The following is a 57,671-nucleotide window of genomic DNA, read 5'->3' on the forward strand; positions in this document are numbered from 1 at the left end:
AATGATGATGGTTTTATTAGAAAGAGCAAAAGGTTAACATCAAATCAAAAAATATTTATTATCTTTGATAAAATCCAAAAAAATTATGAAAAAGCTAGTATTACTTTCCGCAATGTTCGTTTCTGTACTTTCTTTTGCGCAACAAAATTCTTCTTCTAACAATGTAAAAAGAGACAGCGATAATAATCAAAGCTATTTTACCATGAATGATGCTTCGTTTAAAAACAATGAAGCAGATTTAGAAATCAGCAAATATTATTTTGACATCAGAAAATACATTAAATCAAAGAAAGCAGAACTTTCTTCAGAAGATTATCAAACGCTAATGAAGCAAAACGAAAAAGACTTTACCACCATTAACAAAGCAGTTTATGGAATGAGCGCTCGATTATTTTTAGAAAAATACGGCGAAGAATTAGAACAATACAAGAAAAAAATTTACGAACAAGTAGATTTACTTGCTAAAAAATAAAAGAAAAGCCTGCATTTTGCAGGTTTTTTTATGTTTACATTTTCACGATTCATTATCTTTGTAAGAAATCATTTTATATGTCTATCACACATTTAGAACCTCAAAATATTTGGAAAAACTTTGCGGCGCTTAATGCCGTTCCACGTCCTTCTAAAAAGGAAGAAAGAGTTATCGCTTTTATTAAAAATTTTGGCGAAAATCTTGGTTTACCCACTTCTGTAGACGAAGTTGGAAACGTCATCATCAAAAAACCAGCAACCGCAGGAATGGAAAACCGTCAAACCGTGGTTTTACAATCTCACCTGGACATGGTTTGTCAGAAAAATAATAATGTAGATTTCGATTTTGATACACAAGGAATCGAAATGTATGTAGATGGAGATTGGGTAAAAGCAAAAGGAACCACTTTAGGCGCAGACAATGGACTTGGCGTTGCTGCCATTATGAGTATTTTAGAAAGTACAGATATTGCTCATCCTGCGATTGAAGCGCTTTTTACCATAGATGAAGAAACGGGAATGACGGGTGCGCTTGGTTTAAAACCTTGTCAATTAACAGGCGAAATTTTATTAAATCTAGATACAGAAGAAGATGACGAAATAGATATAGGTTGTGCTGGTGGTATCGATGTAACTGCTTCTGCCAACTATACTCTGACTTCCACTTCATCTAATTTTGTGAAAATTGAAATCAAAGGTTTACAAGGAGGTCACTCTGGAATGGATATTCATAAAGGTTTTGGCAACTCTAACGTAATTCTGGGAAGATTACTTTATACAGGCATTTCAAACGAAATTCAATTGATTTCTATTGACGGAGGTGGATTGAGAAACGCTATTCCTAGAGAAGCTCACGCTTTGGTTGCTGTAAACAATGCTTCTGAATATGTACAAAAATTAGAAACTCTTAAATCTGATATTTTAGAAGAATTTGCTTCGGTTGAAAAAGATTTAGAAATCAATTTCGCTGCCGTTGAAAATACAGAGAACGGACTTTCTGTGGAAGACTCTAAAAAAATTATTTTAGCTTTAAAATCTTCTCACAATGGTGTTTACAGAATATCTCCAGACGTTGAAGATTTAGTAGAAGCATCTAATAATATTGCAAGAGTAGAACTGAAAAACGGTGGTTTAAAAATCTTAAACTTAACTCGTTCTTCGGTAGAATCTACCAAAATGGCTGTTGCCGAACAACTGAAATCTGTTTTTGAACTGGCAGGAATGCAAGTTGAGTTTTCGGGTTCATATCCAGGTTGGAAACCAAAACCAGGTGCAGAAATCATTAAAATTATGACAGAAATTTATGAAAAAGACTTCGGGGCAAAACCTCACGTTGTTGCTTGTCATGCTGGTTTAGAATGCGGAATTATTGGAGCGAATTATCCTAAAATGGAAATGGTAAGTTTCGGACCTACGATTAGAGGAGCGCATTCTCCAGACGAAAGAGCAAATATTCCTTCAGCACAAAAATTCTGGAAATATTTACAAGAAATCTTGAAAAATATTCCTGTGAAGAATTAGAAATAAAAAAACTCTCAATATTGAGAGTTTTTTTATTGTATAAAGTAAACTTTGATAATCTTATCATTTTTAACTTCATAAATTGCGATGGCTTCTAATTTCTGCGAACCAAAACCTGTTACTACTTCATGATCAATTATAGTATTCCCTAGAATAGTTCTGTTTTTTATTTCGCAATGTAGATTCGTGACATTTTTAAACATTTCACTATACTGTTTTCGCATCAAATCTTTACCTTTTCCTATTAATTTATCAGGAAAAGCATAAAGTTCCACATCATCGGAATACGGAGATAAAAAAGCATCTATATCTCTAGCATTATAGGCAACTAACTGCTGATTAACTAAACTTTCAGGAGTTAATTTTTCAAATTTTTGAGAAAAAGATTTTGAAAAACAACTAAAAATAATAATGAGAATAAAATACTTTTTCATAATTAAGTTCTTAAAACTCAAAGATAATTTAATTTTTGAAAACAGAAAGACGCAACTCGGTTGCGTCTTTTTGTTTTTGATGAACAAGTCATAACTTGTCTCTACTTTATTTTTTCAATTTCCTTATTCATAAGGTGCCAACTCTACTTCCAGACCTTCTAAATTTTCGGTGATGTGAATTTGACAACCTAATCTAGAATTTTCTTTTACATTGTATGCTTCAGAAAGCATTGCTTCTTCTTCATCAGATTTTTCAGGAAGCGGAGTATCACTTTTTACATAACATTGACAAGATGCGCACATTGCCATTCCTCCACAAACACCAATAGTTCCTTCTTCTGCTAATTCATAGAGTTTCACGATTTCCATCAAGTTCATCGCCATATCTGTAGGCGCTGCCACCTCATGAGTAACTCCGTTTCTATCTGTAATTTTTATGTTTACGTCTAATGCCATTAATTCAAAATTTAAAATTCAAGATTCAAGTTTTTTACTTGAATCTTTTCACTTGGCTCTTAATCTATCTTCTTTACTACTGCTTTTTCAGCTTCTTTTCTGGTTCCATCAAAACCATCTACTCCACTTACAGTGGTATATTTCAAGACATATTTTCTGCCAGGATTCATTCTATTGTAGACACTTTGACACATCAAAGTTGCTTCGTGGAAACCACATAAAATTAGTTTTAATTTTCCTGGATAAGTATTCACGTCGCCAATTGCATAAACGCCTTCAATATTGGTTTGATAATCCAAAGCGTTATTTACCACAATCGCATTTTTCTCAATTTCTAATCCCCAATTCGCAATATCACCTAATTTAGGAGTTAGTCCAAAAAGCGGAATAAAATAATCGGTTGCTAAATCGTAAACTTCACCTTCTTTATCTACGGTAATGGCTTCTATGTGACCATCACCTTTTAGACCAATTACTTCTGCTGGCGTAATTAAGTTAATTTTACCTGCATTTTTAAGTTCTTGCACCTTTTCTACAGAGTCAAGAGCACCTCTAAACTCATTTCTACGGTGAATAAGCGTAACAGATTTTGCCACATTAGACAAGAAAATACTCCAGTCTAGTGCAGAATCACCGCCACCAGCAATTACAATATTTTTATCTCTGAAATGTTCAGGATTTTTCACAAAATATTCTACTCCTTTTTCTTCGTAGTCTGCAATATTGTCAATCAAAGGTTTCCTAGGTTCGAAAGTTCCTAAACCACCAGCAATTGCCACAGCTTTTGCACGGTGAACTGTACCTTTATTGGTAATCACTTCGAACGTTCCATCTTCTAATTTATTAAGAGTAGTTGCAGTTTCTGCCAAAGTAAATCCAGGCTCAAACTGTTTAATTTGTTCCATTAAATTATCTACCAATTCCCCTGCTAACACTGATGGATAGCCAGGAATATCAAAAATTGGTTTCTTAGGATAAAGTTCTGCCAATTGCCCACCTGGTTGTGGTAATGCATCTATGATGTGACATTTAATTTTAAGTAAACCTGCCTCAAAAACAGCAAAAAGACCGGTTGGTCCGGCTCCGATAATCAATAAATCTGTATTTATCATTTATATATTTTTTATTGTAAATTTGAATTACGAATAAAAACTTTTCATTTTTTGCAAATATAGCAAATTTTGTGGTTTGGCCTATGTAACTTTTATGACATTTGTCAATACTGATTATGCGTAAAATTGCCGCTTTAAAATTTTGGCAAAGAATTTGCGAAGGAATAAATATTTAAAAATCGATCATGAAAAAAATATCCAATTTTATATTTTTATTAATTTCAATCACTGTTTTTTCACAAATTGACAATATTAAAAGTGGTGAAAAACTCTCTTATAGATTACATTATGGTTTCTTAAATGCAGGAACCGCAACTCTTACCACCAACCAAATTACTTATAAAGGAAAACCACACTATAGAGTAACAGGCGTTGGGAGAAGTACTGGTGCGGTAAGAGCTTTCTTCAAAGTGGATGATGTGTATGAAAGTTACATCAATATTGCTACTGGATTGCCAAGTTATTATGTAAGAAACGTTTCGGAAGGTGGTTACAGAAGACATTACGAAACCGAATTTAACCATGACAATCAATCACTTACCCTAACCAATAAACTGGACCAAACTTCTAAAAATTTTAAAACCATGAGAGGAATTCAAGATATGCTTTCTTCTTTTTACAACCTTAGAAGCATGGACAAATCTAAATTTAAAGTTGGGAGTAATATTAAAATGAATGTTTGGATTGATGACGAATCCTATCCTTTTATGCTAAAAGTGGTGGCCGCAGAAAATAAAACGACCAAATTTGGTAATATTTCTTGTCTCAAAATAAAACCTTACGTTATGAGTGGGAGAATTTTCAAATCTCAAGAAGGTGTTACGATGTGGGTTACTAATGACGAAAACCACGTTCCCGTAGAAATTAGAGCAGAACTTTTAGTAGGCTCTCTCAAAGCAAGTTTAGACGGATATACCAACGTAAAATATCCTTTGAATTTTTCTAAATAAATTTCTTGAAATATAAAATCCGACAAAAATTGTCGGATTTTTTTTGTACTTAATGTAATAAAACTAAAAGATTAGTTGTTCTAATTGAAACAAATGAAAATTTTTTGCAACTAATTTCTTTAAATAAAAAATACATGAAAGTTCAAATCATCATCTTATTCACTTTTCTTTTTGTCGGTTTTTCCTCGGCACAAGAAGAAAAAACCGAAAACATTACCCGGAAAACCATTAACGCGGTAAGAGTAGAAAAAGCGCCAAAGATTGATGGAATTTTAGATGATGAAATTTGGAAAAACACACCTATTGCCAATGATTTTATAGAGCTAAGACCTAATAATGGCAAAGCTGAAAATCCTGATTTCAAAACAGAAGTAAAAGTCGCTTATGACGATACCGGGATTTATGTTTCTGCGATGATGTATGATAAAGAACCTTCTAAAATCGGGAAAGAACTCACCGAAAGAGACAATATAGGAAATGATGATTTCTTCGTACTTTTTATTAATGGATATAATGATAAACAGCAGAGTTTAGAGCTATTTGTAACTGCAGCAGGTGTACAAGCAGACAGTAAAATCACCAATCAAAATGGCGAAGATTTTTCATGGAACGGAATTTGGTATTCTGGCGTGAAAATTTTAGAAAACGGTTGGTCTGTAGAAATGAAAATTCCTTATTTCGAGATGAGATTTCCTAAAAGCGAAAAACAACAGTGGGGAATTAATTTTTTCAGACAAATCAATAGATTGCGAACCGCTTATACATGGAATCATGTGAATAATCAAAAAGGTAGTTTCTTATTGTATGACGGTATTCTAAACGGTGTAGAAAATATTCAAACACCTACCAGATTGTCATTCCTTCCTTATTTTTCGAGTTATGTAAATTATTATGACGGAAAAACCACTACCAACGTCAACGGTGGAATGGATGTGAAATATGGAATTAACGACGCTTTTACACTTGACACGACTTTGATTCCAGATTTTGGACAAACCAATTTTGATGCTACCGTTTTAAATTTGGGACCATTTGAACAACAGTTCAGCGAACAGCGTTCGTTTTTCAATGAAGGAACAGAGCTTTTCAACAAAGGAAATATGTTTTATTCCAGAAGAATTGGTGGTTTCCCAAGTAAGTTTCCTCAACTTGCAGCCGATGAAGAATTTGCAGAAAATCCAGAAAAAGTAAAACTTTTTAACGCTACTAAAATTTCTGGAAGAACCAAAAAAGGCTTAGGAATTGGATTTTTCAATGCCATTACCGAAAAAACGGAAGCTTCCATCAGAAATATCAACACTGGCGAAATCAGAAAAGAAGTAACAGAACCTTTGGCGAATTACAATGTCTTTGTTTTAGACCAAAGATTTCGTGAAAATTCTTCGGTTTCCCTCATCAATACAAGTGTGATGAGAAGCGGAGATTTCAGAGATGCTAATGCAACTGGGCTTTTCCTAGATTTAACCAATAAGAAAAATACATTTAATGTTTTCGGTTCTACAGAGGGAAGTTGGGTTTTCGAAAATCAAAAACAAAAATTCGGTTTCGAAGGAAATGCTGGTTTTAATCAAATTATTAAAGGTCATCAATTCGGCGCAGAAGTTTTCTTGAGAGATAAAAATTATGATATTAACGACCTTGGATTTACTGGACAGACCAATTATGTGAATTATAGCGCGAATTACAATTACCGTTATTTGCAACCAAAAGGCAATATCAATCAATTGAATTACAGTCTTAGAGTAAACAACAACAGAAGGTTAGAAACTGATTTATTTGCAGATTTCGTGATTCACCAAAATTTACAAATCACCAATAAAAAGTTTTTCAATTTCGGAGGAGGATTAATGGTAAAACCACTTGGAACCAATGACATTTACGAACCGAGAACCTTCGGAAAATATCTTTTCATTCCGGCAATGTATAATCCATGGGTTTTTGCCAATACAGATGAAAGAAAAAAATTCAAAATCGGTGGTTATGTAGAATTTTATAAATACAATGAAGACAAGAGAATTACGTATATGTCAGAAATCAATACCCGATATCGATTTAATGACCATTTCTCTATTTTCCACACTTTAAATTATGCTAATTTCAATAATGAAACTGGATTTGTAGGAAAAGACGCCACGAATATTTTCATTGGTCGAAGATTAAGAAATTCTGTAGAAAATAGTGTTTCCTCTCAATATACTTTTAATGAAAAAATGGCGATTAATCTTACTTTCCGTCATTATTTTTCAGAAGTTGCTTACAGACAATTTTACACGTTAAAAGATAATGGAGAACTCAATCCTGACACTACTTTCGCAGAAAACAAAGATGGAACCTTCAATTCATGGAATCTGGATTTACGTTACAGTTGGTGGTTTGCGCCAGGTTCTCAACTGACTTTACTGTACAGAAATCAAGCTCAAAATTTCTTAGATGTAGCGAGATTAAGCATGAGAGATAATTTTGACCGATTGTTTAATGAACCTATGATTAACAATCTTTCGCTCAGAATTACTTATTTCTTAGATTACAACAGAGCAAAAAATTGGTTCAAAAAATCTTAAAAATAAAAAAAGCGTTCAAAAAATTTTGAACGCTTTCTTTTTATCATTTCTGAAAATTTCAATAATAAATTCTAATTTATAAATGCCCGAATTGCTCTAGCATTCTCTTATCATTTTCGAAGAACATTCTGATGTCTCCCAATTGATAAAGCAACATTACGATTCTCTCAATTCCCATTCCGAATGCATAACCAGAGTATTTATCCGCATCGATATTTACATTTTTAAGAACGGCTGGATCTACCATTCCGCAACCCATAATTTCTAACCAACCGGTTCCTTTGGTAATTCTGTAATCGGTTTCAGAATTCAATCCCCAATAAACATCTACTTCTGCACTTGGCTCTGTAAAAGGGAAATAAGAAGGTCTCATTCTGATTTTTGATTTTCCGAAAAGTTCTGTTGTGAAAAACTGTAAAGTTTGTTTCAAATCTGCAAAACTCACGTTTTCATCAATATATAAACCTTCTATTTGGTGGAAAATACAGTGTGAACGAGAAGAAATAGCTTCGTTTCTGAAAACTCTTCCCGGAGAAAGAATTCTAATTGGTGGCTGATTTTCTTCCATGTGACGAATCTGCACCGAAGAAGTATGCGTTCTTAATAAAACATCTGGATTTTGCTCAATGAAGAATGTATCTTGCATATCTCTTGCAGGATGATATTCTGGTAAATTAAGCGCAGTAAAATTGTGCCAATCATCTTCTATTTCTGGTCCATCAGAAACTGCAAAACCAATAGATTTAAAAATCTCAATAATTCTGCCTTTCACTAAATTAATAGGATGACGAGAACCTAATTCCAACGGAAAAGCAGGTTTCGTAAGGTCTTCTTTTTCTAAAATAAATTGGCTAGAAGTAGCTTCTTTCAGTTCTTCTAACTTAGTATTCACGGCTTGCTTGAGTGTATTGATTTTTTGACCAAATTCTTTTTTCTGTTCATTCGGAACTTCTTTAAATTTTTCGAAAAAATCATTTAAAATTCCTTTTTTCCCATTGAATTTGATACGAAATTGTTCAATTTCGTCTTTGTTAGTAGAAGTAAAACCTTGCACTTCTTTCAATAACTCATCTATCTTATCTAACATTGGTTTGCTTTATAGAATTGCAAAAATACGGATTTTAATTTTTAACCACAAAAACCAGCACAGAATAATCCAGAACTTAAGTCATAAAAAAAGAACTCACAAAACTGAGAGTTCCTATTTTTTTCACTTGGTTATTTTTACTTGGCTCTTGAAAATTACTTGCTTTCTAAAGCTTTTACCAAAATCTGAAGATTAATTTCTTTGTTCAGCAAACCATTTTCTAGAGGAAGCTCAAATTTCAACCCGAAATCTTCTCTGTTAATATCTGTTGGTTCACTTGCAATGCTTACATTTCCGTCTGCTACCGTTACATTTGCTTTAAACTGAACTGGTTTTGTAATGCCTTTAATCGTAAGATTTCCTTCTAAAAGCGTGTTGTAATCTCCAGCTGTATTTTCAGTTACTTTGGTAATTTCATAAGAAGCGGTAGGAAATTTTTCTACCTCGAAGAAATCTCCACTTTTCAGATGACCTTCCAATTTGGCTTTCATTTCTTGGTCATCTTTTAAATCTATATTTTCTAGTGTGGTAATATCTGCCACGAATTTCCCTGATTGCAGTTTACCATCTTTTACGGTAACATCTCCACTTTCAAATTTTATCTCTCCAAAATGTGTGGTTTGATCCGACTTTAGCACTTTATAACCTTTCCACTCTATTCTACTGTTCATGGTGTCTACTTTGTAGAGCACACCATCAGTTTCGGTTAAAACTTCATTGGCTTCGTTGGTTACAGGTTTATCTTTACCACAAGAAATCACTAAAAAAGAGAGTGCTAAAATCCCCAAAACTCTATATAAATTCTTTTTCATTTTTAACTGTTTTTTATCATTTTACTTCTGCTAAAGTAAGAAATTTCTCTTCAAATTTTCAAAAATTCTTTTATTATGCTTATTTTTGTATATGCTTTTGAATGTTAGAAACTTATATTTCAGTTACAAACCCGGAACTTTACTTTTCAGAAATATCAATCTTTCTGTAGAAAAAGGTAAAATTATTGCTTTGGCTGGCGAATCTGGCTGTGGAAAATCTACTCTTCTTAATATTATTTACGGTTTGTTTGATTGGCAAAGCGGCGAAATTTATTTGGAAGACGAAAGACTTTTCGGACCGAAAGGAAACATTGTCCCAGGAGAACTCGGCATGAAGTTGGTTTCTCAAAATTATGATTTAATGCCTTATCTTACTGTGGCCGAAAACATAGGGAAATTTATTTCTAACACCAATCTTTCAGAGAAAAAGCAAAAAATTCAGGAGCTTTTACAAGTAGTTGGACTAGAAGATTACGCTCATGTTTTGCCAAAAAATTTAAGTGGTGGTCAGCAACAGCGAGTTGCGATTGCGAGAGCGCTTTCTGTAATGCCAAAACTGCTTTTATTAGACGAACCTTTCAGTAATTTGGATTATTCCAGAAAAATGGAATTGAGAGAACGTTTGTTTAACTATGCTAAAGAACATGAACTTTCTGTGATGATTTCTACTCACGAAATTCAAGAAATTCTTCCTTGGACAGACCAAATTATTGTGCTACAAGAAGGAAGATTGATTCAAAATGACAACGCTGAAGAAACTTTCAGAAATCCTTATAATTCTTATGTAGCAAAACTTCTAGGCGAAGTAAACACCATTTCCGAAGAAGAAAAATCTATACTCAACGTTTCTAAAAATTATTTCTTCCCGCATCAAGTAAAACTCACCGAAAATGGTTTAGATGCTCAAATTGTAGAAAGCAGATTTGCGGGAAACCATTATTGGAACAAGATTTTAGTTCATAATATTCCGCTTGTTATGTATTCAGAAAACAAATTGGAGGGAAATGTGAAAATTAAAATCAATATTTAGAAAATTCAGCTATTCACAATCATTTCAAAATTTTAGAACTTCATTAATCAGCAAGTTCACAAAATTTTTTTACCCATTTGTAGAAAATTTATTAATTTTGTCTTCCCTGAAAAACGTAAGGAAATTTTTGGTTAATTCTCTTTCTGCCTTGATGGACTGAAATTAGATTCGTTTCGTGCGAACAATCAAAGTCTTAGAAAAGAACCCTGCCAAATCTTTCCTTTTTTTTATGCATAAAAAACGCAAAGATTAAATCCTTGCGTTTCATTTTTTAAAATTTATTGCAGTAATGAAAATCTCTGATTTTCATCTTCGCTTTTTAAAATATTAAGCTTTCTTCACGAATTCAGACTTTAATGCCATTGCTCCGAAACCATCTATTTTACAATCGATATTGTGGTCAGAACCTGGTCTTAATCTAATGTTTTTCACCTTAGTTCCTGCTTTTACAGGTTTTGGTGCTCCTTTTACTGGTAAATCTTTAATGACTACCACAGAATCACCATTTTGCAATTCATTTCCGTTGCTATCGAAAATTTTATCTTCTGCACCTACTTCTGCAGGATCAAACTCATGGAAACATTGGCTGCAAACCAAAAGATTGTCTTGTTCGTAGGTAAATTCGCTGCCACATTTTGGGCAAGGCATTAATTCACTCATTTTTTAATTTTTTGCAAAGATACTTTAAAATCTGTAACCTAAAGAAATCCCTGCTCTTAAACCAGCCCAAGGTCCGTCTACTTTTAGATTAGCACCATTTGCATTTACAGTAGCTTTGTATTTTACCACTGGAATATCTAAGTTGTCTAATTCATCTTGAACTTGCTGTTGCTCAACTGAAGTTAATGGTCTATCTGTAATACCATCTAAATTTCCGGTTGATGTTCCATAATGAGCACCTAAAAACCATGCATCTAAAACGAAATTATCTTTTTTGCCTAAAAACCATTGCGCACCGATTAATAAACCTGCACTGTGAGCTGTAGAATTTCCTTTGAAAGTAACGTCTACGTTATCATACACTACTCCATTGGTTTCCATATCGATGGTTTCTGTAAAATTTGAAACTTTGAAGGTAGAATATCTATAATAAGGAGCTAAATAAAAACCATGACCATAACCTTTTTTTCCTAAATAAAATCTGGTTTCTAAAGTAGCATTGCTTCCACCGAGTTCTACTTCTTCTAAATTCACCTCACTATCATTGGGTAAAAGTGAAGAAAATGGCAATTTACCTTCTGGTATCATTCCATAACTTACAGAAAGTGAAAATGTTTTGGTAAAAACTCTTTCATAATTCAATTGAAAATTCTTAAAAGCAAAAGCAGTAACATTGGTTTTGATAATGTTCCTTCTTTGCGTGTCATTTTCCTGAGCATTCATAATTAAACTCAGTAAAAATAATGTTCCTAATAGTAGTTTTTTCATTTATTTTGATTTTCGGCAAATATAATTTTTTAAACATAACAAAAACACTCTTTTATTGATTTTTTTCTTCTATATTACTATTTATTAACATAAAAAAAACATTTTTTAAAGCCTAGAATGAAAAATCAGAAACCAATCAATGCTAAAAGTAAAAAATATCCAAAATTGAAATCATCAAATAATTCCGTATTTTTGCAAAAATTTTAGGTTTAAAATCTAAAATTCATAATTTAATATTCGTATGCAACTTATTCACAGAAATCTACTCATCGGTATTCACGATGCACTACAAGAAACTTTTTTCGAAAAAAATAAATACGCAGATAAAGTTATAGAAAGACTTTTGAAAGCTCATAAAAAATGGGGAAGCGATGACAGAAAAGTAGTTTCTGAAATTTTCTACAACATTATCCGTTGGAAAAAACGCCTAGAATATTACATTGGAGAAGGCGCAAAACCTAATAACATTTATAGACTTATTCTAGCCTATTTGCTTTGGAGCGAAACAGAATATAAAAAATTCGAAGAGTTTCAAGGAATAAAAGTTGCGGATATTCTTACCAAATTGAAGAAAGGAACCGTTCCTACTAAAGCTTTTGAACATTCTATCCCAGATTGGTTGGTAGAAACTTTAGAAAAAGAACTTGGTGAAAACTGGGAAAAAGAAATGATTGCGCTCAATGAACAAGCGCCAACTATTTTGCGTGCCAATTCTTTGAAAACCTCAACAAAACACTTAATCGAAGAACTAAAACACGAAAATGTAGAAAGTTTTCAAGTTCCGGGCTTCGAAAATGCAGTACAGTTGGAAGAAAAGAAAAATGTGTTCTTAACTTCGGCTTTTAAAGATGGTCTTTTTGAAGTACAAGATGCTGGTTCGCAAAAAATTGGAGAATTTCTAGACGTAAAACCCGGAATGCGTGTAGTAGATGCTTGTGCTGGAGCTGGCGGAAAAACGCTTCACCTTGCTGCTTTAATGGAAAACAAAGGGCAAATTATTGCTATGGATATTCACGGTTGGAAATTAGCCGAACTGAAACGTAGAGCAAAAAGAGCGGGAGCTCACAATATAGAAACCAGAGAAATTACAGATAATAAAGTCATCAAAAGATTACACGAAAAGGCAGACAGACTTTTGATAGACGCGCCATGTTCTGGTTTAGGCGTTTTAAAAAGAAACCCAGATTCTAAATGGAAAATTGACCAAGATTTCATCGATAGAATTAGAAAAGAGCAAGAAACCATTCTTCAAGATTATTCTAAAATCATTAAAAAAGGTGGAAAAATGGTTTACGCCACTTGTTCTATCTTGCCAAGTGAAAACAATGAACAGGTTCAAAACTTCTTGAAAAATAATTCTGATTTTAAATTGGTGAAAGAAGAAAAAGTAATGCCAAGTAAAGGTTTTGACGGATTTTATATGGCGCTGATTGAAAGAGTTTAAAACTTGAAAAACATATAATAAAAAGCCATTTCAACTATTTGAAATGGCTTTTCGTTTATGAAAGATTAGAATTAATTCTTAATAAACTTAGAATTTACAATTCCTTTTTCAGTGTACAATTTTATAAAATAAGTTCCTTTTGATAAAGCATTGACATTAATTTTTTTATCAATTACAGTCATCTCTAAAAGTAATTTTCCTGTAAAATCATAAATTTCTGCTTTCGAAATTTTTTCTTGAGATTGAATACTTAGAACTTCTGAAGTTGGATTAGGATACAATGTTATGACAAAAGTTTTAGACTCTTGAGTTCCCAAAGTTCCAGTCTGCGTAACAATAATTGTACTTGATGAAACGCCAGAATCACCAGCTACCAAAACATTCGCTGTTCTGCTTAAACCTGTGTTATTGGCTTCTGCTGTCATGGTGATTTTAGAATCTCCTGTTCCGTTGATTAATGTTGAAGAATTTGTTCTTTGACTTAACTTTTGAAAGCCTAAATTGAGCCATGATTGATCACTCTCTACCGTCCAATTTACATTATTAATCAAGTCAAAAGAGAATTTATTATCATTATTGGGATTATTAGATATTGACAAATTAGACAATGACAAATAGTTCTTCTGAGGTGATAAATATTTAGAATCTAAATTACCAAAAGTGGCGATGTAAAGTTTATTTGGAGCGCTATTTGTAAGAGGATAATCTTGAAAATAATTTTGCACTGTAAAACTGGAGCAGTTTATTTTATCATTTCCTATAACATCAATAACCGAATTATAACCTTGATTAATTCCTAAATCTGCAGAATTAAAATAAATTACATTACCATTATTATCAAATTTCGATAAGACTTTATTTCCTTTGGCTGAATCAAATTGGTATTCATTATTATTAAAGAAAATTTTATCCTTAAAATTAAAGTAGCCATAAATATTTCCTAATTCATCTAAATCAATATTTGTGTATGTTGTATTTAATGCAGTTGGATCTTCAATATATTTTTGCCATTTTATATTTCCACTAATATCAATTTTAGCAATTAATCCAGCATAGATAGAATTGGAATAGTATTTCACTAAACTTGTTCCATCCAGACCAAGAAAATTATTATTTTTATCTGCCCAAAAGTTTCCTGAAACAATAATATCTGTCCCATCAAAAATGGCATCATTTATCCAACTATAAGAAAATAGACTATTTGTAGGATGAAAATTTTTACCCCAAATAACATTTCCATTTGTGTCGAACTTCAGCATTAAATTATCCATTTGATTTGTGTTAGTAGGAATTATTACTCCATCAAAATTATAATCAGTTCCTAAATTATTAATCGGTTCCGTAAAAACATATAAATTATTTTGAGAATCAAATACAGGAATAAATTGATAGGCACCAATATTATTATAAGATTTGGTATAAATGATATTTCCAGTTAAGCTATTTAATTTTACAATGTAAATACTCCCAAGAGATATGTCATCAATTGAAGAACCATTTAAGCCCAAAATATACACATCACCATTTCTATCAGTTATAACACTTGCTCCTTGACTTCCCACAATTTCCTTATGCCAAATCAATTTTCCATTTTTATCAATTTTTAATAAAATTTTCAAATTAGATAAACCACCTTGAAAATTAAATACTTTTCCAGAGGAATCTGTAAAGTTTGAGGTTAGTTGTTTTGTATCACAAAATATTAAGAAATTATCATCTTTATCAACACACGCAAAATCTTGAGAAATATTTAGCCTAGTAAAATTAGAATCATTTCTATCTCCATCAAATTTAGCAATCCACTTTGGGATTCCATCTTCCCCTAATCTTGTTATAATTCTACTATAATCAACCCCAGTATAATTAATATTATAATAACTAGAACTACCATCAGCTACAAAAGAAAAAAAAGTTTCATTCTTTAAAGAATTCAAATGTTTTATGAAAGTCTGATTGTAAAAACCTTGCGATTGAGTTGGTTGAAACAACCTAGTATTAAGAGGTGCATTGATTTGCGAAAAACAAAAATTAGAAATTAAAATAAATAGAATAAATAAATTTGAGAAAACGTTCAAAAGATAATAGTTTTTTTTCATGGATTATTTTTTTCAAAGATAAAATAAAAACTTATTTTTCTAAATTTATATACAATGATTTTTCTCCAACTTAAAAAAATTCGCATCCTTGTTTCAAAACAAGCGTTTAAATTAAAATATTTCTAAAATAAAATTAATTAGTTAAAATTATTAATCAATTTTAATATTTTATTTTTATTTATAAACTTTAAATCTATTTTTGCATACGAAATGTAAACATTTAATCAACTTTTAAAATATTTATATAAGATATGTGCGGAATTGTATGCTTGTTTGATGCGAAACAAAAAACAGACGCTCTGCGTCCTCAGATATTAGAAATGTCTAAAAAAATTAGACACCGCGGTCCAGATTGGAGCGGAATTTTCCAATCAGAAAAAACTGTTTTTTCTCACGAAAGATTAGCAATTGTAGACCCAACTTCGGGGAAACAACCTTTATTTACCAAAGACGGGAAAGTAGTTCTTGCTGTGAATGGCGAAATCTACAACCATCAAGAACTCAGAAAAGAATTCCCTGATTATGAATTCCTTACTCAGTCTGATTGTGAAGTTATATTGGCACTTTATAGAAAATACGGCAAAGATTTCATCGAAAAACTCAACGGTATTTTTGCATTTTCGCTTTATGATATCGAAAACGATATTTATTTAATTGCAAGAGATCACATGGGAATTTGTCCGCTTTATCAAGGTTGGGACAAACACGGAAACTATTATGTAGCTTCTGAACTGAAAGCTTTAGAAGGCATTTGTAATAAAATTGAAACTTTTTTACCAGGGCATTTTGTTTACAGCAAAGACGGACAAGAACTTCAACAGTGGTACAAAAGAGATTGGGAAGATTTTGAAAATGTAAAAGACAAAGAAACCAGCATTGCGGCCATTAGAAAAGGCTTAGAAGATGCGGTACACAGACAAATGATGAGTGACGTTCCTTATGGAGTTTTACTTTCTGGCGGACTTGATTCTTCTATTATTTCGGCAATTGCTGCAAAATATGCAAAAAAACGCATCGAAAGTGGAGACGAACAAGAAGCTTGGTATCCTAGATTACACAGTTTTGCGGTTGGTCTAGAAGGTTCGCCAGATTTATTAGCGGCTCAGAAAGCAGCAGAACACATCGGTTCTGTACACCACGAAATTCACTTTACCGTTCAAGAAGGTTTAGATGCGGTACGTGATGTTATTTATCACCTCGAAACGTATGATGTAACTACAGTTCGTGCTTCTACACCAATGTATTTAATGGCGAGAGTGATTAAATCTATGGGAATTAAAATGGTACTTTCTGGTGAAGGAAGCGATGAACTTTTTGGCGGATATTTATATTTCCACAAAGCTCCAAACGCTAAAGAATTCCATGATGAAACGGTAAGAAAATTAGGAAAATTACACTTATATGATTGTTTGAGAGCCAACAAAGCATTAATGAGTTGGGGAATTGAAGGAAGAGTTCCTTTCTTGGACAAAGAATTTATGGATATTGCCATGACCGTAAATCCTGCAGATAAAATGGTTACTGCTCACGAACCCAAAATTGAAAAATGGTTATTGAGAAAAGCTTTTGAAGATTTGTTACCAGAATCAATTGCTTGGAGACAAAAAGAACAGTTTTCTGACGGAGTTGGTTATAGCTGGATTGACTCTTTAAAGGAAGTTGCCGAAAAAGTAGTGACTGATGAAATGATGGCAAATGCAAAATTCCGTTTTCCTCAAAACACCCCACAAAATAAAGAAGAATACAGATACAGAACGATTTTTGAAGAGCATTTCCCAAGTGAAACCGCTGCTTTAACTGTTCCATCTGTACCATCGGTAGCTTGTTCTACGCCAATTGCACTGGAATGGGACGAAGCTTTCAAAAAAATGAATGATCCGAGCGGAAGAGCCGTGATTTCCGTTCATGAAGATTCTTATTAGAAATTGTTATTCAAAATTTGATATGAAGAGAAGTCTGTTCTAAATTAGGGCAGGCTTTTTTGTAATTTGTAAGACTAAAAACTACAATTTGATTAAGCATTAAAAAAATCATATTTTTGCATAGAATTTGTATCAAAATAGAAATTTAAAAATTCCAAAAAAATGTCAAAAGTAAAAGTAGGCACAGTGCAAATGACCTGTGTAAAAGATAAAAACGAAAATCTGCAAAAAGCCATCGAAAAAGTAAGAGAAGCTGCTGCAAAAGGTGCTCAAATTGTTTGTTTACAAGAACTTTTCACGTCACTTTATTTTTGTGATGTAGAAGATTATGACAATTTTGATTTAGCAGAAGCCATTCCTGGACCTTCTACCAATGCTTTGAGTGAAGTTGCCAAAGAATTAGGCGTGGTAATTATTGCTTCCCTTTTCGAAAAAAGAGCGCAAGGTTTGTACCACAACACCACTGCAATTTTAGATGCAGACGGAACTTATCTTGGAAAATACAGAAAAATGCACATTCCAGATGATCCTGCTTTTTACGAAAAATTCTATTTCACGCCAGGAGATTTAGGTTATAAAGTTTTTCAAACCAAATTTGCAAAAATTGGTGTTTTAATTTGCTGGGATCAGTGGTATCCAGAAGCTTCTAGAATCACTGCATTGATGGGTGCTGATATTTTATTTTACCCTACCGCAATTGGTTGGGCAACAGACCAAGACGAAGAAACCAACCAAGACCAATACAACGCTTGGCAAACCATACAAAGAAGTCATGCTGTTGCAAATGGAGTTCCTGTAGTTTCTGTAAACCGAGTTGGCTTTGAGCAAGATGGCGCTATGAAATTCTGGGGCGGAAGTTTCGTTGCTAATGCACAAGGTAAATTATTGTATCTCGCATCTCACGACCAAGAAGAAGTGGCAGTTACTGAATTAGATTTATCTCAAACCGATTATTTCCGTAAACACTGGCCTTTCTTGAGAGACAGAAGAATAGATTCTTATCAACCTATTGTTAAAAGATTTATTGACGAAGACTAATGATTGATCTAACAAAAACCCCGAAATCACAAGGCTACGTTTTCCCAGCAGAATGGGAAGAACACGAAGCTACTTGGCTTTCTTGGCCTCACAAAGAAGAATCTTGGCCAGGTAAATTAGAAGAAATTTATCCTTATTACTGTCAATTTATCAAAATTCTTTCCGAAGACGAATTCGTGAGAATCAATGTAAAAGACGAAGAAATGAGAAAATTTGCCATGGATTGCATTATGCAAACTGGTGCAAATCTCGAAAATATAGAATTTTATTTCCACGAAACCAACGATGCATGGTGCAGAGATCACGGTCCCGCTTTTTTGATTAATAAAAATGGTGAAGAACTAGAAAAAGCAATCGTAGATTGGGGTTATAATGCTTGGGGAAATAAATATCCTCCGTTTGATTTAGATGATGTAATTCCTACAAAAATCGGAAAGGAATTTGACATTCCTGTTTTTTATCCCGGAATCGTAATGGAAGGTGGAAGCGTAGAATTTAACGGGAAAGGCACTATTTTGACTTCAAAATCTTGTCTTTTGAATAAAAATAGAAATCCTCATCTTTCAAAAGAAGAAATTGAAGAATATCTTAAAAATTATTACGGACAAGAGCAAGTTCTTTGGGTAAGTGACGGAATTATTGGTGATGACACTGATGGACATATTGATGACACCGTTCGTTTTGTGAATGAAAAAACTGTTTTAACCGTTGTAGAAGATAATCCTGAAGACGAAAACTACGAAATCTTGCAAACCAACCTCAGAGAATTGCAAGAAATGAAACTTTTAGACGGCTCTCCTTTAAATATTATTGAATTGCCAATGCCAGATCCTGTAATTTGGGAAGACCAAAGATTGCCAGCTTCTTATGCTAATTTTTACATCTCGAACAAGCACGTTATTGTGCCAACTTACAGATGTAGCAAAGACGAAATAGCTTTAGAAATTATCCAAAAATGTTTCCCAGAAAGAAAAGTGGTAGGTATAGATTCCACAGAAATTATTTGGGGATTAGGCAGTTTTCATTGTTTAAGCCAACAAGAACCATTAGTATAAACTATCAAAACCTGCAAATTTGCAGGTTTTATTTTTTGTAAATTTGATGTAATGAAACCACAGATTGAAAATATAGAAACCACCAAAAAAATTCTTCCATTAATATTAGCTACTGCTATTTTCATGCAGATGTTAGATTCTACTATTCTCAACACTTCTCTTCCTTCTATTGCAAAAGATTTGAACGAGTCACCGCTCAATATGCAAAATGCCATTATCAGTTATGTTTTGACATTAGCTTTATTTATGCCTGTTAGTGGTTTTTTGGCAGATAAATTCGGGACGAAAAAAGTATTTATTATTTCTTTAATCCTATTCAGTTTAGGTTCTCTTTTGTGTTCACTTTCCCCAAACTTAACTTTTTTGGTGATTGCGAGGGTAATACAAGGAGTTGGAGGAAGTTTAATGACACCAGTTGGTAAATTAGCACTTATCAAAACTTTTGACAAAAGTGAATTACTGAAAGCGATGAATTTTGCTATTATCCCTGCTTTAATTGGCCCAGTTCTCGGTCCATTAATTGGAGGTTATATGGTAGATTATCTTTCTTGGCATTGGATATTTTTAATAAATCTACCAATTGGAATTTTAGGAATTGTGCTGAGTGTAAGATATATGCCAAATTACTTTTCAAAAATCATAGATTTTGATTTTAAAGGTTTTCTATTTTTTGCAGCAGCGTCTTTGTTGCTTTCCATTTCTCTAGAATGGATGGGAAACGCTAAAAATATAACTCCTGTTCTATTGGTATTTTTAATGGGTTTTATTTTTATTTATCTCTATTACAGACACGCCAAAAAAGAAGAAAATCCTATTTTTCCTTTAGAATTATTCATGGTAAGAACCTTCAGAGTGGGATTTTTAGGAAATTTAGCGACGAGATTAGGCATTAGTTCTATTCCGTTATTAATTCCTTTGATGATTCAAATTGCTTACGGACAATCTGCAGTAGTTTCTGGCTGGATTGTAGCACCGATGGCGATTACAGCGATGTTTGGAAAATCTGCCGTTATTAAAATCCTGAATCGTTTTGGCTACAGAAAAACATTGATGTTCAACACTTTTCTCATAGGAACACTCATTTGTTTAATGGCAATCCCGGGAATTAACACATCTATTTATTGGTTTATACCTTTAATTTTGGTTTTAGGATTTTTTAATTCTATCCAATTTACCTCTATGAATACTATTTCCATTTCGGATTTGCGAGACAGTCACACCAGCAGTGGAAATTCTTTAATTTCTGTAAATCAACAAATTGCTATAGGATTTGGAATTGCATTTGGTTTAATCATTTTAAAACTTTTTGAAGGCGATACGCAACTTATCAAAGGAAATATTCACAATGCTTTTCGATATACTTTTTTGGTGATGGGAATTCTCACTATTTTATCAGGCTTTGTCTTTAGAAGACTCCATTTCAGAGATGGTGATAATATGAAATCTTAAAATCTTTCCCTGAAATAACTTTCTGAAAACGCTAAAAAAACTATATTTGCTCAACTTAAATTTTATAAGAATGGATTCAGCAAAGGTGTTGCTAATTTTTGTATTTGTATATTTTGTAGGACTTCTCGTAATTTCTTATTTCACCAGTAGAAATTCAGACAATCAATCTTTTTTCATTGGGAACAAAAAAAGTAAATGGTGGCTCGTTGCTTTTGGAATGATTGGCACCAGTTTAAGCGGTGTAACTTTTATTTCTGTACCGGGAACCGTAGGTAAAATGACTGCTGGTAATTATCCTTTTGGCGGATTTGAATATTACATGATGGTGATTGGCTTTTTCATCGGATATTTTATTGTTGCAGCTATTTTACTTCCTCTTTATTACAAGATGAATCTTACTTCTATCTACACCTATCTAGGAAAAAGATTTAATGTAGAAGCACATAAAATTGGTTCTTTATTTTTCATCATTTCTAGAGCTATTGGTGCCACTGCAAGATTATATTTAGTGGTTAATGTTTTGCAATTATTTTTATTAGAAAATCTTGGTGTACCTTTTTGGGTTACTGCAGCAGTAATACTTTTAATGGTACTGCTCTACACCTATGAAGGTGGTGTAAAGACCATTGTTATTACAGATACATTGCAAACTTCATTTATGATTATCAGCCTAGTTGCCTGTATTATTTATATTTTATCAAATCTTAATCTTTCTACTCCTGAAGCTTTCCAAATTTTGGCGGATAAAGACTACACCCATTTCATTAATACTGATATCAATTCTAAAACATTTTTCTTAAAAACAATTCTAGGCGGAATGTTTATTACCATTGCCATGACAGGTCTAGACCAAGAAATGATGCAAAAAAACATTTCTGTAGATAACCTTAAGAATTCTAAAAAGAACATGCTCACTTTTGCTGGAACACTGTTGCTAGTAAACTTGGCATTTTTGTTTTTAGGAGGTTTACTGTATCTTTTTGCGATGCAAAATGGCGCAGAATACTCGCAATTGGTAGATGTAGTCAATGGTAAAGAAAATATTACCAATATTTTTGGGTTTAAAGACGCTGCGGGAAATATTAACAATATTATGGGAGACGATTTATTCCCAGCACTTTCTTTGCAAGGTTATTTTCCTATGTTTATTTCTGTTATTTTCATTATCGGGCTTACTTCTGCTCTTTTCCCTTCTGCTGATGGTGCTTTAACCGCAGTTACAAGTTCTTACTGTGTAGATTTATTAAACTTAAACGAAGATACTACCAGAACAGAAAAACAAAAGAAAACATTGAGAATGAAAATTCACCTAATTTTCACTGTAGTATTCTTCCTTCTCATTATGATTTTCAAATGGATTGATGATAAATCTATTGTTTACCTCATCATGGAAGTAGCGGGTTATACTTATGGTCCACTTTTAGGATTATTTGCTTTCGGTATTTTTACGAAGCACACGATTTCTAAAAAATATGCAATTCTATCAGTAACCATATTCGCACCAATTTTCACGTATCTAATTAATTTTGTGGTAAGTAATTTCACTGACTATAAAATTGGAGTAGAATTGATTATTCTAAACGGTATCATCACCTTTTTAGGACTTTGGTTCATCAGAAAGAAATAAATTTTAAAAAATTCGGTAAATCATTGCCGAATTTTTTTATTTCAAAAAGTGAGAAATCTTTTCATTTTTAATTCTTACATGCCCCTTAAATTTAGTAAATTTGCAAAACTTATTTTATAAATCATGAGTAAATCTATTGAAGAGTTAAAAGCTCAGGCAACACAGATCAGAAGAGACATTTTAAGAATGGTTCACGCCGTAAATTCAGGACACCCAGGTGGAAGTCTTGGCTGTACAGAATATTTCACAGCACTTTATGGTAAAGTAATGAACTACAAACTCCCTTTCTCTATGGAAGGAAAAGGAGAAGATCATTTCTACCTTTCTAACGGTCACATTTCTCCCGTTTTCTATTCTACATTAGCAAGAAACGGTTTTTTCCCAATTTCTGAACTTTCTACTTTTAGAAAATTAAATTCTAGATTGCAAGGTCACCCAACTACACACGAACATTTAGAAGGCATCAGAATGAGTTCTGGTTCTCTTGGTCAAGGTTTATCTGTAGGAATAGGAGTAGCTTTAGCTAAAAAATTAGATGGAGATTCATCTTTAGTGTACACACTTCATGGAGATGGAGAATTACAAGAAGGACAAATCTGGGAAGCATTAATGTTTGCTGCTGCTAAAAAAGTAGACAACTTAATTTCTACAATAGATTATAACGGAAGACAAATCGATGGTGATACAGATGATGTATTATCTCTAGGAGATTTAAATGCTAAATTAAGAGCTTTCGGTTGGGAAGTTTTAGAAGAGAAAAACGGCAACGATTTAGAAGCGGTAATAGCAGTTTTAGAACATGCAAAATCTAAAACAGGAAACGGAAAACCAGTGGCCATCATTCTTCATACAGAAATGGGACAAGGTGTAGATTTTATGATGGGATCTCACTCTTGGCACGGAAAAGCTCCGAATGATGCTCAGTTAGAAAGTGCACTTTCTCAACTTTATGTAGAAACCGAAGCAGATTATTAATTCTTCTAAATTTAATACACATGAAATTTACATACACAGAAAAAAAAGATACAAGAAGCGGTTTTGGAGCAGGTTTAGCTGAATTAGCAGACAAAAATCCAAATGTAGTAGCACTTTGTGCAGACTTAATCGGTTCTCTAAAAATGGAGAAATTCATAGAAAAAGCTCCAGAAAGATTTGTACAAACAGGTATTGCAGAAGCAAATATGATGGGTATTGCTGCTGGTTTAGCTACTGCTGGTAAAATTCCTTTCGCAGGAACATTTGCTAACTTTGCTACTTCTAGAGTTTTAGACCAAGTTCGTCAATCTATCGCTTACTCTAATAAAAATGTGAAAATCGCTGCTTCTCATGCTGGTTTAACTTTAGGAGAAGATGGTGCAACTCACCAAGTTTTAGAAGACATCGGTCAAATGAAAATGTTACCAGGAATGGTTGTAATTAATCCTTGTGATTATAACCAAACCAAACAAGCTACTCTAGCTGCAGCAGAATATGAAGGTCCAGTTTATTTAAGATTTGGTAGACCTGTAGTTCCTGTTTTCATTCCAGAAGATATGCCTTTCGAAATTGGTAAAGGAATTTTACTTCAAGAAGGAAAAGATGTTACGATTGTAGCAACTGGACATTTAGTTTGGGAGTCTCTTCTAGCTGCTGAAGAATTAGAAAAAGAAGGAATTTCTTGTGAAGTGATTAATATTCACACCATCAAACCTTTAGACGAAGAAATCATTCTAAAATCTGTAGAAAAAACGGGTAAAATTGTTACTGCAGAAGAGCACAATTACTTAGGTGGTTTAGGTGAATCTGTAGCAGGAATGTTATCTAGAAAAAGACCAACTCCACAAGAATTTGTTGCTGTAAATGATACTTTCGGAGAAAGTGGAACTCCAGCTGAATTAATGCACAAATACGAAATAGATGCAGAAGCTGTAGTAAAAGCGGTAAAAAGAGTTTTAGCAAGATAATTTAACTTATCATACCATATAAAATAACCCTAGAAGTTTTTCTAGGGTTATTTTTTGAAAAAACAATTAAAGTGAATTTAATTTTGCAATTCTTTTTGCAACTCAATTGCTTTTGGAAACAGAATATTATTCTCTAAATGGATATGAGTATGTAAATTTTCTTCGAATTCCTGAAGCATTTTATAAGTAACCTGATGCGTGTTACAAGCATCTGAAGGTGGTGTATATTGATTTAAAAGTTGGGCTATTTTTTCGAAACGATCTCCTTCATTTTCGTGTTCGTGTTTCATCATCTCAATTGGATTTTCTACTGCGCCAAAATGTGGTTTTGGTAATTCTACTCCTCTTCTTTTTGCTTCTACCATGTTTCTAATGAATGGGAATAATACCAATTCTTCTTTTTTCATGTGAGCCCCTAAATCTTCGGCAGATTGTTTAAACAATTCGTGAACCTCTATTAACTCTGGATATCTATCGCCTTTTACTCTTCTTAATTTATCTAAAAACTGAAGCAAGTAAATGGTTTTTTCTTCTACATAACGATGATGCGTTTTCTCGATATAATCTGATAATAAATCTAAATCCCAAGCTTTAAAATCGATGTTCTGAGTTGCATTTTGCGTTACTCTTTCTAAATCTGCATAAATATCTTCTGGATTTTTCTTTTTCACTGCACAAACTTCTTCTATACTTCTATTTCCTTTGCAACAAAAATCGATTCCGTATTTTTTAAATACAGCTGCTGTTCTAAAATCTTCGGCTACAATTCCGCCTATTGTTTTGTCTTTTATTTCCATATTTTTTTCTTTTTTGACAAGACAAAAATACAAAAATATTTTAATAGGACAAATTTATCCGAATTAAATTTAAGAAATAAAAAGAGAACTATCTCTAGTTCTTTAAGAAGGCAATACCTTGTTCTGTTTTAAGCGCCATATCATAGACTGATATTTCACTGAGCGAATCTCTTAATTCTTCCCTTATTCCTTTGAATTTATCATGAAAAGGACAAGGTTTCTCAGAAGTACATTTTTCTAAACCAAATGCACATCTCGTTAAAATATCTGGACCATCTGTAGCGAGTACAATTTCTATGAGTTTAATCTTATCAATCTTGTCTAATTCTACCGAAAAACCACCTTGTTTTCCTTTATTAGACGTCAATATCCCCTTCTTAGAAAGAGGTTGTAGAATTTTTGCAACAAAAGCTTCTGGAGCATTTGTAGCTTCAGCGATTTGTTTTACATTGGTTTTTTTACCAGCAAGAGCTTCTTGTGCTATATAAATTACCGATTTTATAGCGTATTCGCAAGCTTTAGAAAACATTTTTAATCATTTTAATCATCATTACGACATCAAAGTTAAGCAATTTATTCGGATTTTTTTATCTTATTTGAAAAAATTCCATTTTGGAATGATTGCTAATAAACCTAATGCCACATAAGAAAACAGCGTAAACAAATCTGAATATAGCATGGTAGAAAGATAAAACTCATGCAAGTAAAAATGAAACAGAATTGCTACTGGAAATAAGATTACTCCTATTTTTCTATAAAAATAAATGCCCACAATTGATAAAAGTCCGATAATATCTATTGTGAAAATCAAATAAAAGTACCAAACTGGAATATTAATGTCTGTTTTCTGAGAATACTCGGTAAGATCTACTCCTATTCCTAAAAAAGATAATGCTACCATAAAGAAAATGGCAACATAAAAAAAAGTGGTTTTTTGAGGATTTTTGTCAAAATAATTGTCTTCCATTCTTAATAAATTTATAAAAAAAGCCTTTGAAAATTCAAAAGCTTTATACTTTGCGAAAATAATAAATTATTAAACAGAAATAGCATTAATTAATCTATTTTTATCACTTAGAAACTCTTCCATAGAAATCATAGATTCAGTTCTCATAACATCTTGAATGTCATCTATTTGATAAATGATTCTTTTAGCGTCTTCAGTATTTTTAGCTCTTACCTTGCAGAAGATGTTATACTTACCAGAAATTACGCTTGCTTCTACCACATTTGGAATAGACGCTAATTCTTTAAGAACTTCTTGAGTTCTGTTAGATTTGGTTAATAAAATTCCAATGAATGCAGTAAAATGATAATCTAATTTACCATAATCTATATTTAAAGAAGAACCTAGGATAATTCCTGCATCTTCCATTTTCTTTACTCTTACGTGAATAGTACCTGCAGACACATCCATCTGTTTAGCGATTTCAGTGAAAGGCATTCTTGTATTTTCTACTAAAAAATCTAAGATTTTTTTGTCTATTTCATCTAATTGATAATTCATACCAGTATTTTTAGATTATTAAATTTATAAAAATTGCTATCTTTTTTTGCAAATTTATGAAATTTAATTGAAATGATAAAATATTATTTTGACAAAAAAACATTGATTTTTATCAGAAAATTTCTAAAAATCTCTTACTTAGCAGAATCAATTTTAATGGTTTCGGGTTTATTTTTATTAGAATTCTTTAAGGAATCTTTCACTTTATTTTTCTTTTTGAAAAGATTATTAAAGCTTTTACTATACACTACACCGGCTCCATAAGTTTGGTTGGCTGTAGAATTTAGCGTAGTTCCTAAACCTAAGTTAGAAGGCTTAGAATAAGCTCTAAGGATTAACGAACCATCATTTTTCTTAGACACATCATATTCTATAATTCCTTCTCCAGAAAGATAATTTCCGTAGGTATTTTCAGTTTTCGCAACAGGAATTCCAAAACCAGTTTTCAAGGTTACTCTTGGCGAAAGAATAAAATTTCCGCCAATATTGGCTCTATCTGCTGTATTAGAAGCTTGGTCTCCTTTGATGTAATTCAAGTCAATTTGGAATTGCTCACTAATCGTATTGATTACGTTGCCCAATTGTTTTAAAACCAAATTATAACCCAGATCAGAACCTACATTCCCAATATTGATATTTCCAAATCCACCTGTATTAGAAGTATTGAAATTATTAAGAAGCAATACAGAACCAAATTGCAACGTTTTTTCGTCGTTATTGCTCATTCTTACCGTCAAAGCTTCTTTTACTTGTGAAGAAACATCTGGAGCTTGAACATCAAACTCAATTTTAGGATTTCTAAGATTTTGGGTAATTTTCGTTTGAAGCATTACATTAATCGGCGGCAAATTACCTACGCCTAAATATTCTGTAGCATTAGAAACTGTTCTGTAATAATTTGCAGTGATATTCAATGCTGGATTAAATGGATCTCCATCCCAAGAAATGCTGCTAAATCTATCAATTTGGAAAGTTTTTTCTAGAATTGCTTTAGAAATATACGTTCCGTTTTCCACAGAATATGTTCCATCAAGAGAAATTCTTCCGTTAGGTTTCATGACAAATTTTAATTTATCTGAATCTCCTCTTACCACAATATCTCCGATATCATCTCCCACCAAAACACTTACGGTAGAACCTTTGTCAACACTCAAAAGAAGGTTAATATCCATATTTACCCCTTTTTTCGTTCCTTCATCAATACTTACCACACCTGTTTTGTCTTCTTTTAAGAATCTGAGCATTTTAAACTCATCTACAGAAGAGGTGGTATTACTATTAAGAGTGAAAATACTGTTATTCAAAATTTGGAAAGGCTCTGAATCTGTTGGTGTATCTTTACCCGCAGTAATACTGAGTTTTCCATTGTCAAAACCAACATACAAATCACCTTTTCCATAAATTTTACCCCAGAATAAATCAAAATCGATCTGTTTAGTATCTAAAAGCATTAAATTATCCGAAGTAATTAAGACGTTGGCTCCAATATTAGAAAGATTACTCAAATTAATCTGCGCCAATGAAAGCGTTCCCGAAGAATTATTTCTTCCGTCCCTAATTTTCACAGGTTCAGTAACTAAGATGTTTCCATTTTGCAACAATACGGTAGCATCTGCAAAAGTATAATCTACTCCGTTAAAATTAACTTTCAGTCCAAAATCCTTTAAAGCAATATCTCCGCCGTAATTTATATCATTCATAGGACCGTTAATCGCTACAATTCCAGTTGCTTTTCCACGGAAATTAGAGAAAATATTGGTCACAAATGCCTGCACAAACCCAAGATTAAATTCTTGCAAATCTGCGGTTAAATTTAATGTAGGAGAAGTGGTATTATTATCTATAGTTCCCGTAACTTCTAATTGATTTTTTCCTAAAAATTCAGAAGAAAGGATTTTTGCATTAATGTCAAAAATATTAGGTTGAGCACTATTTTTCGCAGAAATTACCATATCTCCCAATTGTTTTCCGCTTAAGAAAATATCTTTAACTTCTAAATCAACCAAAGGTTCGAAGCTGGTTTTGCTCATTTTCAACTGTATGTTTCCATTGGCAATTCCTTTTAGGTCAAGATTTCCTTTTTGGCTCGGTAATAAGTCTATAATTTTAGAAATTTCTACATTTTTTACATCTATATCAGCGGTGAAATCTTTGGCATCTTTATAAGTCGCTTCCTTTACAAACAATTCGCTTTCTTCAGAATACAATCGTAGATTTTTAATGAGAAAATCTCCCGTTTTTTTACGATAAGTAATGCTATGATTGAGTTCTGGAGAGGTGTCTACATTCCAAGTAAAATTGTTCAGCTTCAGTTCTGTAGGCTCGAATCTTATTACGTAATCACCATTTGCATCTACTCCTTGGTTGATGTTAATAGCATAAGATTTCAAGGTCTCCTTTTCTTCATCTTCTAATGTCCCCAGTTTGAAATTCGCAGCCAAATGAAGCAAGGTATTATTTTCGTTTCTACCAGTAAGCGTAACGTCTCTCAATACATTTTTGCTGTATTCTATTCTACCAATATTGGCGAAAATTTGTTCAGAAGGATTTGCCGTATTGATTCTGATGATTACATTATTAATCATCGCAGAATCTTTGGTCACCTTATTTTCGTCTAGTTTATATTCTGGATTTGCCTGTGCCAAAAGCCTATCTGCTTGAGAAATTTCTTGTTTTATAGTCAAAATATATTTTAGAGAAGTCGAATTAAGATTCAGCACTAAATCATTGGTATTTCCGTTATACGAACCGTCAATTTTCGCACCTTCTGGAATTTTTAAATTCGGTTCAAAATAATTTACTAGTTTTTGACTCACATCAAAATTATAAGTAAACTGTTGACCTTTGTACAATCTTCTTTGTGGATTTCCAACCAAAATTTTATCAAAACCATTTTGGAACATTTTTCCTAAATCTCCCAAATTATATTTTCCAGAAATGTTTCCTTTTACCACATTCGGAATATCTGCATCTACAATTCTATTTCCGTTTTCGAAGTAGGCTTTTACACTACCATTCGGAACGTCTATTTTTTGGTCACCTGCATAGAAAATCACATTGTTGAGTTGAGCATCAAGATTCATATCATTCAAATCCTTGAATGCTAATTTCCCATCAACATTTCCACTAAAAACTGATTTTCCGTTACCTTGAACTCCGAAATAACTTAAATTAAGATAATCGATATTTCCTTTGATATCAGCAAAAAGTCTTGGCGTAGAAAAATCTATTTTTCCAGTTATTTTTCCTTTTGCTTCTTCATCATTGATGGTGATAATTCCGTTATATTGTTTTTTATCAAGCGTTCCATCTAGATATAGATTGTTAATGGTTTTTCCTGTGATATCAATTTTAGAAATATTAGATTTAGTTCTTAAAGTCAACGTATTGACATCAAAACCTCTTCCATCTACATCAAATCTTCCCGAAATTAAACCTACCGCACTGCTTTTAGTAATGGCAGAAGTATTGAAATCTTTCACATCTAAAACACCAACATATCGAGGATTTTGTTGGTCAATATCAGACAAAACAATATCTGCATTGGCTCTACCAATAGTTGTAATGGCATTTCCTTTGGCAATTACTCTTTTTGGCGTAACATCTACCGCACCTTTGTACTGAATTCTTCCGAAAGGATCTGCGAAATTCTTCATTTTATTGGCTACAAAACTCGGAACCATCGCTCGAAGCGCAGGATAAGTAAAATTGGTAGAAATATTATTGGTTACGATATTGAAATTCCCTTTCAATAAATTTCTAAACTTAGTATTTGGTGTGTAAATATTTACATTTTCACCCGTTAAAAGGAAATCATTGAGTCTAAAATTATTCAGCGATCCATTCATCTCTCCCGAAAGATTGATAGCAGTATAATTGTCCCATTTTGTTGCAAAATAGGAAATATCATAACCTGAAACTGCACTTCCGCGCTTCATTTTCATTTCCCAATTCACTTTATTATTGAAATCTTGCCACTTGGTTTCTTTATCTAAATGAAAAGTAAGGTCACCTTGTAAAAGCGAATGATCGGTATAAAGTGTTAAATCCTTTAAACTCAAAAATTCTTTAGACATCGAAAAATCTGTAGAAAAAGTATCTAAAGTGTGTACTTTCCCCCATCTTTTGGTCTTAAAACTAAGATTATTAATTCTAGCAGAAATATCTGGTCCAGAAATATTAAGATGTGGTGCAATAAGATTTACATTTTCTGCTTGCAACCATTTTCCTTCGTCACCTTCATGATTTTGATTGATGATAGAAATTTTAGAATTTAAAATAACTACTCTAGAATTGAGTTTGAAAGGTGGTTTTTTAGGATCACTTGGTTTCCCCCTATCAAATTTGGTAATAAATCTGTTAAAATTATCAATAGAATCACCTTTATAAGTCACCACTTTTACATCTGCCTCAGAAAGCGTCAACGTAGAGAAATCAAGTTGTCTAGATTTTCCAATTTTCAAGATTGATAACCAGTCAGAATCTGCTCTAAATTGCTTGGCAAAGATTAAATCATTATTTCTGTCGTCTTTTATTCTAAGACCATGAATAATAACATCTCCCAGAATGTTCACTTCTACTTTTTCTTTGGAAATTTTCACTCCAAAATCATCTTCCAAAAATCCTAAAGCTCTACTAGCTGCATAATCCTTAGTTGCAGGAAGATTGATAATAATTAAAAAGGTAAGAAATAAAAAAGACGCAATTGCGGCAAACCAAAGGAACAATTTGGCCCACCAAGAAAACTTTTGTACATCTTCTACAGCCTGAGCTACAGTTTCTTTGGCCGCTTCTACAGGATGTTCTATAGTGTGTTTTACGCCTTCTGCAACATCAGTTATTTTTTCACCAACTTTTTCTGAAATTGGTTTGTTGTTTTCGGAGTTATTATTTTCTAAATTTGCCATTAATTATGAATGAACCAATTATTTTAGGAATAGAATCTTCTTGTGATGATACTTCTGCTGCCATTATTAACGGAAATAAAATCCTTTCTAATATAGCAGCGAATCAAACGGTACACCAAGAATATGGTGGCGTAGTTCCAGAATTGGCTTCTAGAGCCCACCAACAAAACATTATTCCTGTAGTGGAAAAATCCTTCACTAAAGCAAATATACAACAAAAAGATATTTCTGCCATAGGATTTACTCGTGGACCTGGACTTTTAGGCTCTCTGCTTGTAGGAACGTCTTTTGCCAAATCTTTGGCGATGAGTTTAGATGTCCCATTGATTGAAGTTAACCATCTTCAGGCGCATATTCTTTGTCACTTTATCGAAGATGCAAATCCGATGCCACCTAAATTTCCATTTCTATGTCTTACCGTTTCTGGAGGACACACCATGATTGTTTTGGTGAAAGATTATTTTGATATGGAAATCATTGGAAAAACCATAGATGATGCTGCTGGTGAAGCTTTTGACAAAATCGGAAAAATCATGGGATTAGATTATCCTGCAGGTCCAATTATCGATAAACTCGCTAAATTAGGAAATCCTGATGCTTTTATTTTTGGAAAACCTAAACTTGAAAACTACGATTATTCATTCAGCGGAATTAAAACTTCGGTTTTATATTTTCTTCAAAAACAACTGAAAGAAAATCCGAATTTCATTCAAGAAAATGTAGAAAATCTTTGCGCTTCTGTTCAGAAAACCATCATCGATGTATTGATGAAAAAATTAGAAAAAGCTGCCAAAGATTACGATGTTAAAGAAGTAGCGATTGCTGGTGGTGTTTCTGCTAATTCTGGTTTGAGAGAAGCCATGCAGAAAAATGCAGAAAAATTAGGATGGAACGTTTACATACCGAAATTTGAATACACTACAGACAATGCAGCAATGATTGCCATGGTAGCAAAACTGAAATTCGAACGTGGAGAATTTACAGATTTAAGAACCAGCGCAACTGCAAGATACGATATGTAATGATGTTGGGTGATGAAAAATAATAATATATCGTAATTTTAAATTTTTAAACAAACTCATAACTTTTAACTTATAACTAAGCACTTATGGCTTCAGGCTTTTTTGCAATTTTAGATGATATCGCTGCATTGATGGACGATGTAGCAGTTGCTAGTAAACTGGCAACCAAAAAAACCGCGGGAATTTTAGGAGACGACTTGGCTGTAAACGCCGAAAAAGCGACAGGCTTCCTTTCTTCTAGAGAATTACCTGTACTTTGGGCAATTACCAAAGGTTCATTCCTTAACAAATTGATTATTTTACCCATTATTTTTGGGTTAAACTGGTTATTTCCTGCAGCCATCAAAATCATTTTGGTGATTGGTGGTTTATATCTGGCTTATGAAGGTGCCGAAAAAATTATAGAATTTTTCTTTCATAAAAATGACCACAAAACAGAACACGAAGAAGCTTTAGATGTGATGGATGATCCTATCGCTGCAGAAAAAGCAAAAGTAAAATCTGCTATCACTACTGATTTTATTTTGTCCTTAGAAATTGTAATTATTGCTTTAGGTTCTGTATTAGACCAACCGCTTCTTAACCAAATTCTAACCGTTACTGTCGTTTCAATCATCGCTACAGTTGGGGTTTATGGAATTGTAGCTTTAATTGTAAGAATGGACGATGCTGGATATAAACTGCAAAAAAAATCTAAAAAAGAAGGCGGAATTTTATTTAATATTGGTCAATTGCTCATCAATATGTTGCCTTGGGTAATTAAAATTTTAGGAGTAGTGGGTACTATTGCTTTAATTTTAGTTGCTGGAGGAATTTTCCTACACAATGTAGAATATTTACATCATTTGGTTGAAGATTTACCTACACCTGCTATTGTCAATGAATTTGCCGCTGGAATTATTGGCGGTTTATTGATGGTAATTTTGATTACAATTGGCAAAAAAATCATTTCACTGTTCAAAAAATAAAAAAATGAAACTTTTCTTTGGCGAAATTATTCCAGATGTAAAAATTAATGACGAAGAGCAACAGCACATCGTGAAAGTTCTTCGTATGAAAGAAGGCGAAGAAATTTTCGTGACAGACGGAAAAGGAAATCTCGCCAAAGGAAACCTCGTTTTTGAAGGGAAAAAAGTCAGTCTGAACGTTACGGAAGTTCAAGAATATTTTCCGAATCTTACCAGACAATTACATATTGCAATTGCACCTACCAAAAACATCGACAGAATTGAATTTTTTGTTGAAAAAGCAACAGAAATGGGTATTTCTGAGATTACTATTCTAAATACTGAAAAAACAGAACGTAAAAACCTGAACATCGAAAAACTCAGAAAACAAGCTGTTGCAGCCTCTAAACAAAGTTTAAGATTCTTCTTTCCAAAAATTAATGATGTTACAAAACTTTCAGATTTTATTAAAAATGTAAATCCGGAAATGACTTTTGTGGCGCATTGCGATGTTGCTTTTGAACGCATCAACCTCAGTGAAATTCCAGAATTGACCAATCCTACTTTCCTTATTGGTCCAGAAGGTGATTTTTCTGAAAAAGAAATTAAAATGTTAGCCAAAAAAGGCATTAAAGCCGTTTCACTGGGACACCAAAGATTAAGAACAGAAACCGCAGGGATTTTCGTAGCTGCGTGGAATTATTTTAAGTCAATAAGTGAATAGAAAATTTTTCTATTCGGAAAAGTGAATCTATAATTTATATTTGAACACTGATAACACAGATTAAACTGATTTTCACTGAAAATAAATCTGTGTTTATCTGCTAAATCTATATCATCTGCGTTCTATCAAAAATCTTTCCAAAAGTTTTTCGCCACTTCTAATAGAATTTACTGTCCATCTGATTTTCATTTCTAGTAATTTTTCTTCGGACAATTTATAATCAATTCCAGATTTCATGAGTTTTTGCTTCAATTCGTACATACAAATTGCAGCGGCAACAGAAACGTTAAAACTTTTGGTAAAACCATACATGGGAATGGCCAAAGTTTCGTCTGCAAACTCTAAAATTTCATCAGAAACACCTTCTAATTCTGTCCCAAAAACCAGGGCAATCGGTTCTTTCACTTCGTAATCAGGCAACATGGTTGCGTTATTTTCTGGAGAAACCGCCAAAATTTTATAACCTCTGTTTTTGATTTCCTTCAAAGAATCTAAATTATTAGGCATTTTTTCTACTTTTACCCAAGTTTCTGCACCTTTCGTCACCTTCAAATTTGGGTTGAAAACATTTTCTTCTTCCAAAGCAACTACGTGATGAAAACCGCAAGCTTCCACACTTCTTACAATCGCTGCTGCATTACGGAACTGATACACATCTTCCATCACCGGAAGCACAAAATCTGAACTCTCCTGAGAAAAATGCTCTATTTTACTCAATCTTTCATCAGTAAGAAATTGTTTTAGATAATCAAAAGTTTCTTGAAGTCTGTTTTTAGGAATCATTTGGCAAAATTGCAAAATATTTTAGAAATTAACTTTAAATTTTTAACTTTAAAGTCTGAAAAATTCTACAAAAAAGAAAATTTTACATGAAAAGAAAAGTCCTCATCATATACACAGGCGGAACTATCGGAATGGAGAAAGATTATGAAACCAATAGTCTTCGCGCTTTTGATTTCAATCATATTTTCAATAAAATCCCAGAGATGAATCTGCTGGAATGCGAGGTAAGCGTTCATCAGTTTTCAGAACCATTGGATTCATCAGATGTTGGACCAAAAGAATGGAAGGAAATCGCGCAATTAATTGAAAAAAATTACCAAAATTTTGATGGATTTTTGATTCTTCATGGAACAGATACCATGGCTTATACGGCTTCTGCACTGAGTTTCATGCTTAAAAATTTAAGAAAACCTGTGATTTTGACGGGTTCGCAATTGCCAATCGGGGATTTAAGAACTGATGCCAAAGAAAATTTACTCACGAGTCTTTATTACGCGAGTTTATATCAAAATGATGAAGCTGTGGTACAAGAAGTGGCGCTCTATTTCGAATATAAATTATTGAGAGGAAACCGTTGTTTAAAATATTCTGCTGAGAATTTCGATGCATTTATCAGTCCAAATTACCCAATTTTAGGAGAATCTGGTGTTCACTTGAAGGTGGAAGAAGCCATGCTGTATAGAACGCCTTATCAAGAAGATTATTCGGTGGATTTACATTTGAATGACAGCATTCTTTTGTGGAGAATTTTCCCTGGAATCAATTTAGAAAGTTTGCCTCAAATTCCTAAAATCAAGGTTTTAATTCTTCAAGTTTTCGGTTCTGGAACGATTTTCAGCAATAAAAAAACGGAAGAAGTGCTTCAAAAAATCAGAAATAACGGAACTGAAATCGTGGTGATTTCTCAATGTGTTTCTGGTGGAATAAGCATCGGAAAATACAATAACAGTAACATTTTCAAAAAGATTGGCGCAATAAGCGGTCATGACATCACTGCCGAAAGTGCTTTGGCAAAAGCTATGCATTTAATTGATAATCCAAATTACTCAGGTGATTTTGCTGAAAATTTTAAGAAAAATCTGCGTGGAGAAATTTCGGAAATTGAAGAATAAATTCTACCTTTGCCATCTGAAAAAGAAAGGTGTCCGAGTGGTTGAAGGAGCTACCCTGGAAAGGTAGTATACGGGTAACTGTATCGAGGGTTCGAATCCCTTCCTTTCTGCAAAAAATCCGCAAACTATTGCGGATTTTTTTATTGAAATCTTTTTAAATCTACTTCTGGATGAATTTCTTCGCCGTTTTCTAAATGATGATAAAGGTTAATGGAGAAATAACTTCCATTGAGAATTCCTCTTGCTCCCAATCCATTAAACACATATAAATTACCAAATTCTGGATGATTTCCTATAATCGGTCTTCTATCTTTAACCGTAGGTCTAAATCCGAATTTCACCTCTTTTACTTCGAAATCATGAGGATAAAACGCTGCTAAAGCATTGGTAAGTTTTTCTACCGCAGCATCGTCAATTTTATGATGGATTTGTTCACGATCATACGTTCCGCCGTAATAATAATTCCCATTGTTTAGTGGGAAAATAAAATGCTTCTTTTTAATCGTAAACCCATCTTCTAAAGGCACAGAAAGTTGAACTTCTAAATGATGACCTTTATTCTGATGTACTGGAATTTCAGCAAAAAATGGGTTTTCTTTAACTGCCATTCCTTCGGCAAAGATTATTTTTTTAAACGAAATATCTTTGTAGGTAGAATCATTTGGTTTCAATAACTGATAATCAAATTTTTCTTTGATAAGATAATTTTGACTTTCTAAAAAGTTCATCATATCTGTGAAAAAACCACTTACATCTAACCGAGCCGATTGATTCACCACTCCACATTCAAATGGATTTTTGACAGAATTAAGTTTTACAAAATCTTTGGAAAGAAAAGGTTTCAAATTTTCGTCATCTGATTTTTTCAGCCAAAGTTCTTTCTCTTTTTCTTCATGAAAAACTCTTAGAATAGGTTTTTCTATCAAGTAATTTTGACCTGTATATTGTTTTATTTCGGTCATGGTATTTTTAAGAGAATCGATTTGTTTTTGCGCCAACCAAAACGTGGTAAAACGTTTAAGAACTGCAGGATTTATCATTCCTGCAGAAACCATTGATGCACTTTTTTTGCCTTCGGTAAAAAGTAAAAATGATTTGTTATTTTTAATGAATTGATGCGCTAAAAACATTGCTGCATAACCATCTCCTACGATAATATATTCTACGGATTTCGTCATAAATTGTCAATAAAAAAACCTAAGCAAAGATACTTAGGTTTTTGTTTATATGAGGATATTTGGATTAATAATTCCACATATCATTTTCCATTTCTAGAATTTGATTTTTAATTCTGTCAGATTCTTCTAATTGTTCTTCAGCATCATTAGGAATATAGTCTTTAATGATTCCTGTTCCTAAACCATTGTCTGATTTATAAATAATTGAAGAAAATCTTCTAGCATTAAGAATATCATCATAAGTTAAATCTGAAGATAAGTTTTTACTATTGAAAACTACTGAGTTTGCAAGAACTTCTCTAGCATCTGGATAATACACCCAGAAAAGATCAATTAATTCATCTTTGTTACCTAAAGAAACACCATCTGCAGTTTTTTCTGCCATCATGGTAGGATCTGGTCCCATCGCAGCAATACCTAGAAGTCTGTATTTCATTTGACCATCTCTTCTGTCTACGTACCACATTCCTTTAACTTTAAGAAGTTTTACGCTTTCAGTTTTAGTTTCAATAACGTCTGTTCCAGCTTTGATATCTTCTGGAGTAAGTTTTTCTCCAGCATTTCTTTTATCAATTAACCAGTCAGATTCTTTAGTTACTGATAACCTTTGCTTAATTGCTTCAGGAGCAAGCTTGGTCATGAACATTTCATCATCATACACTTCTTTAATATCACCACTCATGATGTTGTCAATCAACAATTGATATAAAGATTTATTTTGAGAAACAATTCCATCAGCATTATGATAAAAAGGTTGATTGATTTTTTCATTCATATCAATAATTTCCCAAACAACCATACTTCTTAGCACATCCTTTTCATCTATATAACCATAGCTAATAGGTTTATTTCTAGCAGAAATAACTGAATCACCTTTTTTAACAGTGCCAATCTCTCTGTATACTCTGAAAGCTGCAGGAGATTTAGCATTTAATATAGATAGTGAGTTAATAGGCTCTAAATCAGCTTCTGGTTGTGCTGTAGCTGTAACTTCAGTATTAACATTAGGAGTAACAGGAACTGCTTCAACTGCGGGAGCTGGAGTTTCTTGTTTAGCAACTGTAGTTTTTTTAGCAGTTCTCTTCTTCGTAGTTCTTTTCTTTGTCTGCGCGTCTACAGAAAAAACACTTAATGCTAATAGTAAAATTAAAATCTTTTTCATTTTAATGATATGATATGTATATTCTTAATAACTAAATTATTGAACATTTATTACAATAGGACTGATTTTTTTCAGAGTTTGACCTCCTAAACCAGTTGCAGTTGCTTGAATACCTGCAATGTAACAAATATCTCCTGATCTTAGGTTCTTAGTAAGACCTGCTACAGAACTTAATGAGTTACCATTTACAAACATCGCAGCTTTTCCTGGAACCTTAAATTTGAAACCTGTTACTTCAAATGCTACAGGGAAATCGAAATCTGGAATGGCAGCACCAACTGTTTGATTAGCAATAGAAGTTGCTGGCATTGTAACCTCGTTTTCACCTCTAATTTGTCCTTGAGGAGCTGGAACATTTTTAATTCTAAACTCAAATTTCTGAGAAATAACTTGACCTTTAGGCCCTTTTCCTGAAATGGTTAATGTAGTAGAATTACCTGAACCTGGAGTAATTACCCAAGAACCTCCACCTTTTTTAGTAACTGTTCCACCAGTTGCGGTAAGTGTAGTTTGGCTATTATCAGCACCAAGGATAGAACCAGAAATTGGATTCTGAACACCACGGTATAAAACGTTCATTTTATCAGCAGATAATAAAGCTCCACTTTCGAATGCTACTTCTTTAGCACCAGGAACTACTCTATATGGATGAGAGAATTTGTATTCTAATTTTTTACCATTAGCATCATTAAATGAAACAATACCATTGAAAGTATATTCTCCTGGAGTAGAAGAAACTAATGATTTATAACCAATTCCGTTTTCTGTTCTGTCTGCACCAGCAACACCAAATCCTGGTAAATTACTGTCATAAGTCCCAATAAATACTTTCGCTTCAGCTGGTTCTCCTTGAATAATTACATCTGGAGCAGCAACTACCGCTTCGAAAGCATCAAACTTGATATCTGCATCTACTTTTTCTCTTAACATTAGAGAAAGAGCGTCTGACTGTAAGTTTCTAGCTTCTGACTGAATTACCTCTAAATTAGAAAGTGCAGCAATTAAAGGCTGATTATAAAATTTGTATTGTATCCAGTTTTTACCTTGTTTTTTATAAGGTGCATCATCAGTTGATAGTCTTTTTTTAGCTCTCTCTACTACAGAAACTAAATCTTTATTGTTTCCAAAATTTTGAATGATGTAGCTTTGAAGCGCAGCCATTTTAGACTTTAAATCCTCAGAATTTTTAGTTGGTAATTCTGCATCTCCACCTTTAAAGAACTTTTTAGTTACAGCATCTGTATTGTTTAAAGAAGAAAAATTATCTTCTACATTTTTGTTAGCATCAAATCCTGCTTCTGTTTTTAATTGTCCTTTTATATTTTCAATAAAATCTACTAACTCATCAGCTTTTGACTTCATTCCTTGGTATTGCTGACTTGCCAACCCAAAGGTTTCAGGTGAATTATCAGCTTTAGCCTTTAAAGTGATTTCAAAGATTTTATTTTTCTCTTCTGCTGATCCTCTAGAATCAGTAAGAGATTGATTAGTATCTTGGTATGATCTGATGATTTCTTGATCTATCTGCATTGCAAGCATCGCAATGAAAACCAGATACATCAGGTTAATCATTTTCTGACGAGGTGTTTGTTTTCCTTTTGCCATTTTAATTCTTTTTTTTAAATTTTTATTGATTAAAATATTGAAAGAAAATTAAGCTTTCATTGCAGAAAGCATACCTCCGTAAACTCTATTAAGATTATTTAAATTAGATGTAAGACCTGCTAATTCATCATTAAATTTCTGAGATTGGTCTGCAGATTTTTGGATATCTTCTACATACTTTTTACTCATTTCGCTTTGTGCTTTACCATGCTCTAATTGTAGTGAATACAATGCATTCATACTTTCTAGGTGACTAGCAGCTAAAGTTAATTGATCATTATATTTAGTAGTAGCTTGTGATACATCTACAGTAGAATTAATTTGTTCTACAGAAGTTGAAAATTTATCAATTCCTGTTTTTAGTCTTTCGAATAATTCTACATCTAGTTTAGCATCAGCTAACATTTTATCTAATTTATTTGACAAGGTAACGTCTAAGTCAGAAGTTTCTACCGCAGCTACTTTTCTAGCTTTTGGCTGTGCGTCTGCATCTAATAATTCTGGATAAACATTTTCCCAAGCATATGAAGCTTCTTCTTTTGGTGCATCAAATGCGAAGATTAAGAAAATTAAAGCTTCTACCCCTAACCCGATTGCTAGAATCCAAGTACCAGTTAATGGCCCAATATTCCAGTGATTTAACTTAAATAATGCTCCCAAAATTACAACAGCAGCACCTGCTGAATAAATAAAATTTAAAGTTGTGTCTTTAGTTTTAAACGGATTCCCAATCATACCTTTGATTTTTTAATAGTTTTTGATAATTTAATTTTTACTTTTTATTTGCTTGATCTTCTCAATCTAGCTGTTCCTGCAGGAACGTCTTGAATAGTTCTAAAACCAATATAACTTCTTGCAGAATCTTTTCTTTCCCAGTCTCTATAGCCTGTCATTAATAAGTAACCTACATCTTTCCAAGAACCTCCTCTTACAGATTTTTTAAGTTCTCTGTAGGCTTGGTTTGATAAGTAAGGATTTAAAGTTGACGAGAATTGATACGTAGAGTTGCTGTAAGGAGACTCCGTCCATTCTGCAACGTTTCCAGCCATGTCATATAGACCAAAACCATTTCTATGGAATCTTTTTACTGGAGCTGTATATGGATAAGTTCCTTTCTTTTCATCTTCTATATAATTACCTCTTTTCGGTTTAAAGTTTGCTAAATAACAACCTCTATCATCTGTAAGATAAGGTCCACCCCAAGGATAAGTTGCATTTTCTAGACCACCTCTTGCTGCGTATTCCCATTCTGCTTCTGTTGGAAGTCTAAATTTCATAGGATTGTCTCCTCTTTTTTTACCAGATTTCACGTAGTCTCTTTTTGCTTTCGTTTTATAATCACAAAAAGCTCTTGCTTGATCCCAAGTTACTCCTACTACTGGATAGTCTTTATAAGCTCTATGCCAAAAATATCTATCAAATAAAGGTTCGTTATACGCATAGTTGAAATCTTTAACCCAAACTGTGGTATCTGGATAAACAGCAATGCTTTCTTTTTTAAGATAACTTGCACTTCTTGTTTTATCTTTTACCGCAGTTGCTATATCTTCCCACTCGTAAGAATATTTTAATTTTTGGGTATCTAATAATCTTTCGTTATTAATTCTTTTAGCTGGTGGTAAGTAAAGAGATTCCATTACTTCTGCATATTTTTCGTCAGGATATTGACCAGTTTTCCAGTATAATGGCACTCTCCAATCTAATTTTCTAGAATCATTGTACCCATCTCTATCACCTTGAGCTTCTAAATATTTTTGATATGCGTTTGCATCATCACCCGCTTTTTTAGCTAAAAAAGCATATCTCCCTATTCCATCTTCATTGGTATCATCACCTGCAGCTTCTGCTAATAATGTTCTTGCAATAGAGTCTCTTACATAGTTTACGAAGAGTCTGTATTCTGAATTGGTTACCTCTGTTTCGTCCATAAAAAATGAAGAAACGGTAACGGTTTTCAGAGGAGCTTTTTCTGGTGTTGCGGTAAAGTCTGCATCAGCCTGCCCCATTACGAAAGAACCACCAGGAATGGCCACCATACCGTAAGGTCTTTGAGCCTCAAAAGATTTTTTACTTTCTTTTGGCACCAATTCTCCTCTAGAGTCTGGTTTTCCAGAGCTTGCTCTTCCTCCACCTTTAGAACATGAAACCACAAAAGATGCTGCAAGCATCAAAAGAAACATTCTTTTCATTATACTATTATAGTTTAAAGCGGTAAATATATAATTAATTTTTTTTTTAACAAATCTTTAAGATTTTTTTTAAACGAAAATTAAAGTAAAATATTTTGTATCTGATTAAAAATTTATTCTACTGTTACAGATTTCGCAAGATTTCTTGGTTGGTCTACATTCGCACCTCTGTAAACCGCAATGTAGTAAGCTAATAATTGCAACGGAATAGATGCTACTATTGGCGAGAAACATTCTGAAGTTTCCGGAATTTCTATTACATAATCTGCCATAGAAGCAACTTGCTCATCTCCGTAATTTACTACAGCGATTACCTTACCTTTTCTTGCTTTAATTTCTTGAACGTTACTTACAATTTTATCATAATGACCTTTTTTAGGAGCAATGATTACAATTGGCATATTTTCGTCTATTAAAGCGATAGGACCGTGTTTCATTTCTGCTGCAGGATAACCTTCTGCATGGATATAAGAAATCTCTTTCAACTTAAGTGCTCCTTCTAATGCTGCAGGGAAATTAAATCCTCTACCTAAGTATAAAAAATTGGTAGAATTCACAAAATCATGCGCAATTTCTTTCACATAATCATGTGTAGATTTTAGAACCTCCTCTACTTTTTTAGGAATATTGTCTAACTCCGTGATGAGTCTCATGAACTCTGCATTACTTAGATTACCATTATGCTTACCTAATTTAAGGGCGATAAGTGATAAAATAGTTAATTGAGCCGTAAATGCTTTGGTAGAAGCCACTCCAATTTCTGGACCAGCATGAGTATAAGAACCAGCATCTGAGAATCTTGCAATTGATGAATCTACCACATTACAAATTCCATAGATAAATGCTCCTTTTTCTTTAGCCAATTTAATCGCTGCCATAGAGTCTGCAGTTTCTCCTGATTGAGAAATGGCTACTACGATATCTTTTTCGGTAATGATAGGATTTCTGTATCTAAATTCTGAAGCATATTCTACTTCTACAGGAATTCTTGCAAATTCTTCGATGAGATATTCCCCGATTAAACCAGCATGCCAAGAAGTACCACATGCAATGATGATGATTCTTTCAGCTTTATTAATTCTATCAAGGTGATCCCAAATTCCAGCCATTTTTATAATGCCTTCGTTTACAAGCAATCTACCTCTTAATGTATCTTGAATAGATTTTGGCTGCTCGAAAATTTCTTTTAACATGAAATGTTCATAACCTCCTTTTTCTATTTGTTCTAATGATAATTTAAGTTCTTGGATAGCAGGTTCTATCTTTTCATTTTCTTTGATGCTTCTAATATCTACACCATTTTCTAATGAAATAGTAGCCATATGTCCATCTTCTAGATAAACCGCTTCTTTAGTAAATTCCACAAACGGTGAAGCATCTGAAGCGATAAAATATTCTTTATCTCCTAAACCAATTGCCAATGGCGAACCTAATCTTCCTACTACTAAAACTCCTGGATAATCCTTGTGCATTACTGTAATTGCATACGCTCCATAAACTTCGTTTAACGCATATCTTACTGCTTGTGGAAAATCTACATTTTGAGTATCTAAAATATATTGAATAAGATTAACTAGAACTTCTGTATCAGTTTCAGATAAAAAAGTAAAACCTTTGCCAATAAGCATCGTCTTAATCGTATCATAATTTTCTATAATACCATTATGTACCAATGCTATTTTACCATCGTTAGAAACATGTGGGTGAGAATTTCTATCGCTTGGAACTCCGTGAGTTGCCCATCTTGTATGTCCCATCCCAATATGAGAAGTTCCTTTTAAGTTTTCTGAAATGTCAACTAAATCAGAAACTTTTCCTTTAGTTTTCTTAACCTCAAAATTATTATTTTTATCTTCAAGTACAATTCCTGCACTGTCATAACCTCTATATTCTAATCTTCTCAAGCCGTTGATAACAATATCATAAGCATCTTGAAAACCTGTATAACCTACAATTCCGCACATAGTTATATTATTTTTTTGAGTAAATTACTTTTAATTGAGCTTTATACTGAGCATTATTAGCATCAGATCCTACTAAAACAATTCTATTTGGAGTATAAGCTTTAGTAGTATAATCTGTTCCTAAAAGAGCTCCTGTAGAACTAGAAGTTTGGAAACTTCCTATATTTATAGATATAGGCTTATTAGCTTCTTCTTTTTCTATAATATTTTTAACAAGTTGAGTAATGCTTATTTCATAATAAGCAGGATTTTTATCTAAATCTACGGCTTTTACCATTTTATAAACTCCAGAATAAGCAAAAATATCTTTATCTGGGAAAAACGAAAATGTTGTACTATTGTCTGTTCCAATCGTTTTAATCAAAGTAGCAAAAGTATCTGGTTTTGCATAAGAATTATTCCACAATGCAAGATCTGAATACAATCTAATTTTAGCAGAAAGTAATCCTATTTTTTCGTTCTTATATAAGTTTTTAAGCTGAGCAATGGCAGCATCTGGAATTACTATTTCAGCACCTGGACCGCCCATTCCTTGGAGGAAAAGTTTAGTGTCACCATTGGTATTAGGTGTGCTTGAAACGTAATTTAAGAAAGTATTGCTACGGCTATATTGTATTTGATTAAAATGAACATTTGCAGAACCTAAATCTAAGGTATAGGATCCATCCGTCCTAGAGGTAGTGTTATTTTCAGTTTTATCATATTTATAATAAATAATCACAGACAACTCATTTGGATTGAAATTAAAAATATATCCATCATCTTCTGCAACTGAAAATTTCAAACCTCTAAAATATCTAATAAAACTTGCAACGTCTTTTAGTTCAAATGAGCCTTTTTTATTAATAATTTTAGATTGAAAAAAGTCTTTATCTAAAGCAATTCTTAAACCGGCATCTCTACTGAATAATTCAGAATTATCAGAGTCTTTGGTAATTTTTATGGCTCTAAGATATCCATCAAATGATTTGGTTCCTAATAAAGCTCCAGTGTTTACTTGTTGGTTAGAATAAAAATTGGTTTCTGTAGAATATAAGAAATCAGTTACTTCATGTACGTTGATGGTAAAATTTCTTTTCGCTTTACCATATTTTTTGATTGGATAACTGGTTACAACTTTTTTTGCTGGAATATTATCTGGGTGTATGTAATCATCATAAGTTTTAGTCACCACAGAATCGGTTGCGGTTTGATAAAACGGTTTCATTTGTAAAACTACTGAATCTACTACAGCATTTGCACCAAAATCTGGATCATAAGAAGATAATCTCACCTGAGTGACATATGATGACTTTTGCATTCCGAAGTTAGACTCGTCAAAAGCACCTAATGTAGCCTCAGACAATCTATTATTATCTGCTTCTACTATGTCATTATTATAAACATTGTAGGCTACTACATCGAAACTTGCTTCTGTTCCTTGAGCTGTACCGTTTTGGAAAAATTGCATTCCTAATTCGTCTGGCTCTGATTCACAAGCTACTGTAATAGCAGCTCCCGAAAATAAAATAAAAAATAGCCTAAAGATATTCTGAATTTCTTTTATCATTTAAGTAATTATATGTGATTTGTGATTAGTAAATTTCGCTTATAGAACCGCCGTCTACATATTCGTTTTTAGGTGTTTTAGATTCTTCAAAGGCCTTGTCTAATTTTTCTTCTAAAAATTCATCTCCTTTTACAATAGTATCTACCAAATTCATACTTTCTATTACAAAACTTTGGATGGTAGGTTCTTCTAATGCTTTAAGGTTTTCAATATTATCAAACTTTAATTTTTCAGTAATATTGTCACCTAGAGATAAATCTTTTTCATTGTACACAGAAAGCACAAGTTGAGTATCGTTAAAATAAGAATCTGTCTTATAGTAATTTTTAAGGTAAATCGGGATAAATGACGCCATCCATCCATTAAAATGGATAATATCTGGAACCCAATTTAGTTTTTTAATGGTTTCAATTACACCTCTTGCAAAGAAAATTGCTCGTTCATCATTATCATCAAACGGTTGATTATCTTCATCCTGATAATATTGTTTTCTCTTGAAATATTCTTCATTATCTATGAAATAAACCTGCAATCTTTCTCCTGGCAAAGAAGCAACTTTTATGATTAAAGGCTGGTCTAAATCATTGATAATGATATTCATTCCAGATAATCTAATCACTTCATGCAACTGAAATTTTCTCTCGCTGATAAATCCAAATCTCGGCATAAAAACTCTTACGTCATTGCCTTCTTGGTGCATCTTCAGTGCCATCTTGTTCACCATCATCGCCATATTACTATCTTCCTGATATGGAAACATCTCTGTGGTGACGTATAAAATCTTTTGATTCGGCATAATATTTTTTTCTTCTCTATACAAAGACGGTTAATTATGCAAAAATACAAAAAAATAACCGAATTTCTTTTAATTAACAATTTTTTATAACTTTACCCTAAATACAATTTTTATGAAAGTTCTGAAAAGCAAAAAAACACTGATTGATTATGTTGAAAGACAGAGAGAAATGGGTAAAAAGATAGGATTTGCCCCAACAATGGGCGCACTTCACCAAGGTCACCTTTCTCTTTACAAAGCTGCTAAAAAAGAAAACGACGAGGTTATTTCTTCCATTTTTGTAAACCCTACCCAATTTAATAATCCAGATGATTTTCAAAAATACCCGAAAACCTTAGAAAAAGACTTAGAACTTTTAGAAAAAGCAGGTGTAGATGCAGTCTACGTTCCCAATGTAGAAGAAATGTATCCAGATGGACTGAACAGTAAAAAATATAATTTTGGTGGTTTAGAAAACGAAATGGAAGGCAAATACAGACCAGGTCATTTTGACGGAGTAGGAACCATCGTAGAAGAACTTTTCAGACAAGTACAGCCACACAATGCTTACTTTGGCGAAAAAGATTACCAGCAATTAGCCATTATCAAAAAAATGGTAGAAAAAACAAAACTACCCGTAAAAATTCATGGAGTTCCGACTTTAAGAGAAGAAGATGGACTTGCCATGAGTTCTAGAAATGTAAGACTTACAGAAACCCAAAGAAAAGAAGCAACAATCATCTACAAAACACTTACAAAAGTAAAAGAATGGTTTAAAGTGATTTCTCTGGAAGAAATTAAACAAAGGGTGACTGATATTTTTAGAAATTCTAATTTCGAATTAGAATATTTTGTCATTGCAGATGAAGAAACGCTTAAAGAAGCACATGCTATCGATGAAGATAAAAAATACAGAGCATTTATAGTAGCGTATGCAGACACGGTAAGATTAATAGACAATATGCATTTAGGATGAAAACAAATAAAAAGCCTTCAAGTTACCTTGAAGGCTTTTAAACACCAAATCACAAAATATTAATATGAAAAAAATTTACTTTCGTAAATTGTGACCTGGCTGGGATTCGAACCCAGGACCCATACATTAAAAGTGTATTGCTCTACCAGCTGAGCTACCAGGTCTTTGAAATTTATAAAAATTTCTAAGTTTTTATTTTTTGCTCTTCGTGCCTACGACTGGACTCGAACCAGCACATCCTTAGGAAACCACCCCCTCAAGATGGCGTGTCTACCAATTTCACCACGTAGGCAAAAAAAATCCGTAAAGGGTATACGGAATTTTGTTGTGACCTGGCTGGGATTCGAACCCAGGACCCATACATTAAAAGTGTATTGCTCTACCAGCTGAGCTACCAGGTCTCCTTAACATCTCTGTTAAAAAGTGGTGCAAAGATACGCCTTTTTTTAAATTCTCAAAATTTTTTAAGAACTTTGTGCAAAATAAAATTATGATTATTTCACTTGTAGGCTACATGGGAAGCGGTAAATCTCACATTTCCAAAATATTGGGAGAAAAAATAAATTTTAAAATTTTTGACCTCGACAAAGAAATTTCTAAGAAAAAAAACATGACTATACCCGAAATTTTTGAAAAAAAGGGTGAAATCTACTTTAGAAAGTCAGAAAAAGAAACTTTGGAAGAGCTACTTGCAACCCAAGAAAATTGCATCATCAGTCTAGGTGGTGGTACTCCAGTTTACTACAATAACATGGAAATCCTTAATAATAACTCTATCACCATTTATCTGAGAGCAAATATTGGCACACTGGTTCAAAGATTATCTAAACAAAAAGAAAAAAGGCCTCTTATTGCGAGAATAAGTGACGAAAATTTACCAGAATTTATCGCCAAACACCTTTTTGAGAGAAATATTTTTTACAATAAAGCACAATACGTTGTAGATACCGACCGTAAAACGCCAGAAGAAATAGTAGAAGAAATTACTACTATTCTTCAGCTACATCCTTAAAGAAAGAATCCCAATCATCTTCTGTCATGGAAGTTTCATCATGGTCTGTTTCTAAGAAATCATCCATGTCTCTTCTGTCTTTTTTGGTTGGCCTTCCTTCTCCTTTGGTACGGTAATAATCTTGAGACATTTTTCTGAGTTTCAGCAATTCATATTGCTCTTTCTCGGTCATGTCTGCTACATGAAGGGCAACTAATTTGGCTCCTATTCTACTTTTGGGAATTTGTAAAACCTTAATTTTATAGTCGATTTGATTTTTTCTTATCTTGATAATATCTCCTTCTTTTACTTCTTTGGAAGATTTTACGCTATTTTCTCCTATAGAAACTCTATTTTTCTTAATTTCTTCGGCTGCTATATTTCTTGTTTTGTAAAACCTAATACTCCATAAAAATTTATCAATTCTCATAATTTATTTATACTTTTGCAGTTATTGAAAATATCGAGCAATTTAATTAAACAAATCTAAAGGATAAAAAACTTATGAAAAAAATATTTTTGTTTCTTGCTTTAGCTTCTCTAGCTATCACATCATGTAATAATGATGATGACAATAACAGCACTACAGAAGAAGTGAGTATAGAAACTCAGAATACATATGATGATGAGGCCATTCAAAAATTTTTAAAAGACAACTATTTTGATTCTAGAGGAAATATCGTAGCATTTAGCAGTACTTCTACCACAGATGATAATGAAAAACCTCTATCTGATTACAATCCCGTAAAACTTAATTCTGGAGTAATTTATATCAGCAGATACACTCCTAATAATGGAAAAGCAATCGCTGCGACTGATAAAATTAGAATCATGCACAATACACAAACTTATGTAGCTGTAAAAGGCAGTGATAATGTAGTGAAATTTGACTCCAAATATCCTTTTAGAACAACTATTATTAGTAGTGGAACACCAGAAATAGACCCTGCTTATTATCATGTAAGAACAAGTGTGTTAAACAAGTATAACACCGATAATAACACTACGAAAACCAGATCATTCTACGAAATGGAAGGTTTTCAAGAAGCCATTAAAAATTTCCAAAGCTGTGAAATTGCAGATGATGCTAATTATAATTTACAAGGTGTTATTATAGTGCCATCTAGAGCAGCTTATGCAAGAGATGAACATTTTGCATTTTCATCTTTTAGTTTCAGAAATAGAACATTTGTTTTCAATTTTCAAGTATATAAAACTGAAACAAGAACATCAGCAGAAGACTAAAAAATATAACCGCCTAATTAGGCGGTTTTTTTTATTCAAAAACTTCTAAAATTACAGGTAAAGATTTAGGTGAATAAAATTCTGGAAAATGCATTTTATAGTATTGTAAAATAGAATCTAATAAAGATTTTCTGTATTTTTTTTCAATTATAAAATCTTCATCTATTTCTTGGTTTAAAATTTTCTTCCAAAGAAAAGACAGTTCTTCATCTACTTCTTTTTGAGTAATTTCTTCTTGGAAAACTCCCTTTTCAATATTTAAAAATTTTTCTTCGGACACCAATGGAGAAATACCAAAAAACTGAAGCATCCTAATCAGAAAAAAGTAATGCGCATGCATCTTTTTCTCTAAAATTTTCTGTTTGAAAAATTTAATTTCTTGATAAAGAGCAACGTTCTGACTTTCGTTCTTCAAAATTTGATTGAGAAAATCCGAAAGAAAAAAAATCACCGCGTTCTGATGAACATTTACCTCATCTGGTAACTTCTCATTCAGTTCTACCTTTTTAATCGTTGGAAGGTTGCCGTGATGACTTGAAAAGGTAATTCCCAGTTCATTAAGCGGCGAAAGAAAGGCTTTCTTTTTGTTTTTAGCAGAATATATTCCTCTCATGAAAAACGACTGAAAACCGCTTTCTAATGTATAACAATGCAGAATAGCATCATAATCTCCATATTTAATGTATGAGAGTAAAAATCCTGTGTTTTTATCCATTAATTCACCACTGCAATTTTCGCGGTAGCTTTATCGGTTCCATCTTCATTGGTCATTAAGACAAAATAAATTCCCGAGGCTACTCTAATACCTTTTTGATTATTGAGATTCCATTCGTAATAACCTCCTCTTGCTACTGCTTGATGCACTACGTTTCCTGCTGCATCTGTAATTCTAATATTGGTTTTTTCAGCAAGTCCCGTAATTTTTACATTTCCTCTGTATTGACTTGTAACGACTGGATTTGGATAAACTTTTATCTCAGAAAAATCGCTAGAAACATTGATTACATCTCCTTGATAGACCACAATTCCATCAAAGGTTACAAAATAAACCTTTCCTGTTTTAGGGTCAACTTTTATATCTGTCACTACATCACTTGGTAATGGTGAATTTACTTTTGTAAAATGAGAAATGGTATTTTCTCCATTAGAACTGAGGTAAAACACGCCTCCACCTTCTACAGAAACCCATTTTTGATTCCCTGAATCTACTTCTACCTGAAGAATCACCAAATCTTTAAAAAGTTCTTCGGGAATTCCGTTTTGAGTAATAACAATAGGCTCTGCTTTATTATCAGTATTATTAATTGCATTAGAAGCGTTTGGTAAAATTCTAAGACCTAGTCTAGTTCCTATCCAAATGTCATCATTTTTATCTATCGCTGCTGAAACACTTCCAGAAGCTGCCAATCCATTTTTGGAATTAATCAGTATGGTTTTATCATCTGAAAAACTAAGCGGTGTATTTTTATAATCAGAAATAATCAAACCTCCCGGATTATAATAAGGAGACGGAATAAATAATTTTCCTTCTTTTACAAGTGGCTTCTGCATACTACCCGCAGAAATTAATGAATTAATAACAAACTGATCGGTAGATTTATCATAAACATAGACACCTTCTGTATATTTCTGATTTTGCAAAAGTCCAACGGAACAAAAAAGTTGACTACTTTCATCAAAAACACAACCAGCAGGTCTGTTATAAAAGTTATTAGCATCTGTTTGGTTATATGCTTTTACAAAAACATTGTTATCCATTTTATAAATCCCTTTTTCTCCTGCTCTAAATGAATAATTGGCAAAGAAAACTTCGGATGGTTTAGAAGGATTAGGAACTACATCTAAAATATTCCAAACGAAAGTAGAACTTTTGAAATAATTAGGATAATTCCATTTATTCCCATCAAAATGATAATACCCTAAACCTGTATAAAACGGAGTATTATAACCATCTCTTCCTCCCGTAGAAACCCATAGTTGATTATCTAAAAGGCTAATCTTGTACGAAATGTTAGAATATGGACCATCTGGTTTATAGGAGTTTTTAGACTCATCATAAATTCCTGAAAGTTTAGTTCCTGTATAAATTTGATTGTTTACAACAAAAGCCGTATTAACTTCTTCTGCGATATCTATTGTTTTTTGCAAAGTTCCTGTAAGTGTATACGCGTATACTTTGGTTTGGTCTGCAACAATAATTTGGGAATCGGTAACTTTAATGTCTTTAATTTTGGTAAAACTTTGCGGAATTGAACTTAAACTTCCCACATTACCATAATACGCCGTATTGTTATTAGATAATACCAAAGTTGCTTTAGAATCTATTTGTGTATAATTTCCTGCTGCGGAATTCCAATTGCTGTACACCGAAAAAGTTACGTCTATAGGATGATATTTAAGACTGGTTCCTGTAATCGCATAAACCGTATTGTCTTTTATGGTGGCTTCTAAAACTTTTTCGTAAGAAGTACCATTAAAAAAGAAACAAGTATCCCCAAATTCTTTTTTGGTGATGTTAAAAATAGAAACGCCATAACCTACAGAAATCACGGCTTTGTCTCCATTGATAGAAATATTATTAATCGTTTTACTTCCTGTGTAACTTTGAGAAAGCGGAATATCTACCACATACGTTACACCATCTGCAGTTACCACATCTAGATTACCAGATTTATAACCTATAATTGCTGTATTGGTAGCAGCGTCATAGTCAAAAGCCGAAATTTTCACTTCATGCAAACCATTGGCTTTAGAAAGTTTGGTAATTTCACCTGAAATGGTGTTGTAATAAAAAACTCCATTTTCGGTTGCTGCAATGATTTTACCGTCTTTTTCTTTGAAAGCCAAAACATTATTGTAAGAGAACAAATCGCTCCACTTACTATTGGTGTTTTGCGAAAACACTGAAAAATACAAAAAGAGCAGTAAAAAGACTAATATATTTTTTTTCATCATCAATTTTTAACCTAAAATGCTATCATCTATAACTTGATTATTCCATGAAATATTTTGTAAACTCTTATTTTTGTCAAAATAAAAATCTATTCTTCCTAAAAGCAATCCAGCCCAACCTACTTGATTCACCAAAACGTTTTTGCCACTTTTATTGGTAAAAGATTGTGGTTCTGGTAAAAAAGTATGAGTATGACCTCCTAAAATTAAATCAATATTATCTGTCTGAGCTGCTAATTTTTTATCAGAAATTTTATCCGCATCATCTCTATAATCATAACCAATGTGTGATAGACAAATTACCAAATCACAACCTTTTTCTTTTCTCAGAAAATCTGCATAATGCTGTGCGATTTCTACTGGATTCAAATATTTAGTTTCCTGGTATTGTTTCTTGCCCACCAATCCATCTAACTCTATTCCCACTCCGAAAAGACCAACTTTAATTCCATCTTTTTTGAAGATTTTATATTTTTCGGTTTTTCCATCAAGAATGGTATTGCTGAAATCATAATTAGAAGTGATAAAAGGGAATTTAGCATTCGGTAAAGCCTTCAAGAAACCTTCTAAACCATTATCGAAATCATGATTTCCCATAGTTGCAGCATCATAACCCATCATAGACATTAATTTAAATTCTAGTTCGCCTCCATAAAAATTAAAATACGGTGTTCCTTGAAAAATATCTCCTGCATCTAATAACAGAACATTTTTTTCTTGACTTCTAATCTGCTGAATTAAGGTAGCACGTCTTGCAAAACCTCCCTGATTAGGATTTCTAGAATAACTAGAATCAAAAGGTTCTATTCTACTGTGTTGGTCATTGGTATGTAAAACGGTCAATTTATAAGCCGCATTTTTATCTAGAATACTTTTTTGACTGGCAAAAACTAAATTAGGCGCTAAAGAAAGTGCTAATGTTCCGCCTCCTACTGTTTTTAAAAATTCTTTTCTGTTCATTAGTTTTTCCCTTTAAAATTTAAACGAATGTCTTTATTAGCTTTTACTTCTGGATTTTTCTTGAAATATTCTAAAAATAAATCTCTTAATTTAATTCCTGTAGAAATCAATTCTCCTTTGCTGAAAAACTTCATATTATCACCACCCAGAGCAAGATAATCAGATGTAGCGATGTAATACACCTTATTATCTTCTACATTTTTCCCATCGATTAAAGCTTGACTAATTTTACCGTTTTCTGTTTCGATATAAAGATGAGAAACAGGGTTATTTTTCTGTGTTTCTAGATAATATTGAAATAAACCTCTTAAATCACTCCCTTTCATTTTTACAATTACCACTTCATTTTCAAAAGGCATTACTTCGAAAACATGTTTGGTCAAAATATCTCCTGCACCAATCGTAGAACGAATTCCGCCAATGTTAATTACCGCAGCGTCTATGTCAATATTATTTTTTTCGCCCCATTCTTCTGCTCCTTCATAAGTGAAATCTGCCAAAAGGTTCCCTAAATTAGAATTGTCTCCCGATTTATTAAGGTCTACAGAAGTGTAAGAAATTTTAGAATTCATTTTTTTCTCCAACTCTGCTTTATATGGAGCGATAACGGATACAAAATTCTGATTTTCTGCAATTTCAGAAGTGATAGAAGTATTTTTCTGCGGTTGAACTTGAGCCACTTGAAGCGGAGTTCTGCATGCAGAAGCAGTAAGCGCAACGATGGCCAACAACCAAATTTTATTTTTCATGATTTTATAAAAATTGTAATGCAAATATAATTGATTCTGTGTTATTATGAATAGATTTTTTGGCGGGTGTGAACCGAAGAAATTTGCGTAAAAAATAGCCCCGATTGCCTCTTTGTTTTTTTTATATTTTTAAAGGAATCGGCGAAACTCGTGCCTCGTTTTGAAGCGGAAATCCTTTTAAAATTTTCAGGTTTTTTCATTTTATGAAACCTGAGTAAAAAAATTTTAAAAGATTGCAGCGAAAAGCGGGACCAAAAGTGATGAGAATTACTAAACTTCTTGCTCCTGAAAAAAAATTTTTCACTAATTTTGAACAAATTAATTTTTATAACACAATTTAACAATGAGTAACTTAAAAGGAGTAGGTGTAGCATTAGTAACACCTTTCAACGAAGATTTATCAGTAGATTTTGATTCGCTAACGAGATTAGTAGAATACAACATCGAAAATGGCACCAATTATTTAGTAGTTCTAGGAACCACAGCAGAAGCTGCTACTCTTTCTGCAGCAGAAAAACAAGAAGTTATAAAACACGTTATAAAGATTAATAATAAACGTTTGCCATTGGTTTTAGGAATCGGTGGAAACAATACTCTAGAAGTTAAAAAACAAATTGAAGAAGCAGATTTAACGGATTTCGATGCGGTTTTATCGGTATCTCCTTACTATAACAAACCCAACCAAGAAGGACTTTATCAGCATTATAAAATGCTAGCTTCTACAGGAAAACAAATTATTATTTACAACGTTCCGGGAAGAACTGGTCAAAACATAGAGGCTTCTACCACATTGCGTTTAGCGAATGAATTCCCTAATCTTTTTATGATTAAAGAAGCTGCACCAAACATCTTACAATATTTTGATATTTTAAGAAAAAAACCTGCAAATTTCTCTTTAGTTTCTGGAGATGATGAATATACGCTTCCGGTAACTTTAGCAGGTGGAGACGGTGTAATTTCTGTAATTGGACAAGGTTATCCTAAGGAATTTTCTACAATGGTACAACTTGCTTTCGAAGGAAAAGTAAAAGAAGCTTATGAAATTCATAACAAATTGGTAGAAATCACCAGACTTATTTTTGCTGAAGGAAATCCTTGCGGAATTAAAACCGTTTTAGCAGAGAAAGGAATCATCAAAAACTACTTAAGATTGCCTCTAGTTGCTGCTTCTGAAGGTTTACAAGCCAAAATAAAAGCAGAAATGGCAAAAATTTAATCAGAAAAACAATTTTTTACTATATTGAGGCGCGATTTTTTCGCGTCTCAACTTTTATAAAAAAAACAATCATAACTATATAAACTAAGAAAACTTTTATGGAGAAAACTGACATGAGAAACTACTCTTCTTCTTTCAGAGGAAAAGGAAGCGAATTTTTTGGCGTAGTTGTTATCAACTGGCTATTGACCGTTATTACTTTGGGATTATATTATCCTTGGGCAAAAGAAAGAACCCTTAAATATTTGTACGCGAACACTTACCTAGAAAATGACAGATTTCAATTTTCTGGAACAGGAAAAGAAATGTTCATAGGTTTTATTAAAGTATTTGGAATGTTTTTATTCTTGTATTTAGCATTTTTATTTGCTGCACAATCGCAAAACGCGGCACTTTCTGCGATAATTCTTCTTTTATTCTATGCTTTTATTTTAGGAATTATTCCTTTTGCTATTCACGGATTTTACAGATATAGAATGTCTAGAACTTCATGGAGAGGAATAAGATTTGGATACAGAGGAGACAGAAGCACTTTGGTAAAAATGTATTTCAGAGATTTATTTTTGACCATACTTACCTTTGGGATTTATAGCTCTTGGATGACGATTCACCTTAGAAATTATACTTTGAGCAATGTAAAATTTGGGAGCGCATCATTTAAACATCAAGCAAATGGTGATGATTATTTTTTCCTTAATCTTAAAGGAGTAATTTTAACCTATATTACGCTAGGAATTTACAGTTTTTGGTTCCAAAGAGACATCATTAACTTTTATTTTGACCATTTAAGTCTTCATCACAACGATAAAAAGGTTAAATTCAAATCTCACCTTAGTGCAGGAGATATTTTTGAATTATTAATTATCAATTTAATTATTATTGTTTTCACATTAGGTTTAGGTTATGCTTTTGCAGAAGTGAGAACGTTAACTACATTGTTTTCTAAACTTCAGATTTATGGCGATATCGATTTAGACGCGATTCAACAGACTGAAGCAGAATACAAAAACGCTTTCGGAGACGAAGCATTAGATGTAATGGATTTAAGCGGAGTCATCTAAATGAGTTTTACTAAAGCATATGGTAAATATTTTGACGGCCATACTTCTAAACCCTATGATGTAGAGTTAGAAATATGGCCCGAAAAAAAAATTTCCTTTTTTTATAATAATCGAAAACTCAATTGGAATTTCGAGGAGGTTTCTTTTGAAAAAAATAGCGATACACTCTACATTACTAGAAAAGAGAATCATGCAGAGAGTTTGAGAATAGACAATCCTTATGTTATCAATCTTATTTACCAATCTGCTAAAAAATCTCGAAACATTTCTTGGTATCAAAACATTCTAGATTTAGGATTTAAATTCTATGCAATTGCCACTGTTACCGTAGTTGCTGCGATTGCTTTATTTTATGTTTTTGTAATTCCTTGGATGAGTGAACGTGTTACCGAAATCACGCCTGTAGAATTTGACAATAAAATAGGAGATTCTCAATACAACCAGATGGAAAGTATTCTTGTAATTGACCAAAAAAAATCAAGAATCCTCCAAGAATTTGCTTCAAATATCGATTTTGAAACTTCCAGAAAACTGACTTTCAAAGTAGTGAATGACAGCGAAGTCAACGCTTATGCTTTGCCAAACGGAACCATCTTGGTGCATTCAGGAATTTTAGATAAAATCTCTAATTATGAGCAGTTAGCTGCACTTCTTGGTCACGAAGCTACTCACGTGAAAGAAAGACACAGTATCAAAATTCTTTCCAGAGCTATTTCTGGCTACATCATTGTTTCTGCTGTAACTGGCGATGTAAACGGAATTATGTCTACTATTGCAGATAATGCCAATCAATTGAACAATCTATCTTATTCTAGAGATTTTGAAGAATCTTCTGATGCTGGAAGTTATCAGATTCTAAGAAAA

Annotated in this window: 51 protein-coding genes and 4 tRNA genes (2 of these 55 only partly in view); 25 read left to right on the forward strand and 30 right to left on the reverse strand. The window is 32.7% G+C overall.

Annotation, left to right across the window (positions count from 1 at the left end; genetic code table 11):
* The 3 genes from ACT53I_RS07015 to ACT53I_RS07025 form a co-directional block, all read left to right on the forward strand.
* Positions 1–37: the 3' end of an LURP-one-related family protein gene (locus ACT53I_RS07015; protein WP_476079040.1), read on the forward strand. 560 nt of this gene lie to the left of the window's left edge; only the last 37 of its 597 coding nucleotides appear in the window; its start codon lies off the left edge, out of view; its stop codon occupies positions 35–37.
* 48 nt (positions 38–85) lie between these two features.
* Positions 86–472 (forward strand): hypothetical protein, encoded by a 387-nt coding sequence (locus ACT53I_RS07020; protein ID WP_476079041.1) that lies wholly within the window; start codon positions 86–88, stop codon positions 470–472.
* Between the two features lie 77 nt (positions 473–549).
* On the forward strand, positions 550–1,992 hold the full coding sequence (locus tag ACT53I_RS07025; RefSeq protein WP_476079042.1) for an aminoacyl-histidine dipeptidase: 1,443 nt from the start codon (positions 550–552) through the stop codon (positions 1,990–1,992).
* A 32-nt stretch (positions 1,993–2,024) separates the two neighbouring features.
* On the opposite strand, the gene ACT53I_RS07030 is transcribed toward ACT53I_RS07025, so the two are convergent.
* The 3 genes from ACT53I_RS07030 to ACT53I_RS07040 all read right to left on the reverse strand — a co-directional run bounded on the left by ACT53I_RS07030 (position 2,025) and on the right by ACT53I_RS07040 (position 3,994).
* On the reverse strand, positions 2,025–2,426 hold the full coding sequence (locus ACT53I_RS07030; RefSeq protein WP_371487355.1) for a nuclear transport factor 2 family protein: 402 nt from the start codon (positions 2,424–2,426) through the stop codon (positions 2,025–2,027).
* Positions 2,427–2,549: 123 nt separating this feature from the next.
* Positions 2,550–2,882 carry a 2Fe-2S iron-sulfur cluster-binding protein gene (locus ACT53I_RS07035; RefSeq protein ID WP_476079043.1) on the reverse strand — a complete coding sequence of 111 codons (333 nt, stop codon included), beginning with the start codon at positions 2,880–2,882 and terminating at the stop codon, positions 2,550–2,552.
* Positions 2,883–2,941: 59 nt separating this feature from the next.
* The gene (locus tag ACT53I_RS07040) at positions 2,942–3,994 is read right to left on the reverse strand and encodes an NAD(P)/FAD-dependent oxidoreductase (RefSeq protein WP_213196458.1); all 1,053 of its coding nucleotides are present in this window, start codon (positions 3,992–3,994) and stop codon (positions 2,942–2,944) included.
* A 185-nt stretch (positions 3,995–4,179) separates the two neighbouring features.
* On the opposite strand from ACT53I_RS07040, the gene ACT53I_RS07045 reads away from it, so the two are divergent.
* Together ACT53I_RS07045 and ACT53I_RS07050 are read left to right on the forward strand one after the other, a co-directional pair.
* On the forward strand, positions 4,180–4,944 hold the full coding sequence (locus ACT53I_RS07045) for a DUF3108 domain-containing protein (RefSeq protein ID WP_476079044.1): 765 nt from the start codon (positions 4,180–4,182) through the stop codon (positions 4,942–4,944).
* Positions 4,945–5,078: 134 nt separating this feature from the next.
* Complete coding sequence (locus ACT53I_RS07050) at positions 5,079–7,505, forward strand: DUF5916 domain-containing protein (RefSeq protein ID WP_476079045.1); 2,427 nt, start codon at positions 5,079–5,081, stop codon at positions 7,503–7,505.
* 76 nt (positions 7,506–7,581) lie between these two features.
* Here ACT53I_RS07050 and pheS read toward each other — a convergent pair whose 3' ends face one another.
* A complete protein-coding gene (gene pheS, locus ACT53I_RS07055; RefSeq protein ID WP_371463373.1) occupies positions 7,582–8,592 on the reverse strand; it encodes a phenylalanine--tRNA ligase subunit alpha in 1,011 nt (336 codons plus the stop codon).
* A 155-nt stretch (positions 8,593–8,747) separates the two neighbouring features.
* Positions 8,748–9,404 (reverse strand): YceI family protein, encoded by a 657-nt coding sequence (locus ACT53I_RS07060; protein ID WP_476079046.1) that lies wholly within the window; start codon positions 9,402–9,404, stop codon positions 8,748–8,750.
* A gap of 91 nt (positions 9,405–9,495) precedes the next feature.
* Here ACT53I_RS07060 and ACT53I_RS07065 point away from each other — a divergent pair, with 91 nt between their 5' ends.
* Positions 9,496–10,434: a sulfate/molybdate ABC transporter ATP-binding protein gene (locus ACT53I_RS07065; protein ID WP_476079047.1), complete on the forward strand. Its 939-nt coding sequence runs from the start codon at positions 9,496–9,498 to the stop codon at positions 10,432–10,434.
* A gap of 327 nt (positions 10,435–10,761) precedes the next feature.
* On the opposite strand, the gene ACT53I_RS07070 is transcribed toward ACT53I_RS07065, so the two are convergent.
* Together ACT53I_RS07070 and ACT53I_RS07075 are read right to left on the reverse strand one after the other, a co-directional pair.
* Positions 10,762–11,094, reverse strand: a complete 333-nt coding sequence (locus ACT53I_RS07070) for a zinc ribbon domain-containing protein YjdM (RefSeq protein WP_069799390.1) — start codon at positions 11,092–11,094, stop codon at positions 10,762–10,764.
* 24 nt (positions 11,095–11,118) lie between these two features.
* Positions 11,119–11,862: a DUF3575 domain-containing protein gene (locus ACT53I_RS07075; protein ID WP_476079048.1), complete on the reverse strand. Its 744-nt coding sequence runs from the start codon at positions 11,860–11,862 to the stop codon at positions 11,119–11,121.
* A gap of 241 nt (positions 11,863–12,103) precedes the next feature.
* On the opposite strand from ACT53I_RS07075, the gene ACT53I_RS07080 reads away from it, so the two are divergent.
* The gene (locus tag ACT53I_RS07080; RefSeq protein ID WP_476079049.1) at positions 12,104–13,306 is read left to right on the forward strand and encodes an RsmB/NOP family class I SAM-dependent RNA methyltransferase; all 1,203 of its coding nucleotides are present in this window, start codon (positions 12,104–12,106) and stop codon (positions 13,304–13,306) included.
* Positions 13,307–13,377: 71 nt separating this feature from the next.
* Here ACT53I_RS07080 and ACT53I_RS07085 read toward each other — a convergent pair whose 3' ends face one another.
* Complete coding sequence (locus tag ACT53I_RS07085; RefSeq protein ID WP_476079050.1) at positions 13,378–15,402, reverse strand: T9SS type A sorting domain-containing protein; 2,025 nt, start codon at positions 15,400–15,402, stop codon at positions 13,378–13,380.
* Between the two features lie 251 nt (positions 15,403–15,653).
* Between ACT53I_RS07085 and asnB the strand changes: the two genes are divergently transcribed.
* The 7 genes from asnB to ACT53I_RS07120 all read left to right on the forward strand — a co-directional run bounded on the left by asnB (position 15,654) and on the right by ACT53I_RS07120 (position 24,436).
* On the forward strand, positions 15,654–17,324 hold the full coding sequence (gene asnB / locus ACT53I_RS07090; RefSeq protein ID WP_476079051.1) for an asparagine synthase B: 1,671 nt from the start codon (positions 15,654–15,656) through the stop codon (positions 17,322–17,324).
* 162 nt (positions 17,325–17,486) lie between these two features.
* Positions 17,487–18,362, forward strand: a complete 876-nt coding sequence (locus ACT53I_RS07095) for a carbon-nitrogen hydrolase (RefSeq protein ID WP_476079052.1) — start codon at positions 17,487–17,489, stop codon at positions 18,360–18,362.
* On the forward strand, positions 18,362–19,417 hold the full coding sequence (locus tag ACT53I_RS07100; RefSeq protein ID WP_476079054.1) for an agmatine deiminase family protein: 1,056 nt from the start codon (positions 18,362–18,364) through the stop codon (positions 19,415–19,417). Before ACT53I_RS07095 ends, ACT53I_RS07100 begins: the two co-directional genes overlap by 1 nt.
* Before the next feature lie 51 nt (positions 19,418–19,468).
* A complete protein-coding gene (locus tag ACT53I_RS07105) occupies positions 19,469–20,866 on the forward strand; it encodes an MFS transporter (RefSeq protein WP_476079056.1) in 1,398 nt (465 codons plus the stop codon).
* A 70-nt stretch (positions 20,867–20,936) separates the two neighbouring features.
* Positions 20,937–22,493, forward strand: a complete 1,557-nt coding sequence (locus ACT53I_RS07110; RefSeq protein WP_476079057.1) for a sodium:solute symporter — start codon at positions 20,937–20,939, stop codon at positions 22,491–22,493.
* A gap of 123 nt (positions 22,494–22,616) precedes the next feature.
* Positions 22,617–23,468 (forward strand): transketolase, encoded by an 852-nt coding sequence (locus ACT53I_RS07115; protein ID WP_371463394.1) that lies wholly within the window; start codon positions 22,617–22,619, stop codon positions 23,466–23,468.
* Positions 23,469–23,488: 20 nt separating this feature from the next.
* Positions 23,489–24,436: a transketolase family protein gene (locus ACT53I_RS07120; protein WP_104792343.1), complete on the forward strand. Its 948-nt coding sequence runs from the start codon at positions 23,489–23,491 to the stop codon at positions 24,434–24,436.
* A 77-nt stretch (positions 24,437–24,513) separates the two neighbouring features.
* Here the strand turns inward: ACT53I_RS07120 and ric are convergent, their stop codons facing one another.
* From ric to ACT53I_RS07145, 5 genes are all read right to left on the reverse strand, one after another.
* Positions 24,514–25,233, reverse strand: coding sequence for an iron-sulfur cluster repair di-iron protein (gene ric, locus ACT53I_RS07125; protein WP_213188656.1), 720 nt, complete (start codon positions 25,231–25,233; stop codon positions 24,514–24,516).
* Between the two features lie 94 nt (positions 25,234–25,327).
* Positions 25,328–25,762, reverse strand: a complete 435-nt coding sequence (locus ACT53I_RS07130; protein ID WP_069799414.1) for an RrF2 family transcriptional regulator — start codon at positions 25,760–25,762, stop codon at positions 25,328–25,330.
* Between the two features lie 63 nt (positions 25,763–25,825).
* Positions 25,826–26,200: a hypothetical protein gene (locus ACT53I_RS07135; protein WP_371463400.1), complete on the reverse strand. Its 375-nt coding sequence runs from the start codon at positions 26,198–26,200 to the stop codon at positions 25,826–25,828.
* A gap of 69 nt (positions 26,201–26,269) precedes the next feature.
* Positions 26,270–26,740 carry an Lrp/AsnC family transcriptional regulator gene (locus ACT53I_RS07140; RefSeq protein ID WP_069799418.1) on the reverse strand — a complete coding sequence of 157 codons (471 nt, stop codon included), beginning with the start codon at positions 26,738–26,740 and terminating at the stop codon, positions 26,270–26,272.
* 134 nt (positions 26,741–26,874) lie between these two features.
* A complete protein-coding gene (locus tag ACT53I_RS07145) occupies positions 26,875–31,647 on the reverse strand; it encodes a translocation/assembly module TamB domain-containing protein (RefSeq protein WP_476079058.1) in 4,773 nt (1,590 codons plus the stop codon).
* 5 nt (positions 31,648–31,652) lie between these two features.
* Between ACT53I_RS07145 and tsaD the strand changes: the two genes are divergently transcribed.
* From tsaD to ACT53I_RS07160, 3 genes are all read left to right on the forward strand, one after another.
* A complete protein-coding gene (gene tsaD / locus ACT53I_RS07150) occupies positions 31,653–32,669 on the forward strand; it encodes a tRNA (adenosine(37)-N6)-threonylcarbamoyltransferase complex transferase subunit TsaD (protein WP_476079059.1) in 1,017 nt (338 codons plus the stop codon).
* 86 nt (positions 32,670–32,755) lie between these two features.
* Entirely contained in the window at positions 32,756–33,637 is an 882-nt protein-coding gene (locus tag ACT53I_RS07155) for a DUF808 domain-containing protein (protein ID WP_476079060.1), read from the forward strand.
* Between the two features lie 4 nt (positions 33,638–33,641).
* Positions 33,642–34,340, forward strand: coding sequence for an RsmE family RNA methyltransferase (locus tag ACT53I_RS07160; protein WP_476079061.1), 699 nt, complete (start codon positions 33,642–33,644; stop codon positions 34,338–34,340).
* A 111-nt stretch (positions 34,341–34,451) separates the two neighbouring features.
* Here the strand turns inward: ACT53I_RS07160 and ACT53I_RS07165 are convergent, their stop codons facing one another.
* A complete protein-coding gene (locus tag ACT53I_RS07165) occupies positions 34,452–35,123 on the reverse strand; it encodes a TrmH family RNA methyltransferase (RefSeq protein ID WP_476079062.1) in 672 nt (223 codons plus the stop codon).
* Positions 35,124–35,209: 86 nt separating this feature from the next.
* Here ACT53I_RS07165 and ACT53I_RS07170 point away from each other — a divergent pair, with 86 nt between their 5' ends.
* Together ACT53I_RS07170 and ACT53I_RS07175 are read left to right on the forward strand one after the other, a co-directional pair.
* A complete protein-coding gene (locus ACT53I_RS07170) occupies positions 35,210–36,235 on the forward strand; it encodes an asparaginase (RefSeq protein WP_476079063.1) in 1,026 nt (341 codons plus the stop codon).
* 23 nt (positions 36,236–36,258) lie between these two features.
* Positions 36,259–36,345, forward strand: a tRNA-Ser gene (locus ACT53I_RS07175).
* Positions 36,346–36,375: 30 nt separating this feature from the next.
* On the opposite strand, the gene ACT53I_RS07180 is transcribed toward ACT53I_RS07175, so the two are convergent.
* From ACT53I_RS07180 to ACT53I_RS07215, 8 genes are all read right to left on the reverse strand, one after another.
* The gene (locus ACT53I_RS07180) at positions 36,376–37,413 is read right to left on the reverse strand and encodes an NAD(P)/FAD-dependent oxidoreductase (RefSeq protein ID WP_476079064.1); all 1,038 of its coding nucleotides are present in this window, start codon (positions 37,411–37,413) and stop codon (positions 36,376–36,378) included.
* 64 nt (positions 37,414–37,477) lie between these two features.
* Entirely contained in the window at positions 37,478–38,575 is a 1,098-nt protein-coding gene (porN, locus tag ACT53I_RS07185; protein ID WP_476079065.1) for a type IX secretion system ring subunit PorN/GldN, read from the reverse strand.
* A gap of 36 nt (positions 38,576–38,611) precedes the next feature.
* The gene (porM, locus tag ACT53I_RS07190) at positions 38,612–40,180 is read right to left on the reverse strand and encodes a type IX secretion system motor protein PorM/GldM (RefSeq protein WP_371487407.1); all 1,569 of its coding nucleotides are present in this window, start codon (positions 40,178–40,180) and stop codon (positions 38,612–38,614) included.
* A 48-nt stretch (positions 40,181–40,228) separates the two neighbouring features.
* Positions 40,229–40,915, reverse strand: coding sequence for a type IX secretion system motor protein PorL/GldL (gene porL / locus ACT53I_RS07195; RefSeq protein ID WP_476079066.1), 687 nt, complete (start codon positions 40,913–40,915; stop codon positions 40,229–40,231).
* 44 nt (positions 40,916–40,959) lie between these two features.
* On the reverse strand, positions 40,960–42,369 hold the full coding sequence (gene porK, locus ACT53I_RS07200) for a T9SS ring complex lipoprotein PorK/GldK (protein WP_069799438.1): 1,410 nt from the start codon (positions 42,367–42,369) through the stop codon (positions 40,960–40,962).
* A gap of 113 nt (positions 42,370–42,482) precedes the next feature.
* Positions 42,483–44,333 carry a glutamine--fructose-6-phosphate transaminase (isomerizing) gene (gene glmS, locus ACT53I_RS07205; protein WP_476079067.1) on the reverse strand — a complete coding sequence of 617 codons (1,851 nt, stop codon included), beginning with the start codon at positions 44,331–44,333 and terminating at the stop codon, positions 42,483–42,485.
* Between the two features lie 7 nt (positions 44,334–44,340).
* Positions 44,341–45,882, reverse strand: coding sequence for a DUF4270 domain-containing protein (locus tag ACT53I_RS07210; protein ID WP_476079068.1), 1,542 nt, complete (start codon positions 45,880–45,882; stop codon positions 44,341–44,343).
* Positions 45,883–45,907: 25 nt separating this feature from the next.
* Positions 45,908–46,678: a glycogen/starch synthase gene (locus ACT53I_RS07215; RefSeq protein WP_476079069.1), complete on the reverse strand. Its 771-nt coding sequence runs from the start codon at positions 46,676–46,678 to the stop codon at positions 45,908–45,910.
* Positions 46,679–46,790: 112 nt separating this feature from the next.
* On the opposite strand from ACT53I_RS07215, the gene panC reads away from it, so the two are divergent.
* Entirely contained in the window at positions 46,791–47,633 is an 843-nt protein-coding gene (panC, locus tag ACT53I_RS07220) for a pantoate--beta-alanine ligase (RefSeq protein ID WP_476079070.1), read from the forward strand.
* A 91-nt stretch (positions 47,634–47,724) separates the two neighbouring features.
* On the opposite strand, the gene ACT53I_RS07225 is transcribed toward panC, so the two are convergent.
* The 3 genes from ACT53I_RS07225 to ACT53I_RS07235 all read right to left on the reverse strand — a co-directional run bounded on the left by ACT53I_RS07225 (position 47,725) and on the right by ACT53I_RS07235 (position 48,034).
* A tRNA-Lys gene (locus ACT53I_RS07225) sits at positions 47,725–47,797 on the reverse strand.
* Positions 47,798–47,842: 45 nt separating this feature from the next.
* Positions 47,843–47,925 (reverse strand) — tRNA-Leu (locus tag ACT53I_RS07230).
* Between the two features lie 36 nt (positions 47,926–47,961).
* A tRNA-Lys gene (locus tag ACT53I_RS07235) sits at positions 47,962–48,034 on the reverse strand.
* Between the two features lie 89 nt (positions 48,035–48,123).
* Here ACT53I_RS07235 and ACT53I_RS07240 point away from each other — a divergent pair.
* Positions 48,124–48,645, forward strand: coding sequence for a shikimate kinase (locus ACT53I_RS07240; protein ID WP_476079071.1), 522 nt, complete (start codon positions 48,124–48,126; stop codon positions 48,643–48,645).
* Here the strand turns inward: ACT53I_RS07240 and ACT53I_RS07245 are convergent.
* Complete coding sequence (locus ACT53I_RS07245) at positions 48,623–49,054, reverse strand: RNA-binding S4 domain-containing protein (protein ID WP_476079072.1); 432 nt, start codon at positions 49,052–49,054, stop codon at positions 48,623–48,625. The genes ACT53I_RS07240 and ACT53I_RS07245 overlap by 23 nt on opposite strands.
* A gap of 74 nt (positions 49,055–49,128) precedes the next feature.
* Here ACT53I_RS07245 and ACT53I_RS07250 point away from each other — a divergent pair, with 74 nt between their 5' ends.
* The gene (locus ACT53I_RS07250; RefSeq protein WP_476079073.1) at positions 49,129–49,869 is read left to right on the forward strand and encodes a hypothetical protein; all 741 of its coding nucleotides are present in this window, start codon (positions 49,129–49,131) and stop codon (positions 49,867–49,869) included.
* A 31-nt stretch (positions 49,870–49,900) separates the two neighbouring features.
* On the opposite strand, the gene recO is transcribed toward ACT53I_RS07250, so the two are convergent.
* The 4 genes from recO to ACT53I_RS07270 are packed head-to-tail and all read right to left on the reverse strand — an operon-like array spanning position 49,901 to position 54,530.
* Positions 49,901–50,584: a DNA repair protein RecO gene (gene recO / locus ACT53I_RS07255; RefSeq protein WP_371487416.1), complete on the reverse strand. Its 684-nt coding sequence runs from the start codon at positions 50,582–50,584 to the stop codon at positions 49,901–49,903.
* A complete protein-coding gene (gene porZ / locus ACT53I_RS07260; protein WP_476079074.1) occupies positions 50,584–52,821 on the reverse strand; it encodes a type IX secretion system anionic LPS delivery protein PorZ in 2,238 nt (745 codons plus the stop codon). Before porZ ends, recO begins: the two co-directional genes overlap by 1 nt.
* Positions 52,822–52,830: 9 nt before the next feature.
* Complete coding sequence (locus ACT53I_RS07265) at positions 52,831–53,781, reverse strand: bifunctional metallophosphatase/5'-nucleotidase (protein ID WP_104793362.1); 951 nt, start codon at positions 53,779–53,781, stop codon at positions 52,831–52,833.
* On the reverse strand, positions 53,781–54,530 hold the full coding sequence (locus ACT53I_RS07270; protein ID WP_476079075.1) for a 5'-nucleotidase C-terminal domain-containing protein: 750 nt from the start codon (positions 54,528–54,530) through the stop codon (positions 53,781–53,783). The genes ACT53I_RS07265 and ACT53I_RS07270 overlap by 1 nt, the downstream gene beginning before the upstream one ends.
* Positions 54,531–54,873: 343 nt before the next feature.
* On the opposite strand from ACT53I_RS07270, the gene dapA reads away from it, so the two are divergent.
* From dapA to ACT53I_RS07285, 3 genes are all read left to right on the forward strand, one after another.
* Positions 54,874–55,746 (forward strand): 4-hydroxy-tetrahydrodipicolinate synthase, encoded by an 873-nt coding sequence (gene dapA / locus ACT53I_RS07275; protein ID WP_371487424.1) that lies wholly within the window; start codon positions 54,874–54,876, stop codon positions 55,744–55,746.
* A 98-nt stretch (positions 55,747–55,844) separates the two neighbouring features.
* On the forward strand, positions 55,845–56,807 hold the full coding sequence (locus ACT53I_RS07280) for a YjgN family protein (protein ID WP_476079076.1): 963 nt from the start codon (positions 55,845–55,847) through the stop codon (positions 56,805–56,807).
* A protein-coding gene (locus ACT53I_RS07285) for a M48 family metallopeptidase (RefSeq protein ID WP_476079077.1) crosses the window boundary here: on the forward strand, positions 56,808–57,671 show its 5' portion. It continues 201 nt past the right edge of the window; only the first 864 of its 1,065 coding nucleotides appear in the window; it begins with the start codon at positions 56,808–56,810; its stop codon lies beyond the right edge, outside the window.

The sequence above is a fragment of the Cloacibacterium sp. DMC96 genome, from assembly GCF_056313765.1.

What these genes read in the sequence shown, in the direction of transcription:
- porM (WP_371487407.1), bottom strand. Translation starts at nt 40,180, where the DNA reads ATGGCAAAAGGAAAACAAACACCTCGTCAGAAAATGATTAACCTGATG.
- ric (WP_213188656.1), bottom strand. Translation starts at nt 25,233, where the DNA reads ATGGAAATAAAAGACAAAACAATAGGCGGAATTGTAGCCGAAGATTTT.
- ACT53I_RS07100 (WP_476079054.1), top strand. Translation starts at nt 18,362, where the DNA reads ATGATTGATCTAACAAAAACCCCGAAATCACAAGGCTACGTTTTCCCA.
- ACT53I_RS07240 (WP_476079071.1), top strand. Translation starts at nt 48,124, where the DNA reads ATGATTATTTCACTTGTAGGCTACATGGGAAGCGGTAAATCTCACATT.
- ACT53I_RS07155 (WP_476079060.1), top strand. Translation starts at nt 32,756, where the DNA reads ATGGCTTCAGGCTTTTTTGCAATTTTAGATGATATCGCTGCATTGATG.
- ACT53I_RS07280 (WP_476079076.1), top strand. Translation starts at nt 55,845, where the DNA reads ATGGAGAAAACTGACATGAGAAACTACTCTTCTTCTTTCAGAGGAAAA.
- ACT53I_RS07110 (WP_476079057.1), top strand. Translation starts at nt 20,937, where the DNA reads ATGGATTCAGCAAAGGTGTTGCTAATTTTTGTATTTGTATATTTTGTA.
- tsaD (WP_476079059.1), top strand. Translation starts at nt 31,653, where the DNA reads ATGAATGAACCAATTATTTTAGGAATAGAATCTTCTTGTGATGATACT.
- ACT53I_RS07050 (WP_476079045.1), top strand. Translation starts at nt 5,079, where the DNA reads ATGAAAGTTCAAATCATCATCTTATTCACTTTTCTTTTTGTCGGTTTT.
- porK (WP_069799438.1), bottom strand. Translation starts at nt 42,369, where the DNA reads ATGAAAAGAATGTTTCTTTTGATGCTTGCAGCATCTTTTGTGGTTTCA.
- ACT53I_RS07040 (WP_213196458.1), bottom strand. Translation starts at nt 3,994, where the DNA reads ATGATAAATACAGATTTATTGATTATCGGAGCCGGACCAACCGGTCTT.
- ACT53I_RS07270 (WP_476079075.1), bottom strand. Translation starts at nt 54,530, where the DNA reads ATGAAAAATAAAATTTGGTTGTTGGCCATCGTTGCGCTTACTGCTTCT.
- ACT53I_RS07070 (WP_069799390.1), bottom strand. Translation starts at nt 11,094, where the DNA reads ATGAGTGAATTAATGCCTTGCCCAAAATGTGGCAGCGAATTTACCTAC.
- ACT53I_RS07045 (WP_476079044.1), top strand. Translation starts at nt 4,180, where the DNA reads ATGAAAAAAATATCCAATTTTATATTTTTATTAATTTCAATCACTGTT.
- porN (WP_476079065.1), bottom strand. Translation starts at nt 38,575, where the DNA reads ATGAAAAAGATTTTAATTTTACTATTAGCATTAAGTGTTTTTTCTGTA.
- ACT53I_RS07075 (WP_476079048.1), bottom strand. Translation starts at nt 11,862, where the DNA reads ATGAAAAAACTACTATTAGGAACATTATTTTTACTGAGTTTAATTATG.
- ACT53I_RS07145 (WP_476079058.1), bottom strand. Translation starts at nt 31,647, where the DNA reads ATGGCAAATTTAGAAAATAATAACTCCGAAAACAACAAACCAATTTCA.
- ACT53I_RS07130 (WP_069799414.1), bottom strand. Translation starts at nt 25,762, where the DNA reads ATGTTTTCTAAAGCTTGCGAATACGCTATAAAATCGGTAATTTATATA.
- ACT53I_RS07180 (WP_476079064.1), bottom strand. Translation starts at nt 37,413, where the DNA reads ATGACGAAATCCGTAGAATATATTATCGTAGGAGATGGTTATGCAGCA.
- ACT53I_RS07165 (WP_476079062.1), bottom strand. Translation starts at nt 35,123, where the DNA reads ATGATTCCTAAAAACAGACTTCAAGAAACTTTTGATTATCTAAAACAA.
- glmS (WP_476079067.1), bottom strand. Translation starts at nt 44,333, where the DNA reads ATGTGCGGAATTGTAGGTTATACAGGTTTTCAAGATGCTTATGATATT.
- dapA (WP_371487424.1), top strand. Translation starts at nt 54,874, where the DNA reads ATGAGTAACTTAAAAGGAGTAGGTGTAGCATTAGTAACACCTTTCAAC.
- porL (WP_476079066.1), bottom strand. Translation starts at nt 40,915, where the DNA reads ATGATTGGGAATCCGTTTAAAACTAAAGACACAACTTTAAATTTTATT.
- panC (WP_476079070.1), top strand. Translation starts at nt 46,791, where the DNA reads ATGAAAGTTCTGAAAAGCAAAAAAACACTGATTGATTATGTTGAAAGA.
- ACT53I_RS07265 (WP_104793362.1), bottom strand. Translation starts at nt 53,781, where the DNA reads ATGAACAGAAAAGAATTTTTAAAAACAGTAGGAGGCGGAACATTAGCA.
- ACT53I_RS07025 (WP_476079042.1), top strand. Translation starts at nt 550, where the DNA reads ATGTCTATCACACATTTAGAACCTCAAAATATTTGGAAAAACTTTGCG.
- recO (WP_371487416.1), bottom strand. Translation starts at nt 50,584, where the DNA reads ATGGATAAAAACACAGGATTTTTACTCTCATACATTAAATATGGAGAT.
- ACT53I_RS07060 (WP_476079046.1), bottom strand. Translation starts at nt 9,404, where the DNA reads ATGAAAAAGAATTTATATAGAGTTTTGGGGATTTTAGCACTCTCTTTT.
- ACT53I_RS07160 (WP_476079061.1), top strand. Translation starts at nt 33,642, where the DNA reads ATGAAACTTTTCTTTGGCGAAATTATTCCAGATGTAAAAATTAATGAC.
- ACT53I_RS07245 (WP_476079072.1), bottom strand. Translation starts at nt 49,054, where the DNA reads ATGAGAATTGATAAATTTTTATGGAGTATTAGGTTTTACAAAACAAGA.
- pheS (WP_371463373.1), bottom strand. Translation starts at nt 8,592, where the DNA reads ATGTTAGATAAGATAGATGAGTTATTGAAAGAAGTGCAAGGTTTTACT.
- ACT53I_RS07210 (WP_476079068.1), bottom strand. Translation starts at nt 45,882, where the DNA reads ATGATAAAAGAAATTCAGAATATCTTTAGGCTATTTTTTATTTTATTT.
- ACT53I_RS07170 (WP_476079063.1), top strand. Translation starts at nt 35,210, where the DNA reads ATGAAAAGAAAAGTCCTCATCATATACACAGGCGGAACTATCGGAATG.
- ACT53I_RS07030 (WP_371487355.1), bottom strand. Translation starts at nt 2,426, where the DNA reads ATGAAAAAGTATTTTATTCTCATTATTATTTTTAGTTGTTTTTCAAAA.
- ACT53I_RS07020 (WP_476079041.1), top strand. Translation starts at nt 86, where the DNA reads ATGAAAAAGCTAGTATTACTTTCCGCAATGTTCGTTTCTGTACTTTCT.
- ACT53I_RS07215 (WP_476079069.1), bottom strand. Translation starts at nt 46,678, where the DNA reads ATGCCGAATCAAAAGATTTTATACGTCACCACAGAGATGTTTCCATAT.
- ACT53I_RS07065 (WP_476079047.1), top strand. Translation starts at nt 9,496, where the DNA reads ATGCTTTTGAATGTTAGAAACTTATATTTCAGTTACAAACCCGGAACT.
- ACT53I_RS07035 (WP_476079043.1), bottom strand. Translation starts at nt 2,882, where the DNA reads ATGGCATTAGACGTAAACATAAAAATTACAGATAGAAACGGAGTTACT.
- ACT53I_RS07085 (WP_476079050.1), bottom strand. Translation starts at nt 15,402, where the DNA reads ATGAAAAAAAACTATTATCTTTTGAACGTTTTCTCAAATTTATTTATT.
- ACT53I_RS07135 (WP_371463400.1), bottom strand. Translation starts at nt 26,200, where the DNA reads ATGGAAGACAATTATTTTGACAAAAATCCTCAAAAAACCACTTTTTTT.
- ACT53I_RS07095 (WP_476079052.1), top strand. Translation starts at nt 17,487, where the DNA reads ATGTCAAAAGTAAAAGTAGGCACAGTGCAAATGACCTGTGTAAAAGAT.
- ACT53I_RS07105 (WP_476079056.1), top strand. Translation starts at nt 19,469, where the DNA reads ATGAAACCACAGATTGAAAATATAGAAACCACCAAAAAAATTCTTCCA.
- porZ (WP_476079074.1), bottom strand. Translation starts at nt 52,821, where the DNA reads ATGAAAAAAAATATATTAGTCTTTTTACTGCTCTTTTTGTATTTTTCA.
- ACT53I_RS07115 (WP_371463394.1), top strand. Translation starts at nt 22,617, where the DNA reads ATGAGTAAATCTATTGAAGAGTTAAAAGCTCAGGCAACACAGATCAGA.
- asnB (WP_476079051.1), top strand. Translation starts at nt 15,654, where the DNA reads ATGTGCGGAATTGTATGCTTGTTTGATGCGAAACAAAAAACAGACGCT.
- ACT53I_RS07140 (WP_069799418.1), bottom strand. Translation starts at nt 26,740, where the DNA reads ATGAATTATCAATTAGATGAAATAGACAAAAAAATCTTAGATTTTTTA.
- ACT53I_RS07120 (WP_104792343.1), top strand. Translation starts at nt 23,489, where the DNA reads ATGAAATTTACATACACAGAAAAAAAAGATACAAGAAGCGGTTTTGGA.
- ACT53I_RS07250 (WP_476079073.1), top strand. Translation starts at nt 49,129, where the DNA reads ATGAAAAAAATATTTTTGTTTCTTGCTTTAGCTTCTCTAGCTATCACA.
- ACT53I_RS07080 (WP_476079049.1), top strand. Translation starts at nt 12,104, where the DNA reads ATGCAACTTATTCACAGAAATCTACTCATCGGTATTCACGATGCACTA.